This window comes from Thauera sp. 27, from assembly GCF_000310125.2.
Taxonomy (GTDB): domain Bacteria; phylum Pseudomonadota; class Gammaproteobacteria; order Burkholderiales; family Rhodocyclaceae; genus Thauera; species Thauera mechernichensis.
Genome location: NZ_AMXB01000001.1, coordinates 1 through 57,671, shown reverse-complemented (window position 1 = coordinate 57,671; position 57,671 = coordinate 1). Strand labels below are relative to the sequence as shown.

Genomic DNA, 57,671 nt, shown 5'->3' with positions numbered 1-57,671 from the left:
AGGTGAAGTTGCCCAACAGCACGGCGTTACCCGTGCCGCTGGCCGGAACCAGCCACACGGCGTCGACCCAGTTGCCACCGGCAGTGGCGAGGCCCTGGTTGAGCACCGTCCATGACAGCTCGAGCAAGCTGCCTTCCTGCGCGGTCGGCGCCGCGCTCACGGCCTCGACGACCAGGTCAGGCGTATCGGACAGCAGAACCGGCACCGCCACCGAGGTCGCGCGGTTGTTGTCGGCGTAGATGAACTCGTAGGGCACGACGCCAGAGCTCCCGGCCACGCGCACGTTGAAGTAGTACTCGCCTTCCAGCCCTTGGGGCAGCAGCACGTCCACGCTGCGGGTGTAGCGCTCACCCGGGGCCAGATGGCCGAGATGACTGGCCGCGCTGAAGGTCTGCACCACTCCGCTGCCGTCCGCATTGCGGCTGAGCCAGATCGTGTCGGACCACTGCGCGACGCTGGTCAGGCCGATGCCCAGGTTGACCACCTCCCAACTCACACGCACGCCCTGGCCGCTGGCGGCAGCCCCCTCGACGCTGACCGACTCGACACGCAGGTCGGCGTATGGAATGGGCATGATGTCCACGTCGTGCGTGACACGTCCCACGTTGTTGGCTTCGCGCCCGTTCTCGAAGACGGTGTTGCGCGCATCGGTGACGACGTAGATCTTGTAGCGCGCAGAGGTCGCGGGCGGCAGCACAAAGCGCTCGCTACGGGTGTACTCGGCACCGGCAGCAAGCGCGCCATCGCGTACGAACTCGCCCAGGACGATATCGTCGGCATTGCCGAGCACATCGTCGCGGGACAGGATGACGCGATCCACCCAACTGTCGGTCACGCCGGCTCCGGTCCCCTGGTTGCTGACCGTCCAGCTCACGTCGAGGCGTGCGGGGTCCTGGATGATGCGTTCGGGCGCACTGACCGTGGTCACCACCAGGTCGGCGTAAGGAGCCAAGGTCACATCCATTGCCTGAGTGGCACGATTGTCGGCACGGTTGCGATCGTCGATGGCGTGCAGCACGTCGCTCACTACCACGATCTCGTACTCGCCATCGAGGCCGAGGGGCAGCGCGATCGCCAGGCTGGCCGTGTACTGTTCGCCGCTGGCCAGCGCACCTGGGCGTTGTACCTCGCCGTACTTGGTCAGCACGCCGTCACGCGCCAGATAGACGGCATCGACCCAACCTCCGGTCGCGATGGCGCCATTGTTAACGACCGTCCAGCTCACGGTCACGGTGGAGCCGGACTGCACCAGTGCCGGGCCTTCGACACCGAGCAGGCGCAGATCGGGCCTTGCGACCTGGAGTGCGGCAGCCGAACGCAGCTCGTTGTTGCCTTCGCCATCGCGCTCGTAGACCGTGTTCTCGGTGTCGGTGCGCACTACCCAGCGGTATTCCCCCTCGGCGAAGTTCGCCGGCAGGGTGAAGCTCACCTGGCGCTCCGCACTCTGTCCTGCCGCCAGCGGCTCACTGACGAGCACGGTAGCCACCTGGTACAGACCGGCGGCGCCGCGGTCGATGTAGATGCGGTCGCGCCAGGCGGTGTTCGCATCCGCGCCACCTACGTTGCTTACGGTATAGCGCAGCGTTGCGGCGTCACCGGGGCGCAGCACCGCCGGCCCTTCGACCGCAGACACCGTGAGATCGGGCACGGCCGCGAGTTGCACCGAGATCTTCCCGGTACTTGCGAGGGTGTTGTTCGCGCGCCGCCCCTCCTCGTTCACCGATTGGTTGACATCGGTCACGACGATGACGTGGTACTCGCCGTTGAGGTCGCGCGGCAGGGTGATCTCGGCGCGTCCGACATAGCTTTCGCCAGGCGCGAGCAGCCCCGCATGGGTCACCGCACCCGCCAGTACGATGTCGTCGCTGCCACCCAGTACCGCATCCAGCGACAGCACCACACGATCGTTCCATAGTGCCAGGTTGGTGGTGGCATTGCCGTCATTGCGCACCTCCCAGGTCACGAGGACGGTCTCGCCGCTGAGCGCATGCTCCGGCACCTGAAGCGCAATGAGGTTGAGGTCGCTATATGGCGAGGCCAGGTTGATGGCCTGCGCCGCACTGACGTTGTCTGCGCGCGTGTCGGGCTCGAGCACCTCGGCACCGGCATCGGCACGCACGGCCAGGTAGTAACGCCCCTCCCCGCGCATCGGCAGCCGCACCAATGCAGTCTGGGTATAGTGTTCTCCAGGTTGCAGAGTGCCGCTGAAGCGCAGGCTGCCCACCACCACGTCATCGCTGTCACCGATGGTGGCGTTGTTGCTGAACACCACGCGATCGGTCCACTCCCCTTCCGCCGGCGCCTCGCCACGGTTGCTGACCGTCCAGCTCACCGACACGTACTCGCCGCCAACCCCACTGACGGGCACGCTGACGCTGTCAACGCGCAAGTCGGCGTAGGGCACGGCGACTGAGGTGGTCACCACCTGGGCGCTGTTGTTGAGCTCGGCGTCGTTGCTCAGGTTGGTCTCGTACAGCACGCCTAGGCCGGCGCTGTTCTGGTCGGTGGTAACGGTGATGCGGATCTGGCCGACGGACGCCAGGCCGGGGGGCAGGCGGAAGGTGAGCGCACGCTCACGCATCTGGCCCGCTTCGACCAGTCCGAGTTGCGCGCCATCGACGACCCTGAGCGGGTCGTAATACAGGCTGGTATCGACCAAGACCTGGTTGGTGGCTACATTGCGCACCACGATGCGGTCGTGGAAACCCGTGGCTGCGGCACTCGCGCCGAGGTTCCAGTCCTCCCAGGCAATGCTCACCTCGCCACCCGACTGCACGGCGCCGGACAACACGCGCAGGTTGCGCACCTGCATGTCGGGCCCGACCATGCGCACGAGTTGTGCGCTGTTGTTGGTCTCGCCGGTACCGGATGCGTTGGCTTCGACAATCTCCTCAGCGCTGTCGGCGACGACACGGATGACGAACTCGCCCGCCGCCGCAAAGCCTGCAGGCCAGGTGAACTGCGCGGCGCGCAGGCGCGACTGCCCCGCTTCGAGCGCTCCCGCAGTCAAGTCGTCACGGATGGCGACGACGGCGACGAGCTCGTTGGTGCTGCGGTTGCGCACCTCCACGCGCTCGCTCCAGGCAGCGTCCACGGCCTTGTTGCCAGCATTGGTGGTCGTCCAGCTGACATCGACGGTCTGACCCGGCTGGAAGGCGCTGTCGGGGCTCAGGCGCAGGGCTTCGACCCGAAGGTCGGCGTAAGCGGCCAGCGCCACCAGAACCGTCGTCGACAAGGCGTTGTTGCTCTCGCCGTTGCCGGAGGCATTGCCCTCGCGGATGCGGTTGTCGGCGTCGGTCATCACCGTGAAGCTCAAGCGCCCGGCAGCCGACGCCCCCTCCGGCAGCACCACCACAGCGCTGCGCTGACGACTCTCTCCGGCGCCGAGGTCGCCCTCGAGCGTGCTCGCGTACGGCACGGTAAGGCTGGCCACGAGCGCGCCGGTATCGAGGTTGCGTACCACGATACGGTCGTTCCAGTGCGTGTCGGTCGCCAGCACGCCCCGGTTCTCCACCGTCCAGCGCACCTCCACCGCCTGACCGGTGTACAGGTCCGTGGCGGGCGCGAGCACGACCTCGTTCACAGTCAGGTCGGGCGCTGGGCGCACCACCAGCGTATCGAGGACCTGGGGCGGGTGAACGGGCACCGGCACGACGTTGAAGCTCACCCGTGCAGCGCTGGTGGCGCTGTTGTAGCCCTGAAGCACCAGCGTGTAGGTGCCACTTGACGCAAAGGCTGCAGGCTCCCGGTCATAGCCTTCGGGCGTGTAACCGGACCATCCGCTCCACCAGTACCCCATTTCGGCGGCGCCGAACACCACGGCACCTTGCGGATCGTAGAGAGCCCAGACCGGAAAGGACTTTCCCTGTGCTTCCGCAGCAACAAGCAAGGACTGCACGACGTCGAAGTAGTAGCGCTCGCCTTGCTGAGCGTCGAAGGTGTACAGCACCGCCCCGTTGCGGGGGCTCAGTTCGACACTGAGCGGCGCTCCCGGGGTAATCGGCGTCGCGCCTGCACGATCGAGCACGCGCATCGCAAAGCTGCGATCGATCGCGGTCGCGTTGCTCAGCGTAAGGGTGTACGTGCCGCGCTCGAGCACACGCACCGTATCGAGGCTGTCGCCCGCCAGGGCGCTATCGAAAACCTGTCCCCCTGGCCCCTGAAGACGCCAGCGCACCTGGGCGTCGGCCCCCAGGCTGTCGAACATCAGCAGGCTGGCCTGATCGAGATCGAGCCTGTAGCTGATGCTCTGGTAGGCCGCCAGGCTTCCGTCAACAAGCTCGTTGAGCGCAAGCGCGCCCTGCGCGACCGCGCGGTTGACGACAAAGGGAAAGGACTGGTCGGCGAAGGCCGTCGCAGCGCCCTCGACCACCAGCCAGTAGTCGCCATCGGCAGGCAGGCGCACCCCCGCCGTAGAGCTGCCAAGTGCCGTGGAGAACAGTTGCTGACCGGTCGAATCGACGAGGTACCAACGCCCGGAGGCACTGCCCTGGCTGACAAAGCCGAGTTCCTCGCCAAGCGCTCCGCTGACACGGTAGATCCGCGAGGCATTACCCGGCACGAGCGCTGCATTCGTTGGCACACCGAGCTCGAGGGCTTCGGCCGCGGCAGCGTCCAGGATCCTGAACTGGTAGCTTCCCGTGTAGCTGGAGGTCGAACTGTGGAAACGCAGGCTGTACTCACCCGCATCGAGGAACTGCAGACGATCACGGTTGCCGGACAGGTACGGGCGGTCGGAGAAGACCTGACCGTTCGCGCCGGTGAGCGTCCAGTACAGGTAGCTGTCGGCCGTGCCGCCGGAACTGCCCTTGAAGGCGTCGAAGAGATACCAGCCCGGCTCGCTGACCACCATACGGTAAGACACGCCGGTCGTCGAAGCGCTGCCCTCACGAGTCTCGCCAACGGCGATCTCGTTGCGCGACACGGTGAAGGCATAGTCGATCGCTTGCGCAGCGTCGGCGCCCAGCCGATCGATGAGCAGGTAATAGCGCCCGCTGCCGTGGTTCAGGCTGAGTCCGTCGCCGTCGAACGCCACGTCGCCGCTCGCAACCTGAGCCAGGGACGGGCCGAGCAGACGCCAGCCGAGCGTCCCGGCTTCGGCGCCACTTGCAAGGAAGCGGAAGCCGTCCATGTGGATACTGGTGAAGCTATACACCGCCAGCGTCTGGCCACTGCCGAGCACGCCCTCTACCGCGGTGTTGGCCGGCACGGGCTGCGCCGTTGCACGCAGGTCGGCAAGCCTGAATCTGAGTGCCTCGCCCGCCAGCGGCAATGCATCGGCAGCAACAACCAGGGTGTGAGTGCCAAGCGCGCCGAGGCTGAGCGCCTGGACGAGCCCGTCATAGGTTCGCCCGCTCGAACGGACACTCAGAGCGCCATCGAATAGATACCAGCTCGCCGGAAACCCATCGAGCACTTCGAACAGCATCGCGCTGTTGAAGGCGCCATCGAAACGATAGGCAAGGGCGCGCGTATCTGCGCTGAAGGGCACATCGACGGCCTGCCCGGCAGGCAACTGCACTGCCGCCGCAAGCAGGTCGCTGATACGGAAACGGTAAGCGGCATCGCGTTCCTCGGCGGTCGAGCCATAGGCGCTGAGCTGCAGCGTGTAACGGCCCGGCGCGCCGACCGTGAGCAGAGCGCCCTGGCCGGTACCCGCGTAGCCGCTGTTGACCCAGCCGCCATTGGCGCTGCGCAGCACCCACTCGCCCTCGAAACCTTCGAGCAGGTCGAGCCAGAGAAGCCCACCCTCGGCAACATCGAAGACGTAGCTGCGCGTACCCAGGCCCCCCAGCGTATGCGCGTGCGTTTCACCCAACGCGATCTGCGCAATCGCCGGTGGGGTGAGCAGATCGACATCGAGTTCGAGTGTCACCAGCCCGGGCGCGCCATCGTCATAGCGCTCGATGACCCAATACACGACGCCGGACTCGTCGATCTGCAGGCTGGCAGCCCCCCCGTCAAAGATCGAATCGAGCCAGTACAAGGTCTCGCCAAGCGCGTTGACCACTCGACTCTGCCCTTGGGCACCCGCCGAAGCCACCCATGCAAGGTTGAGTACCTGCCCCTCCGCGACCTCGACGCGCACGAACACTGTATCGCCCGCGCCCAGATCGACGCTGGACGCACCGGACGGATCGACGGCAACGGCCGCCTGCGCGACATCGTCGAGGCGGAAATATGCGGTGCTGCCCGGCGCGGCCGCACTCGTCACGACGAGCGAATAGTGTCCCGCGGCCAGACTGAGAAGACCATTGTTGCTGGGCACGGCCTGGCCGAGTTCATCGAAGAGCGTCCAGCCATCGAGCAGCCCACCATTCGCTTCCATCTGGAAGAGGCCGGCCTCCGCGAGATCGAATTGATACGATACGCGGCCATCCATCGGCACCGTCAGGTCAACCCGTGTATTCACACCGGGCAACGCCAACACCGTGGGCGCCACCAGCAAGGGCGTGAAGGCAAGCGTCACCGGATCCTCACCGGGGCGGTTACCGGTATCCAACACGAGGAAATAGGTGCCAGCCTGCGGAAGCGTCAACACCTCGTGACCATCCCACCAGGCGTCTTCGTGCAGAAGCGCCCCTTGAGCGTCGAACAGACGGAGCATTGCCCGCTCCGTGAAGGACCAATCAGCAAGCAAAAGCGACTTCGTACCGTCGACATCCATGCGCCACACGGCCGACGTCCCGGTGAGCATCTCGACGCTGTTCACCACGTCGGGGCTCAACGACGCTGACTGCTCAAGCCCGCCGATGCGAAGGGAGAACTCGCCCGACTGGCGCAGATCGCCATAGGCGTCGTGCTGCTTGTACACGCTCAGCCGGTAACTGCCTGCCTCCAACGCCAGTACAGGGTCACCCTGCTCATACCAGACCCCGAAGTAACCTCCAGCACTGACAGAGACGTCTCCAAGCCAGAAGCCATCCGATACGATTTGCCCGTCACGAGAGAGCGACCACCAGACCTGCTCCGCCGTCATGAATGAGGCATCGAGCATGTACACGCCAGGCTCGCTCAAGACGAAATCAAGATGCTCGACGTTGGTCTCGTCCACCACGACACCGACGAGCTCGTCGAGCGCAATCGTACGAACGCGTTCGGTCTGCACGCGCGACTCGAATCGCGGCGCCTCGGTCTCTTGCGTATCGAAGTAGCTGACGCCAACGAGATAGTCGCCGCTCACCTCGGCACGATAGGCGACGAACTCCTGCACCCCCGCCGGCACCCAGGCAGCCCAGCCACCCTGGGGTGAGCGAATCTGCCATTCGGCAGCACCGGGCGAGCGGAAGTACACCGTCTGTCCGGCTTCGAGCGCCATCAGGTACGGGCCGTACCCTTCGAGCACCTGCCCGAGTTCGGCACGAGCGAACTGAGCCTCACGCTCGAGCCTGAACGAGACTCGTGCGCTCTCATCGCCATACCAGCCAGGATTCGAAAACACCAGCGCATAGTCACCTGCATCCAGCCAGACCGCCTCTGCAGCACTGTTCGAGGACGAGAGGCCACCGGAATACAGGCCCCACTCCAGGTCGCGTAGCTCCCACGACAGGTAGGCCCCTGCTTCGAAGGTCCCACCCAGCGTCACCCAACCCGCCTCGGCAAGGGTGAAGCGGTACGCCGCGCTCTGCCAACGGGGCAACTCGACGACGATGGGGGCATCGCCAGGAAGGATCTCCGGTCCTTCCGGACGGTTGTCGCGAGGGGCAGCCAATGAAACGAAGAGTTCGTAGTCGAGGGCCTCCGTGTTCGTCAGGTAGCCATCGAGCAGCAGGAAGTAGGACCCAGCCTCCACGAGACGAAGATCGGCAAGACCCGAACCGACTCCCGCCCCATTCGCGAGCTGTCCGCCATTGGACGAGAGCAGACGCCAACGCAGGTTCCCTGCAGAAAGACTGTTCAGGTTGACCGAAAGGCGTTCGCCGGCAGCCACGTCGAGGCGATACGCGACCGCACCCGCCCCGGGGTCCAGGGTGCCGCTGAGGGTTCCCTGCCCGTTCTCCAGGACCACGGGCGCGGCCGAGAACGGCGCCACACGGAAGGCGTACGCCAACTCGGTGGATGCCGAACTGCGGAACACGCTGAGGCGATAGTCACCGCCAGCCAGCTCGAATCGGCGCTGCGTCCAGCTCGTCGACTCATCGAACGTGCCGTTTGCCACCCATCCGCCCTGGCTGTCGGTCAGACGCCACTGCAGGGACGTCTGACCGGCGAGCGCATCAAACAACACGGCGGTCGGCGCCTCGAGCGAAAACGCGTAGTCGTGCTGGAACTGCGCAGGGGCGAAGGTAGGCGTCTGCACCGCCCCCATGCTCAATGGCGCTGCGGCCAGGGGCGTCATCGCAACACTGTAGGGCAGCGGCTGCGCGGACTCACCGTTGCGCGTGACCACCAGCAGATAACGCCCCCCTTGTCCCAGTTGCGGCGTCTGCGTGCTTTCGCCACCCTGTCCGTCGGCCAGCCACGACCACCCGGACCACGAGGACTGAAACAGCGTCCACGTCAGCTGGGCCGGCTCGGCCGCGCTGAGCGAAATGATGCGGCGCAACTCGCGCACGTCGTCGATCAAGTATGCCTGCGCACTGCGTCCGGCCGAAAACACCGCCTCCAGCGGCGTTGTGCCCAGCGACACGCCCCCCCTCGTATCGAGCAGTTCGAAGCGATAGGCCCCCGCGGACGCCGCGTTCGTCGACAAGGTCAGCACGTAGTCGCCAGCAGCCACCGTCGGCGCCTGCGTACCGCTCAACCATCCCGTCCCACCACTGGTCTGCCCCGCCGGGACGAGGCGCCAGCGAATCGACTCGGCGCTGCCACCATCAGCGATGACCAGGCGACCCGGCGCATCCAGCGTCAAGCGGAACGAATGGAACTCATGCCCGCCCGCCAGCTCACCCGCGATCGTCTCGCCAAGCACTGCGGCGCCAACCGTCTCGGTGCGCCGATGAGCCTGCAGGCTGAACGCTGACGCCTGCTCGGGAGAGCCCGCCGACACCACCACCGTGTAGTGACCACTGCGCGCGGCAACAGGCAACTGCAGCGCAGCGCCACCGATTACGCTGTTGAGGATCTGGCTACCCTGCGCATCGAACACGGCCACACGACTTCCCGGCTGCGCGGACTGCGCGCCCAGATACCACGCCTCACCGGCCGCGACCGGAAGCATGAACACCGCCCCCGCCTGCCCCGCGGCGATCTCCGCAGCGACCACTTGCCCGGCGTCGAGGACGGTTGCCTCGGCAAGACTGGAGACGGCAAGCGCATATTGGCTGACACCCGACGGCCAGCCATGGACACGCAGGCTGTAGTCGCCCGCTGCAAGGCTGAGCACCCGAGCGCCCATTGACCCGCTGAACAAGCTGCCACCCTGGGCCTCGCTCAACACCCAGCTCAGCGACTGATCGCTGGTGCCCTGAAACACCAGGGTACTTGCCTGCTCCAGCGAGAAATGCCAGTAATCACTGGCTGCCGAACTACCGATCTGCCCGCGCTGGTCCATACCCAGCTCCAAGGCACGATGCGTATCGCGCAGCACCTGTACCGACACCCCCAGCGCGACGGCCTCCGTGTTGCCGACATGCGCGTGGGCAAGCAGATAGTGTCGCCCAGGGCTGTCAAGACGCAGGCTGAAACTGGTACCCGAGGCGACCGTGTATGCGGTGAGCTGATTGCCGTTGCCGTCAAGCACCATCACCCGAACGCTCTGTCCGGCCATGCCGGTGAGAGCGAACACGTGGTTGACGCCCGGAGACTCGTTATCGAAGGCCAGCACCTGAGTGCGCTGGTCGGCATCCACCGTGACGTTGGCGCGCAAAGGCAGGGCCGAGAGCTCGGCAACGGCAGCCATCGCACCGACGTCCCGAACACGCAGCGCGACATCGGCCGCTACAAGGGTGCGTGAGCTCACCTCCAGCACATAACTGCCGGCACGATCGAGCGCGAGCAACTCGCCATGAGCATTGAAGCTGCGCTGGCTTGCCACCACGCCACTCGGCCCGCGCAGGGTCCACACCAGGTCGGAACTATTGACGAGCGACTCCACCAGGACGCGTGCGGGCTCAGCCAGCTCAAAGGTGTAGCGCAGGGTTTGGGCTTCCACCAGACTAGCTTCGAGACGCGTATCGAACACCAGCGCCTGGGATGTCAGCACCTGCTGACGCATGGCAAAGCTGTAGCTCTGTGCCTGCCCGACAGGCGACTGGAAGCGCAGGAAGTACTCACCCGCGGCAAGGGTGATCTCACCCGAATCACCGTTGGCGTTGCCGCTTGCAAGCTGCACACCTGCGGCGCTGTAAAGACGCCAGGCCGTGGACGGATTGAGGGTGCCAAGTGCATCGAAACGCAACGTGGCCGCTTCGGCAAGCTGGATGCGATGCAGGGCCTGGCTTCGGGCCGCCGCATTGACGGTCAGGCTGAGCGGCGTATCCAAGGCCAGGGTCGGCGCGTCGGCGAGGGCGTGGAACACGACGTGATAATCACCCGTATTCTGGTTGCTGGCCTGGACCGTAAAGCGGTAATCCCCCGCCGGGAGTTCGAAGTAGCGCGGCGTCTCGCCGAACGCATTGGCGCTGGCCTCGCTTCCCCGTGGCCCGCTCAAGGCCCATTGCATGCCGCTGACACCGGACCATGCGTCAACCAGGACACGCGTCGGTGCGGTCAGCGTGAAGCCATGCTCGACGACCTGGCCGGCGCTGGCGATGCTGCCGCGTACGTCCTGACCGATGGCCAGTGCGGCGCCGACGGTGGTTCGCTCGATCAGGTTGAAACGGAAGTTGGCGTCCGATGTGGCCGTCGCCAGAGGCGCAACGACAAGCAGGTACTCCCCTGCCAAAGGCAACTCGATGTTGTAGCTCGAAGATGTGACGCCACTGGTCACAAACTTGCCGAACGGATCAAGCAGTTGCCACTGACCTCGCACGGTCGACGCGGTGCTGCCCTGGCCATGGAAGTAGTACCGCGCGCCGGCCTCGGCATCGAACCGATACAGGCGCGTCTCGCCCGCCGGCACGCTATCGTTGATCAATGCCCCAGGCACCAGCGTCTGTGCGGCATCGCGATCGAGCACGCGGAAGCTGTAATCCCTGGCGATATCAGTGGTGTTGCGCAACTCCAGCACATACGCACCAGGCGGCAGTGCAAAGGAGTTCGACGACTGGTCATCGGTAAAGCCACGCCAGCCGCTCAACGCCCCCAGCGGACCGACAAGTCGCCATTGCAGATTGCTCGCACCGCTGACGTTGGTCTGCAGCGCATCGAAGACAATCGTCGTCGGGTCGGTGACGGTGAAATCGTACCGCGCCACATCGTGCCGGCCCTGCAAGCTGCCAACGGCCAGGGCATTGAAGGCAAGCGCGGATGCCCTGACCTGCTGGACCGCAAGCGTCAGCGCAACGTTGCTCGTGCCAGTCGAGTAGTAATAGCCCTCGTTGATGAGGTAATAGGTCCCACTGCTTGCGACTGCAAAACTGGTTCCGGAGCTGGCAGTGGTCGAACTGCTGACCTGGCGTCCATAGCGATCGACAAGGCGCCAGATGCTGCCATGGCCGTGACTGTCGGTGGCGTTGAGCACGAGAACATCGCCCGCCATGGCCGACACCTTGAAGCCGACCGTAGCGCTCGCAGGATTGCGTACCACACTGGTCTGCTCGCCCAGCGTCAGCGCCGGCAACAGCCCCGCATCATGGAGCGCGAAGCTGTACGCCCCACTGCCGGAAAGGCTGGAGCGACCGCCCTTGACGACCAGCGCGTACTCCCCCGCTTCCAGCAAGCGCCCGGAATAGCGATAGTTGGCGTCCGAACTCCACAGATCCTCCTCGCTCACCTCGGTGCCGCGCGGCCCGATCAGCGACCACACGGCGCTACTCGTGCTGGTGGACTGCGTGTCCATAAACACCACCGTCGGTGCAGCGAGGGTGAAGCGATGGACGTGGGTCTGGCTCGCCGCCGTGAAGCTGCCCGCAAGCACGCTGCCCAACTGGTAGGCGCTGCCTTCGGGCAGCGGAGCCACGACAACCGGATCTCCGGCATTGAAACGGAAGCGATAGCTCAATTCGGCTGCATTATCGATACGCCCCTCGACCACCATGAAGTACTCGCCAGTCAATGGGAGCGTGACATGGGCACGATTCGTCGCAAGGTTGGCCGAGCCGGCAAGGTCGCGCCCATAGGCATCGACCAGGCGCCAACTGGCGTTGCCACCGCTGACTCCCAGGCTGGTAAAGGCCAGTCGGTCGCCGGCAGAGGCCAACAGGCGATACACCTGCGCACCATTGCCCGGCAGCAAAGACCCGCTGATCTCCTCACCAACCTCAAGCGCCACGGCGGCGGCTGCGAGATCGATCAGGCGGAAAGCGTAGGCCCCGGTCGCCGCACCCGAGCCATGAACGACGAGACGGTAACTGCCTGCAGGCAGCGCCAGCGCGCCAAGCGCCTGGGCTGCATCGCTGCGATCGAATCGACGCGCATCGACCTCGACACCACGAGGGCCATGCAAGGTCCACAACAGATCGGAGCGATTGGTGAGTGCGTCGAAGAACAGCCGCGCATCCGCAGCCAATTCGAACTCGTGCACGGTCTGCTGTCCGGCAACGAGAATCTCGCCGTCCACACGCACCCCGACCTCAAGCGCCGCCGAACGCGCGGGAACCCGGTTGATCGAGAAGGCGTAGCCAACGCTTGCACCCACCGTGTTGCTGTCGCTGCCCGCAAGGACCAAGGCGTACTGTCCGCTCTCGGCGACCTGGATTGCCCCCGCCGCAGTCATCAACGCACTGGCGCTGCCGACGATGCTGCCGTATGGGTCCAGCAACTGCCAGGACAGGCTGCCACCGCTGAGCGCCTGGCCGTGGACGAACACACGCTCGCCCGCAGCGAGCGTAAGCGTATGGACCACACTGCCGCGCGCATGGTCGAGCACGCCCTCATGACGCTGATCCAGCGCGAGCGCACTGCCACTGCGCACGTCGAGCAGTCTGAAAGGCATGGTGCCCGTTGCCGCGACATCGCGATCAACCGACAACACGTAGTCCCCGGCCACGAGCAACAGCGCACCGCGTCCACCCGCATACGAACTTGCAGCGGTGCTCGCCGCCGTGCGCGAAACCTTGAGCCCTTCAGGCCCCTGCAGACGCCAGTAGAAAGAGTCGTTGCTGAGGCGATCGAAGGCGACGTAGGTCGACTCGTTGAGCGTGAAGGTGAAGTGAGCCGTCTTGCCGGCATGGTCGATATCGGCGACGAGGGCCTCGCCAAGTTGCAGCGGCGCGGTGCTGTCCGTAACCGAACTCAGCGTGAAGGCGTAGTTCACCGGCGCCGTGTTGCTGATTCGCCCCTCGACCAGGAGCAGGTACTCGCCGGTACGCGCCAACGTGAACACGTCGCGGTTGCTGCCGGCATTGAAGACGCCGCCCTCGGGACGGCCGTAGGGGTCGATAAGGCGCCAGTTGGCCTGTCCACCCGAAAGGCTGGCAGCGCTGAAGAACAGCTTCTGGCCGGCCTCTCCGCTGAAACGGTAGACCGCGCTCTTGATGCCACTATCGAGCACCCCGCTCACCGGGGCGTCGATGGCCATGTCGGCTGCAGCATCGGCATCGATGATGCGAAGCTCATACTGGCCACGCGCATCGCCGTTACCGGTGACAGAGATGGTGTAGGTGCCAGCGGCGAGCTCGAAGGCTGGCGAAGCGGCGTTGTAGTCGGTGCTCGCAAAGCTGCGGTTGCTGAGCTGCCCTTCGGGCCCATCCAGGCGCCAGACCAGGTCGCTGCGATTGGTCAGGCTGTCGAACACGACGCGGCGTGTTTCCTCGAGCGTGAACTCGTAGGTTCTGACCTCGCCGGGCAGCTCGATCTCACCGCTGATCGACAAGGCGGCCGGATTGATGTCCCCGGACAGCAGGATGCGCGGCTCCATCGCCTCGAAACGGATTGCCGCGGCGTCGGCCGAAGCCGCTTGCGGCCGCCTCGCGTTGCTGCCGCCACGGCGTGCGGCTGAGAAGCCGCTGAGCATGGTCGCAAGCAAGGGCGAGAGAGCGAAGGCGTTCTTGCGATCGGGGCGGTCATTCACGACGACGGATTTGCGCATGGCGACTCCGGGGTTCGGTTAATGGCGTTTCTGCAAGCCCGCGCGGTGCTCATGCGAAGCACGGCACCGCTGTAAGCAGCGCGGGACAAGCAATGGAAGATGGAAAGGGATCGGCTCACTGTGCCGGAGCGGAAGGTGGCGAGAGCACCGCCCGACATTTCACCCCAGCCGGAATAGCGAGCTCAGGGTTGGGTAGTTCGAGCAGCACCACGAACGTGCCGCTTGCAGCGTCGATCAGGCGATCGACACTCACTGCGCGCGCCGAGTAGCGAGCCCCTGCCGGGATCTCGGGGACCACGTCGATGACATCACCGGCATTGATGGTGCCGAAAGCCTCTTTCTGAAGCACGACATGAACGCGCAGCGGATCGAGTTGCGCGATCTTCAGGATGCCCTTGCCTGTCGAGCCGGGTTCGACCACCTCGCCCGGGTAAGCAAGCTGCGCAACCACCACGCCATCGAAGGGACTGAGCAGTGTGCGCAAGGCCAACTGGGCATCATGCTGCGCCAGCTCGAGACGCGCACTCTGGCGCTCTTCGTTGGCAACCCTGAGTTCGGACTCCGCGAGCCGCAGCTCGGCCTCGGCGTCGTCGCGCTCCTGCTCGGGAATCAGCCGCTCTGCAGCCATCGCCTGACGACGCTCGAAGCGCTGGCGGGAAAATGCCACCTTGCGCTCGGCCAACTCGACGGGTCCGCGCTGCTGCGCACGGAAGCGGGCAAGCTCTGCTGCGGCCTGCTCTGCCCGCACATCCAGCGCCGCAAGTACCTGCCCCTTGCGGATCGTCTCGCCCCTGGCAACGTTGACCTGGGCGAGCAGCCCCGTAACGGGGCTCGCCAGTTCGACCGTTTGGCGCGGCTCCAGCAGACAAACCGCAGACTGGGCGGGATACGCCTCAAGCGACACTCCGGCCAGAAAGAACGAGGCCAGCGCCGCACGAACACATTTCATAAGGGGAAACCTCGGCAGCAGGTCCTGCTGCGCGCACACGGAGCGCAACGCTGAACATGTATCCAGCGCCCCGCTCAGGCGCAACACAAGGGCCAACCGGCGTTCAGGCCGGACGGGAGAGCGCCACGGCGCTCGATCGGCGCCGGCAAGTCATCAGCCCCGCGACCGCGCTCCCCAGCAACAGCAACGACGACGGCAGCGGCACGCTCCCCCCGCCTGGCGGGGTCGTCACATCCCCATCCCGCACCGCCCAGGCAAAAAGTCCGAAATCGAGGTAGTCATAACTACCGTCGGGCTGAAGGGCCAGATACCAGTGCTCGGACTCCTCGACCGCGTTGTAATCCTGATCACCGTTCCAGAGCAGGAACAGCCACGCGTAGTCCTGATAGGCCTCCAGAACCGTCGAGGACCAATACGCAGCGGGTGCCACATTGACCAACAGGGCAAGCGCGTCGGCATTGGTCGCACTGTCGAGCCCGCCACCGGGCTGCCCGCCCAGGTTGACGTGGAACATATGCCCCAGTTCGCTCCCCAGGCACCCGAAGCCGTAACTCAGGTTCATGCCGCCCAGCGCATCGTTGAACTCGCAGGAAGGATCGGGCTGCAGCGTACGCGGCAGGCGCCAGTCGGCATAGCCCTGGTAGCTGAGGCTCTCGACCCACTCCGTCGCAGCATTCCAGCTCATCCGGCCGTCTGCGCTGAAACCGGATGTGCGCGCGTAATTGGCGTCAGCCAGCCACGTCACATCAAGCACGTCGTCATAGATCAGCCCATTGCCACGATCGATCAGGGCCGCACTGGCATTGAACGCAATGCTGCAACCCGCGAGCACAGCGAATTTCGAAAGCGCCTTCATCATAAATGACTCATCCATTTTCAATACGTGTCGCGGCACGACATAGCAATATCCGTTCCACCGTATAGCGATCAGTCACTTGAGGATCGGCGACCAGAATCGAAGTCAATATGTGTAAAAAAAACCGACACCTTTCAATGCCATGCGAGCTCGACCGCCCACCCCCTTCTTGGTACTCGCAGGGATAGCGAGCCAACGAAAATCCCACGCTAAAAATTCTTATGACATATTGACTACGCATTTCTCATTTGACATCATCATTACAAAGTCATCACCGGACGGCAAACTCATGTCAGCACCTGCACAGCAGCCTCTCCAGAACACACCCCGCCTCGTGCGCAAACCCGCTCAACACGGCCAGGGCATGACCGAATACATCATCATCGTCGCCATGATCGCCATCGCCGCCATTGCCGTGTATCAGTACTTCGGCCAGACGGTGCGCAACCAGACGGCGGCCATCGCACAGGAGCTCTCCGGCAAGGATGGCAGCACCGCCAAGAGCGCGGCCCAGACGGCGGCCGGTCAGGCACAGACAGTCGGCAACCAGAAGCACACCCTGGACACCTATGTGAATCAGGTCGGCAAGTAACCCGGCGCACAGCGCGGACGCCGAACGGACATGCACAAGGGCAGGCGGACAGAACCGCATACGCCCATGACGCCCAGGCAGCGCGGACAGGCACTCCCGATCGGGCTGCTGCTGGTCCTTGCCGTCGCGGCCACCGCACTCTTCCTCTTCAACAGCGGGCAGCTTGTGCAGGAAAAGCTCCGCCTCACCAATACGGCCGACGCGGTTGCCTACAGCGCCGGCGTGTTCGAGGCACGCATGCTCAACTACGACGCCTACGCCAACCGCGCCATCGTCGCCAACCAGGCCGCGATCGGGCAGGCGGTCGCAGTGGCATCGTGGGCCAGGTACATGGGGACATCAGCAGCCACGATCGGCCCCTACATGCACCTCATACCAGGCGTCGGCACTGCGCTCGCCCGCGCCATGGAGCGTTTCGAGGACATCATGGACACCCTGACGCCCGCCCTTGCGGTTACCGTCGCCAACCATGACGCAGCCATCCAGGCGCTGGCGCTGTCGCAGCAGCTCATGCACGGCCCGGGCGACAGCCTTGCCCTTGCCGGACGCCTCGTGCTGATGCGGCGCATCGCCCAGGAAAACGACCCGCAGGCCGTCGTCGACCCGATCCCGCTCACCGACGACTTTCTCGGCTTCACCCGCAACTACGCCTCGCGCGCCGAAAGGCAGCGCATGGGCAGGCTGGTCAACGACGACCGGGAGGCCTTCCTGCGCACTCGCAACTGGAACTTCGGTGTCGTCGTGCTCTGCCATGGCATCGAGTTGCGCAAGCGCGGCAGCACCGAACTGATCGGCCTGGTCGACGGCTGGAAGTCGATGGACACCTTCTCCGCTCACAACCATCGCTTCAGCCGCCGCTTGCGCTGCCGACGCAGCGAAAGGCCGATCGGCTATGGCACGGCCGCATCCGCCGACAGCTTGGCAGACCGCGCATACGACTATGCTGGGTCGCGCCCCACCAATCCCCGGGCGAGCAGGCAGGCCGACTCACCCTCGGGCATGGCCCGGGGCTTTCCCGCCAGCACCTTGGGCGGCGGCGCCGTACCGACCTTCCGCGAACTCTCGGACCGGGCCCTGGCTGCGGACAGTCCGCGCACCCGCCTCAGCATCCGCGTCACCAAGCCCGGCTCGACCCAGCGCTTCTCCGGCGGCACAAGCAGCGTCAAGCCCACTGGGCGGCTGCAGCTTTTCGACGGCGCAATGCTTGCCGGCACGAGCGCGGCAATCTCAAGCGTCGAAGTCTTCTTCGAGCGTCCGGACACCGGCAACCCCCGTTATCCCGGCCGCATCGAGCGTGGCAGCCTGTTCAACCCCTACTGGCAGGCTCGCCTTGCGCCCGTATCCGCAGCCGAACGCGCCCAGGCCCAACTGCGCCAAGGCAGCGTCCAGCTCCCGTGAGCCCCACCGTCATGTCATTCCCGCCCCAACGGTCCTTGATGGCCTGGATCCACCTGCTGCTGGCCGCAACCTGCCGCCTTCCCGTCCCGAACCATCCGATCGCAGCGGCGAGCATCGTCGCGGTGACCCTTCTTCTTGCGGGCAATGCCATGGCCATCGGCACGCTTCCAGGGGGCTACGTGATTCATCGCGAAGCCAGCGTTCCTCCTGCACGCAAGGCCGCGCAGGCCGTTCTCCCCGGCTTGCGCGCCGCCTGCGAACGCGAAGGTGTCGCGTTCCGGTTCGGCGGCGATCTCGACAAGGTCGGCACCTACCAGGTCATCGAGCACCACCACCCGGGCGTGCGCAAGTCTTCGGTCGTCAAGCGCCACCATGAACTCGTCGCAATCTCGCGCTGCCATTACGAGGTGCGCGTGCGCGAAACCACCAGGATCAGCCACTTCGGCCCCAGGCAGCGCACGGTGCTGAACCGCGAGATCGACCCCGTACGCGGGCCCCAGCCGTGGCGCCGCAGAGCCATGCCGCATCTCGAGCACGACACGGCCGCCCTGCTGCGTGATGCCCTGTCCCTCGACAGCCTGGCACCCGCCGTGCCGACCGCAGGCGAGGCGGCACTGAAGCCCGCCGCCGGACAGCGCGAGGATCGCATCGCCGGCCGATCGTGCCGCTGGGTGCAAAGCCCGCCGCCGGTCGAGGTGCGCAGCTGCGTACTCCCCGAGGGCATCGGCATGCCCATCGACGACAGCCTCAGTACCGAGGTGATCAGCACCGGCAGCGACGGCACGGAGCGCGTTCTGGAGGTCCGGGTGGTGCGCTTCGAAGGACCGATCGATCTGCCGGCAAACGTGTTCGAGCCACAGGAGGACGCGGGCGATGCTGCCCAAACCCGCTGATCGCGCCCGCATCCGCGGCCAGTCCAGCGTCGAGTTCCTGGCACTGGCGCTGGTGTTGCTGCCCCTGCTCCTGATCGTGCCCTTGATCGGCAAACAGCTCGACATCGCGCAGGCGGCAGCGGCCGCCGCCCGCTATGCCGCCTTCGAGGGCACGGTCCGCCACGGCGGCAGCCTCCAGCCATGGAAACCCGACGCCGTGCTGGCAGACGAGCTACGACGGCGATTCTTCAGCACCAGTTCGGCTGCCATCAAGACCGGCGACGTGGCTGGCGACGTCAGCGCCGACCGCAATCCGCTGTGGTCCGACCACCGCGGTGGCGCACTGCTGCCGGTGTTCTCCACCCACGTCGGCGTAGAAAGCCGGCGCCAGGCACTGTCACAACCGGTGGGTGCAGTGTTCGCGGCGGGCATGGGCCTGGACAAGAGCAACCTGCATACAGCCAGGCTGCGGGTGGGTGTCGCGAACGTTGCCGGCCTTGCGCCTTTCGACGCACTCGGTCTGTCGATCGAGCGTCATGCCACGGTGCTGGTCGACCCATGGACGGCCGCTGGCCCGGCAGCCGTGCGCAGCGCCCTGCGCCGGGAACCCTGGAATCCCGTCGGCCCCTTCCCGTTCGGCCCGCTCGATACGCTCGTCTCGGCGCTTCGTCCCTTCGCCGCCGTGCTCGAGGGTAGCCAGCTACCCGACATCGGCCGCATCAACCCTGACATCGTCCCCGCAGACCGCATGCGATGAAGAACCTGCGCACCCTGCCTGCAGCCGTCACGTCCATTGTCGTCGCATCACCCGCGCAGATGCCGGCCGACCGGGCATGCATCCCGCCGCTGGGCGTGAAACGCCTGCTCCTCGCCTGCCTCCTTTCCGTCTGCCTTTCCCTTGCCAGCCCAGTCCCGTCACAGGCGGGCGAGCTGGCAGCAGCCTGGCCGACGCTCGCACACCCGCGAGAGTCACACATCGACGAAGTCGGTGGGCAGATACGCATCAATGGCACGCCGATGCGTATCGTACGCGTACAGGCCGCGCTCCCCGTCGACGCCCTCGCCAGCCACTACCGGCAGGTGCTCGGCCAGCCGCATGCCGAATCGCAGGCTGGTGGCGCCCAAGTGCTGGCGCAAGGCCGCGGCAACTTCTTCATCACCATCACGCTGCAGCAGTTGCCCGATGGCGGCAGCGAAGCGCTGGTGGCAGTGGCGGACAGCCACGGCGCACGCGCGGCTGCGGGCAGGCCTCTCGGCCTCGACATACCGGCGGGTACGACCCTGCTCTCGGACATGGAATCAGCCGACGGCGGGATCGCCTCGCGCCAGTTCGTGCTGGCCAATACCCATAGCCTGCGGGTCAACCTCGATCGACTGTCCGCAACACTCGCCCGCCGCGGCCTGCATCCCGAGAGCCCGCCGGTCAGGGGCAGGAACGGCGCATTGCTGCAGCACTTCGGTGGCACCTCCGGCCAGGCGCAGCTCGTCCTGATGCGGCACGAGAACCAAACCCACGCCGTCCTCACCCTGCTCTCACGCCAGCCATGACTCGCCCCCCAGCTTCCTGCACACGCGGCCAGGCCCTTACCGAGTACCTCGTCGCGCTCCTCGTACTGGCGATGCTGATCGGCTTTGGCAGAGCGGGAGACAGCTCGGTGGTCGACACCCTGCTCACTGCCATCCACACCGCCTTCAACCGCCTGAGCGCCTTCATCTCACTGCCGCTATGACGCCAACCAACACGCCGCCGCGCGCCCGCAAGCACTGGGTGGTGCTCGCCTTCGCCCTCGCACTGGGCGGTATCGCCGCCTTTGCCGCAAGCAACTACCTGTCCAGCCGCATGGCCGAGATCGAAGCCCGCGATCGAGACGCTGACACGGTCCACCTGATCGTCGCCAAATCCAACCTGTCAGGCGGCGCGCTCATCACGCCCGAAACCGTTGCCGTGCGCGAGATCCCGCGCGCCTGGGCGCATTCCGGTGCGATCACACCCGAGCAGTTCAGTCGCGCAGAGGGCTCGGCACTCGCCCACCCCGCGGCGATCGGCGAACCCATCCTGTGGGCGCAACTGGAGGGCAACCGTGCCCCCAGCTTCTCGGCCCGTCTGCAAACCGGGCAACGCGCGGTCACCGTGCCGGTCGACGAGATCAGCTCACTGTCGGGCATGGTCGAACCGGGGGACCGTATCGACATCGTGGTCTCGATACGCGACGCCCATCGCAACTACACCTTCACTCTGCTGCAGAGCGTAGCGGTGCTCGCCACCGGCAGCCAGGCCGACGCCGAGAGCGCCAGGGCCGACGGACGCCACGGCGGCTATACCACCATCACCCTCGACACCAACCCCGAAGACGCCAAACGCGTCATCGCCGCGCGCGAGATCGGCCGTGTCACGGCGCTGCTGCGAGCGCCCGGCGACCACTCGCCGGTGTCCTCGCTCATCACCGACACCCATGCCCTGCTTGGCCTCCCCAAGGGCGACAGCCGGAGCGTGAGCAGCGTCCCCGTCATCTATGGCGGCGGCCCGATCACCAACGGCCTGCAACTCACACCACACCGGGAAGCCCCCCTCGACTGACGCCTCCCCGCGATCCGTCCGCTACCGATCCCCCTCCACCTTCGCCACGCGCCGAGCGACCCGATGCACTTCCTCACCCACACCCTGCTTCGCCTGTTCGCGCTCTGCTGCCTGACCACCGCGGCGGCAAGCGCCGCGCCGGCTACCGGATCGGCCAGCCGCAGCGCCGAAATGCCCGAGCTCACCCTCTTCCAGGGCGAGACGCGGGTCATCACCGAACCCAACGTCGGCCGCCTGGCCGTAGGCAACGGCAAGGCCTTGTCGGCGGCGGTGCTCGACGAGCGCGAGATCCTGCTCATCGCCAACGAGATCGGCACCTCATCCCTGCACATCTGGACAGCCAACGGGCGCAACCGCCGGCTCAAGGTCACGGTCGTCGCCGCCGAGACACCACGCGTGAATCGCGAGATCGCGGCTTTCCTCGCCGACATTCCGAACGCACGCAGCACCGTCATCGGCGACCGAATCGTCATCGAGGGCGACAACCTGAGCAACCGCGACCAGGCCCGCATCGAAGCGCTCGCCAAGCACTACCCGCAGATCCTCAACTTCGCCAACCCGGTCGGCTGGGAAAAGATGATCGTCATGGAAGTGCAGATCGCCGAGTTCCCGGTCAACATGCTGCGCGAGGTCGGGCTGGCCTGGACCGCCACCGGCGGCGCAGCCATCGGCGGCATCTGGATGCCCGGCCGGCGCGGCAACACCCCCTTGCAGATCGACGTTCGCACCGGCGCCGAGAACGCCCCGCCCATCGTCAGTCCCGACGGCAGCGGCAACCCGGTGCCACTGGGCTCGAGCCTCAACGTGCTGTCCGCGCTCAATGCCGGGCTCAACGCCCAGTTGCGCCTCATGGAGCAGAACGGTTCGGCCAGCATCCTCGCCCAACCCATCCTGTCCACCCGCAGCGGCGCCGAGGCGAGCTTCCTCGCCGGCGGCGAGTTCCCCTACAGCGTCAGCAACATCAACGGCACCACCATCCAGTTCAAACCTTATGGCATCCGCCTCGAGATCTCGCCCACCGTCGATCACAACGGCGTGATCCGCGCCCGCATCATGAGCGAGGTCAGCGACCTCGACCCCTCCGTCATGAGCGCTGCCGGCCCCGCGCTGCGCACGCGCAAGACCGAAACCGAGTTCAACGTCATGGACGGCGGCACCATCGTGCTCAGCGGGCTGCTCAGCCGCGACGTCAATGCCTCCATCGACAAGGTGCCCCTGCTCGGCGACATCCCGGTGCTTGGCGCCCTGTTCCGTTCGCGCCGCTTCCAGAACAACGAGACCGAGCTCGTCGTCTTCGTCACGCCCTACGCCGTGGATAGGCACACCCTGCAGCAGGCCGAGAGCATGCTGCGCGCGCGTCAGCGCCTGGAAGACGCTCCGCGCGCACCCGAACCCGACCTGTCGGCCATCCCGTGGCCCGCCGCCCCGGTCGAGGACCGACCGATTCCGGGCACGCACGACCCGCTCTACAACTGAGCGGGGCCGACGCCATGTTCCAGGTCACCATTCTCCAGCCCGAAGGCGCCCCTCGCATCGAATCGATCAGCGAGACCTCCGCGGTCATCGGCAAGGGGCGCGAATGCCGGCTGCAGCTTCCCGGCTGGAAGGTCGGGCGCGAGCATGCACGCATCTACCGCACCAAAGCCGGGCTGTTCATCCAGGATCTCGGCCAGTTCTTCGGCACCAGCGTGAATGGCGTGCGCGTACATCAGCACGGCCCGCTTGCCGCCGACGACCGCATCGTGGTCGGCCCCTTCACCCTCATCGTCACCGACCAACTTCAGCCCACACCCGCCGGCGCCCCCGCAGCGCATGCGGCGGACACAACGCAAGTACACGCGCCCCAGCCAATGGCCGCAGCCGCGGGTCCTGGCACACGTACCGCCGCCACGCCCGACCAGTACTGGCGCCGTCGTATCCACGAAGCCCTGCTCGACGCCATCGACCTGCGCCGCCGCGACCTCGTACGCATGAGCGACGACGAGCTGCGCGCCGAAGCCGAGTCCCTGCTCGTCGAGCTGATCGACAAGGAAACCGCCCTGCCCGATGGCATCGACCGCGACAGCCTGCGCCGCGACGTGCTCAACGAGGCCGTCGGCCTCGGACCACTGGATGAGCTGCTCGCCGACGAAGCCATCAGCGAGATCATGGTCAACCGCCACGACGAAATCTTTCTCGAGCGCCACGGCCGGCTCGAACGCCACCCCGGCAGCTTCACCAGCGAGCGCGCGGTAATGGGCATCATCGAGCGCATCGTCACCCCCATCGGCCGGCGCATCGACGAGGCGTCACCGATGGTCGACGCCCGGCTCAAGGACGGCTCGCGCGTCAACGCCATCATCCCGCCGCTTGCCATCAAGGGACCGGCGCTCACCATCCGCAAGTTCGGCCGCAAGCTCTTCTCGCACGCCGACCTCGTCGCGCTCGGTGCGATCAGCGCGCAGATGGCCGAGTTCCTGCGCGTCTGCGTGCAACAACGCAGGAACGTGCTGATCTCGGGCGGCACCGGCTCGGGCAAGACCACGCTGCTCAACGTGCTATCGAACTTCATCCCCGACGGCGAACGCATCATCACCATCGAGGACGCCGCCGAGTTGCGCCTCGCCCACGCCAACCTGATCAGCCTGGAGGCCCGCCCACCCAACGCCGAAGGCCGCGGCCAGGTGGCCATCCGCGACCTCGTCAAGAACGCGCTGCGCATGCGTCCCGACCGCATCGTGGTCGGCGAGTGCCGTGGGGGCGAGGCGCTGGACATGCTGCAAGCCATGAACACCGGGCACGACGGCTCGCTCACCACCCTGCACGCCAACAGCCCGCGCGACGCCCTCGCCCGCCTCGAAACCCTGGTGCTGATGGCCGGCATGGATCTGCCGCTGTCAGCCATCCGCGAACAGATCGCCTCGGCGATCGACATCGTCGTGCAGCAGGCGCGCCTGCCCGACGGCCGGCGCGTAGTCACCGGCATCGTCGAAGTCGCCGGCACCGAATCGGGGCGCATCCAGATCCAGGAGCTCTTCCGCTACGACCAGCTTGGACGCGACGGCGACGGGCGCGTACAGGGCCGCTTCTGCGCCTGCAATGCAGTGCCGGCCTTCTACGAGACGCTGGCCGGCGCCGGAGCTGCACTCGACCTGGCGCTCTTCGACGGACCGCGCGACGCATGAAGCTCGACCTCGTCCTGCTCATCGTCGCCCTCACCGTGGCCTTGCTCGTATGGGCACTGGCCGATCTGGTCCCACGCTTGCTGCATGCCTGGCGCAACCGCTTCACCCGCGAGACCGGCTTTCACCTGCGCGAGCTATTCCTGTTCATCGATCCGGCCCGGCTCTATGCGCTCAACCTGGCCCTCACCGTACTCGCCGCAGGCGCGGCCTGGCTGGCCAGCGGCAGCCTCGCGCTGGCCTTCATCGTCGCCCTGCTGCTCGCGATCTCGCCCGGCGCGATCTTTCGCTGGCTGCGCACGCGCCGGCTCGAACGCATCGAGCAACAACTGCCCGATGCCCTGCAGATGCTGGCCGGCACCGCACGCGCGGGCCTGTCGCTGCCGGCAGCGATCCGCCAGGTCGGCAGCGAGCTGGCGCCACCGCTGCAGCAGGAACTGCTGTTGCTGCAGCACGAACAACGCTTGGGCGTCAGCCTGGACGATGCACTCGAGAACCTCGCCCTGCGGGTGCCTGCACAGCCGGTAAAGCTCATGGTGTCGGCCATGCGCATCGCCTCGGAGACCGGCGGAGGCCTGGCCGAGACACTCGAACGTACCGCCACCACGCTGCGCAGCCAGCATGCCATGGAGCTCAAGATCCGCGCCCTCACGGCCCAGGGCAAGCTGCAGGCCTGGGTCGTGGGGCTGTTGCCGGTGTTCCTGCTCTGGGTGCTCACCCGCATGGAGCCGGAGGCCATGGCCTTGCTGTGGACGACGCGCATGGGCTGGGCCGTGCTGGCCGTGGTGCTGGTCATGGAGCTCACCGGCGTGCTGCTCATCCGTCGCATCGTGAGCATCGACATATGAGTCCGTCTGCAACGCCCCTGTTGTCCGCGTTCGAGCCGCGCTGGGTCGTGGGTGGCCTGGCATTCGCCATGGGCCTGTCAGTGGCGCTCGTCGCCTGGCTGCTGTCGCGCGCCGCCGCGGCCGTGCCACGCCAGGACAGGCTGTGGCTCGATGCGCCTCCGCCGGCCTACCGCATCGTCTGGTGGCCGATCCAGTGGGTAGCGCACTATCTGCGCGCGCTACTGCCCGAGCGCCAGCAGCAGGCCTGCCTGGGCCAGCTGCGCCTGGCCGGCCTGGACTACGCGCTCGACCCCGCGCAGTTCATGGCCGGACGCGTCATCTGGGGGCTGCTGTGCGCAGGGTTCGGCGGCTGGCTCGCCGGCGGCTTTGCACTCGCACCGCAGTGGCCGGCACTGGCCGGGCTCGCGCTCGGCACCTTCTTCCCACTCGCCTGGCTGCGCGACCGCATCCAGAGCCGCCGCCGGCAGACCTTCAAGGGTCTGCCCTTCATGCTCGATCTCATCACGCTGTGCGTCGAGTCCGGGCTCAACCTCAACAGTGCCATCGCGCAGGCCGTCGCCAAGGGGCCCGCCGGGCCGCTGCGCGATGAGTTTGCCCGCCTGCTGCGCGACGTGCGCGCCGGCAAGGCGCGCAGCGAAGCCTTGCGCGAGCTCGCCAGCCGCCTCGACCTGCCCGCGGTGTCCAACTTCGTCACCACCTTGATCCAGGCCGAGGCCACCGGCATGAGCCTGGGCCCCATCCTGCGCGCCCAGGCCGAACAACGCCGCACCGAACGCTTCGCGCAAGCCGAAAAATTGGCCATGCAGGCCCCCGTGAAGCTGCTCTTCCCGCTGCTGTTCTTCATCTTCCCCTGCGTGTTCGCGATCCTGATGTTTCCGATCGTGATGAAGTTCATCGGGGCCGGGCTTTGAGCGTCGAGCCGCTGAACATCCGCCGCGCCGAGCACTTCCTTGCGCGCCTGCGCGGCCTCCTCGGCACCGCCGCCCTGGCGCCTGGCCATGCCTTGCTCATCACCCCCTGCGCTGCGGTCCACACCGCATTCATGCGCTACCCGATCGACGTGGTTTTCATCGACGCCGACGAGCGCATCGCCAAAGTGGTCGAGGCGCTACCCCCTTGGCGTGCCACTGCCTGCGCCAGCGCCCGCCACACGCTCGAATTGGGCGCAGGCGAGGCGCGCCGGCTGGGGCTCGTCGCGGGCATGCGCCTCGACCTCGCCGCGGGCGCACGGCCTGGACTCGCCGCGCCCCACGGCAGGCGCGAGCGCGGCGCCACCCTGGTGGAGTTCGTCGTCGTCGGCCCGCTGCTGCTCTTCATCCTGCTCGTGCTCATGCAATACGCGCTGCTCTTTCATGCCAAGAGCCAGCTCAACTACGCCACCTTCGAGGCCGCACGCGCAGGCACCGTCGACAGCGCCCGCCCCGCGGCCATACGGACCGCCTTCGATCGTGCCATGACGGGCTACCACGGCGGCGGCACCACTACTGACGAGCTCGCTGCGTCGCGCGCCCGCGCGCTGGCCGAATCGCCCTTCGCCCGCATCGAGATCCTCTCGCCGACCAAGGAGAGCTTCGACGACTACCACAGCCCCGCCCTGGCCACGCGCCTGGGCCTGTCCGCGCGCGTCATCCCCAACACCCACATCGCCCACCTCGAGTGTCCGACCGACCGCCCCAGTTGCAGCCGCAACCCTGCCACCAACGCCAGCGGCCAGAGCCTGCACGACGCCAACCTGCTCAAGCTGCGCATCACCTACGGCATCCCGGTCCGCAAGCAGATCCCGCTCGCGGGCCCCTTCATGGCCCGTGCCAGCGCACTGCTCGACCCCGCCGACCGCGACACCTTCCGCACCAGCCTCCTCGCCCAGGGCCGCATCCCGGTCGTCGCCCACACCGTCATGCGCATGCAATCGCCCGCCATCGAGGCCGGCAACGCCTCCATCCCCGGTCCGGGCAATGCCGGCAAACCCTCCGACCCCGGGCCACCGCCAGACGGACCGACGCTGCCCCTGTGCCCGGTGACGGACCCGGCGTGCACCAGCGTGCCGCCACCTGAAGCCGAGCCGGATGAGGATCCCGACGAGGAGCCGCTTCCGGACGACTGCAACCCGCTGACCGACCCGGGCTGTGGATCACCTCCCTCTTGCGAGGCCCCCTCGGACTGGCTGCGAAGCAGGCCTGCACCCGCTCAGACACCATGACGACGCATCAACACGAATGAATCGCGCCCTCAAGCCCGCCTCCCCTGCCCACGTACGCAACGCAGTCGCCCGTGCCCTGCTGGCGCTACTGCTGGCGATGCCCCTGATCAGCGGTGCGCAACTGTCTACGAACGGTGGTGGCTCGTCCTTGCCCCAATCGCGCCCGAGCGATACGAGCTGCACCCCCTCCGATGGCGGAAACCCTGGCGGCGCGCAGGCATGCGCTGAAGCGGCCCCCGCCAGCCAGGACGAACCGGACGGCGTCGGACGGGCTGCCGGCAACCCGATCGACGTCATCACCGGCAACAAGTACCAGAACGAGACCGACCTGCCCGCGCTACCCGGCCCCCTCGGTCTCGAGATCGTGCGCCACTACAACAGCGCTCAGGCCGGCACAGACTCGCAGCTCGGGCTGCTCGGTCGCGGCTGGCGGCTGTCGTACGAGACCGACCTCCACGCCAATGGCGACCAGTTGCTCATCATCCAGGCCGACGGCAAGCACCTGAGCTTTACCGCAACGGACGCGGGCGGGCGCCGGTACTCCCACGCCGACCCGGCGCGCGGGACGGTCATTGCCCTGCGCTCCCCACAATCCCCGAACAGGCAAGGCCATCGCTGGACCTGGCCAGACGGTCGCGAGCTCGACTTCGATGCGCGCGGCAAGCTCGTGCAGATCCGTCTGCCAAGCGGCGAATTCCTCAGTCTCACACGCGGTCTCGACGGCGAACTGATGAAAGTCACCGACCCGCAGGGACGCAGCCTGAACTTCGAGTACGCCCCACGCAGGAGCCGCGGCTTCCGTGGCGTCGTGGCCATCACCAGCCCGCTCGGGCGCTTTACCTATTCGCACCAGAACGAGCGCACCCTGCCAGGCCTGAGCAACCTGGTCGCCGCGACGCTGCCCGACGGCACAACCCGGCGCTATCACTACGGCGCCGACATCGGCGAGTCCGCACCCGGGTGGCCCCACCATCTCACAGGGATCACCGTCGTCGGCAAGCGCCCTGATGGCACCGCCGCCGACGCCCAACGCCTGTCGACCTATGCCTACGACGCTGCCGGCCGCGCGGTAATGAGCGTGCGCGGCACCCCGCGACAGCGCGACGCGTCAGGCCAACTGCTGCGTGGCAGCGGAATCGAACAGGTGGACCTGCGCTTCAGCGCCCCGGACCGCACCGAACTCACCAACAGCCTGGGCGAGACCACCCGCTACCGCCACACGCGCATCAACGGCGAACCGCGCCTGCTCGAAGCCATCGGCCCAGGCTGCGCGCGCTGTGGCGAGACGAACGTACGCTACGCATACGACCGCTACGGCGCCCTGACCGAGATCACCCGCCTCGATCCGGGCGCCCGCCCGCTTGCCTCCACGAGGATCGAGCGCGATGCACTGGGCCGCGTTCTCCGAGAGAGCCATATCGCCTACGCCGGCGGCAAGCCCTTGCCTGCGCGGCTGCTCGCCCGCTACGCGTACACCGACGCGAACCCCCGCCCGGTGCTCATCGCACGGCCCAGCGTCATACCCGGCAAGGAACACCAGATCCGCTTCACCTACAACGACCACGGCCAGCGGATCGAAGTGACCGAGTCCGGCTTCAGCCCACTGGACGCCGCCGGCGAGCCCGCTGCCTCCGCCGAGGCGGCCACGCCGATCAGCCGCACCACCACCTACGCCTACACCGCGGTCAACGGCCGCAGCCTGCTCGCCCAGATCGACGGGCCGCTGCCCAATGGGCCCAATGGAGATCCAGGTGATTCGGATGTCACACGCCTCGACTGGGATACTCACGGTAGCTTCGTGATCAGGCTCACGCAGCCCGGCGGGCTGCAAAGCGCGCTGCAGCATCACCCCCAGACCGGATTGCTGCGACGTGTGGTCAATGACGAGGGCTTCGAGACCACATTCACCTACAACGCACGCCAGCAAATCACGAGCGTACGCAGCCGGGGGCCGGGCTGGTCAATACCCCTCGAGCAGCGAATCCACTATGACGAACTCGGCAACCCGACCGAGGAAGCGCACCTCGGCCAAGCTGCCGCGAGCTGGCGCCGGCAGTGGGACACCCAGGGCCGCCTGCTGTGGCATGCCAGCGCCCTCGGAGTGCTGAGCAGCTACACCTACGACACCGAAAGCCGCCTGACCGAGCACACGCTCCAGAGCGCGAGCCTCACGCAGTCACGGCACCGTCGCTACGACGACCGGGGCCGGCTCGCACACGCCTGGGACAACGCCGGGCGCAGCTTGAAATGGCGCTACGACGAGCACGGACAACTCGAACGCGTGATCGACGCCCTCGGGTTCGAACACGCGGTGCCGGCGCGCATATCCCCACTTCCGCATGAGCTCGCCCAGGCCACCCAGGTGCAAGCGCTGCGCGACGACTTCGGCCGCCAGGTATGGCGGCGCAGCCCCGACACCGGGACCGTGCTGCGCGAGCTCGACGCCGCCGATCGCATCGCCGCGATGCGTGATGCGCGCGGCAACCTCGCCCGCTACGAATACGACCCGCAAGGCCGCATCCTGCGCCAGGTCATCACCGACGCTGCGTCGAACAAGGAGGAAACGACCCACTGGCGCTACGCCGGCAGGCGTCTGATCGAACTTGTTCATCCCACTCAGAGCGAACGCTACGAATACGACGCGCGTGGCCTGCGCAGCGCGCGCATCGTGCGACTCGCCACCGAACAGGGCGAGCTGACCTCAGTCACCCGCTACGAGCACGACGAGGTCGGCCGGCTCGTCGCCACCACCCTGCCCGACGGCAGCCGCCTGCGCTACGAGCGCAACGGCCAGGGCCAGGTCGTCGCACTCATGCTTGGCAGCGTCCAGACGCCGTGGCTGCGCCAGCTCGAACGCGAGCAACTCATCGCGAGCGACTTCGAGCGCGACCTCGCGGGCCTGCGCGCTCACTCCGCCGGCAACGGTATCCAGACCCTCTACCAGCGCAGCCGCGAAGGCGTACTGGCACGGGTGGTACATCGCCACCGCACACCCGAGCAGGTGCGCCTGGCCGGTTACCCGTCGGATCCCGTGCAGCTTGGGCTCAGCCGACAGGAGGTAATCGAAAGGCTGCTCGGCATTGCACCCGCCCGCGCTCAATCCCCGAACGGCACGCAAAGTCACGCATCCATGGCGGCAAACTCCTCCGCCAAGGCAAACCCCGATGCGGCCCTCTTGCCGGGCGCCCTGGGCCTTCCCGAAGATCCCTCGGCACTGCTGGACCACCGCTACGTCTGGGACGCGCGCGGCAACCTGCTGCATAGCCGCCAGCAGGCAGCCCACGCCGGTGCGCAGCCCACCTGGCATAGCCACGCCTACGACCGGCACAACCAGCTGTTGGTCTCGGTCGAGTGGCACGCGCAAGACAAGGCGCTGGCCGAACAGGCCGTGTGGCGCTACGCATACGACCCGACCCAGCGCCGCGTGCTCAGCCAGCAGGACGTCGGCTCACAAGCCGAGCTGCGCGCAGGCACGCGCCGTAGCGCCTTCGAGCCCGGCAGCCACCGACGCATCGATGCGGACCGCCCCCCCGCCCGCTACAGCGCCAGCGGCCAACCCGAGCAACTGGGCAGCCGCGAATACGACTGGGACGCCCGCGGCCGCCTGGTCGAGGTACGCGAGCACGGCAAGACGCTGGCACGCTACGGTTACGACCACCGTGGCCTGCGCAACGTCAAGCATGCAAACGGCCAGACCCGCTACACCCTCTACGACGAAGCGCGCCAGCCGCTGGCCGAGTTCGACGCCCACGGGCGCATCCTGCGCCAGTACGTGTGGCTGGCCGATCTGCCCGTGGCCGTCATCGACCGGCCCCAAGGCGCCGCGCCGACGCCGGCTGCGCAAGGCACCGCAGCCCGCATCATCGGCGACCTGATACGCCTCGTTCAAAGCTGGCTCGCCGGCTCCAAAGGCATCGTCTGGCTGCACGGCAACCACCTCGGCGCGCCGGAACTCGCCACCGACACTCAAGGCCAAGTGCTGTGGCGTGCGCACTACGCGCCCTTCGGGGCGGCCAACGTCCACTCGGGCGGCTTCACTCTCAATCTGCGCCTGCCCGGCCAGTACCTTGATGCCGAGACCGGGCTGCACTACAACCGCGCACGCTACTACGACCCGGAACAAGGCCAGTACCTCAGCCCCGATCCACTCGGCACCCCGGACGGGCCCAACCCCTACGCCTACGTCGCGTACAACCCGCTCCGGTTCATCGATCCGGACGGGCTCATCCTGTTTGCGTTCGATGGCACGGGCAACAGCGACGACCGCAACGATCCGGCAATGGGGGGCGACGGGTTCACGAATGTGGTCCATTTCCGGAACGCCTACGATAACGGCAGAGCCCGCTACGTCAGCGGCGTCGGCACGGTGCATCGAGACGACAAGCACGGCCACATCCGACCGGAAGATTACGCGACACACACCCTGCTCTGGTGGCTCACGCCCGGGGACCCCGTCTACGTCAACGACATGGGCGGCAACTACTCGGGACCGGCTCGCATCGATCGGATGATGCTGTACATACGGGACGAGGCTGCCGCGTTTGACAAGAACAAGGTCATGGACATCGACATCGTGGGCTTTAGCCGCGGCGCGGCTCAGGCACGCGATTTCGCAAACCGCATCGTGGCCGGCTCGGTGGTGCTCAATGGCAAGACTTACTATAAGTACACCACCGAGGATGGCAAGCCGGGCTGCCAGTGGGTCAACTTCCGCTTCATGGGCCTCTTCGACACCGTGCTCTCCACCAACTTCAGCGGCACGGGTTACAACCTCGGCATACCAGGCGAGTTCGCCTACGTCGCGCAAGCGGTGGCGCTCAATGAGCACCGCTCGGGGGCGATCGGGGAGTACTCGCTTCGCAATCCCAAGCCGCACAGCATGCACTGGGGCGGATTCCCGCTGCAATCGATCGGGGCGAGCAGCACCGCCCAGGGTCAGATCCGTATCGAGCGCGGCTTCATCGGCGCGCACGCGGACATAGGCGGCGGCTACCCGGACGACGAACAGGGACTGTCGCGAGTTGCGCTGAACTGGATGGTGCAGCAGGCAAAGAATGCAGGCGTGACCATGAAGGATGTACCACCGATTCCGATGAACGCCGTCGTGCTGCACGACCAAAGCAACGTCATCCGTGTGGGCGACCCGCGGGTCCTGGTTCCCAAGGAGGTAACCCACGGCGACATCCCCTGGATCGACTACGTCTTCACCGAGGACCGCGAGGTCCGCGGTGCCACCTCGGGTGGCAGCCAGCGCACCATGGGCTTCGACAACGGCGGCATGGTCCATGCCGACACGCTGAGTTACATCACCTGGCTGCCGCGCGAGGTCGAACAGCTGGGCAAGGGCACGGCGCTCGACCCGCGCAAGCTCGGCAACGTCACCGGCACGGTGGACATGCAGGGCTACCTGGAGTGGCTGCGTGATCCCAGTAACGGATATGGATTGTAAGGAGATACAGCGAGATGAACTTGACGAGACGACGCCTTGTGCTGGGTTCGGCCGCTTGCGTGCTGCTGAGCGGCTGCCGCAGCTCGCCGCCGCCGGCCCCCAAGCCGACAACCCCCGAGCAGGCGCGCTACCTGGAGAGCCGCGAACGCATGCTCAAGAGGTTCGGTCGCCCGGGCTTCGAGCTGGTGGTCGATGCGATGGACGGGCAGGAGTTTCTCGGTGTCGAGTTCTTTCCGGAGGATGCGAAGTACCCGTTTTACCAAAAGGGGGGGCAACGGTTACAAACACAAACCAAGATGGTGCTCTCGCAGCCAGTGCCCGAACGGGTGCGCGTCGTGTGGCGGGACTCCAGCAAGTTCGTACCCGACGGTCGAGCGCTCTACGCCGGCAACATCATCGGCGACGAGATCTTCGAGGTCGGCTCGCGCATTCCACAGGCACTGATCGACGAGCTCAAGCGCGACCCGCGCGGCAACCTCCGACTGAAGTTCCGCATGAGCGAACAGGGCACGCTGCTCGGCTGGGACATCGAGCGCAGGCCGGGGTTTGACCCGAAGAAGCGCGATGAGTATGGCGAGGCCGTGTATGTCGCGCCCGTGCACTCGTTCGCAGGAGGTGATTTCCGCGAAGCCAAAATACTCGACGGAAAACCTGTACGCAAAGGCTGGTACCTCGACAAGCGCACCGGCAGGAAGATCGAGACCGACTACTGAACAATGCCAGTACCGTCTCTGCTGGTGCAGACACTCAAGACACCATTCGCTAACAAGCCGCTACATGCCCTCTGGAGCAATCGAGTTCGAAAGACTCAATTCCAAGCATGAACTGCTTCGCGATCAGCGTCGACGCTCCTCAGAACGCGTGCTGCCAATTCGCCGCCAGCCATGCGTTCGACTTTTCGCCCTTGGTGGTGGCGTTGAGCATGAGTGATGCGCGGCCACCGGCCAGCTTACCTTCCACCCCCACGCCAAGGCGCAGCCAGTTCCGGTCGTTCCTCCGTCCATCGAGGCCAAAGTCCGACAGACCGATCACCTGACCCGAGCTGCGCGGGCCGTTTTTCTCGAAGCGGTGCGCAGCTTCGAGCATCCCGATGAGATTCAAGCCGTTCCCCAGTAGTTTGGCCGCATTCACGCCGAGGCGCAGTTCGGTCGCCTTTTCCTTGCGGCTGTCGAAGCGCGCTGGAAAGCCGCCGCTGGTTTCGGTGTAGGCGGCGAGCCTTGCCTTGGCATGGCTCAGATCGACGTAGGGCAATACATCGGCATTGGCGACATGCCAAGCCTGGTCCCATTCGAGGCGCGCGCGCAGGCCCCAGGTGTTCACATTTGGCGTGCCTCGTGAGTAATCCTGCGCCCCAGCGTTGAGATAGCCGCGCCTCATGTCCGCCTCACCCCGATGCACATACGCGCCGACGGCTCCCCACAGATTGCCCGAGACCGGGATCAGCGCCTGGGCCAGCACGTAGGTACCGGCGGTCTTCGTCCGGCCGTTGTGCGCCTGATCCTGCTTTGCCCAGGTCTGGCCGAGCGAAACATTGACCTGCGCTGCGCCGAAATTCTTGCCGAAACCGACTTCAGCAAGGCCGAGATCTCCGGAACGGGCGCCGTGGCCGTCCCGCCCCCAGTCGCCAGCCAGCCAAAAGGCGCGCTGCCCCTCATCCACGCGGCGCGACAACGGACGGCTGTGGGCACCGTTGAGTACCGTGACGGCGGCGGAAAGCGCCATCCCGCTGCCCACCGACGTGTCGGCGAGACTTTGCTGCAGATCTTGCAGTGTAATCAGGCCGCCACCGTTGCCGCCATTACCACCATTACCACCACTGCCACTGTCGGCCACGCGGGCGATGAAGGCTTGGCCGCTCGCAAGCACGCCGACCACCACGCTGCCGTCGACGTTCGTCGCATTCGCCACTCGAGTGATATCCACAGGCACAGCCACCCCGGCGTCGCGCAGCCAGTCTTCCACCGACTGCATGCTGGCGTCCTGCGTCCAGCGGAAGGCTCGCTGGCTCCCGCCGGCCGTCAAGGCCCAGCCCACCACCACGGCACCGTCGCCGGAGACGCCATGGGCATTCGCCTCCGCTCCCCCCAGGGTCCCCAGATCCACCATCCCGATGTCCTGCGTCCAGCGGAAGGCATGCACGTTTTCTCTCACGCCGAGCTCGTAGTCAAGCTCCCCCTCCTCTATCACTCTGCCTGCATCGAAGGCCCCGCCCACGACCACAGCGCCATCGGCGGAGACGCCGTTGGCCTGCGAATGCGTCCTGCCCGTGATGCCCCCCAGATTTACCATGCCCGTGTTCTGCGTCCAGCGGAATGCGCGCCAAGCCTCATTGCCGGCCGTAAGGGAGCCACCCACCACCACCGCGCCGTCGGCCGAGACGCCTTCGGAAACCGACCAGAGCCCGCCCAGTGTGCCCAGATCTTCCATGCCGCCGTCTTGCGTCCAGCGAAACGCGCGATGCTGCACGTCGCTCTTATCGGCCCAACCCACCACCACCGTTCCGTCTGGACTAATGGCATGGGCATACGCATTCGCCCCACCCAAGGTGCCCAGATCCACCATGCCCGAGTCCCGTGTCCAACGGAACGCGCGCCAAGCCTCGTCGTTGGTCGTATCCGACCCGCCCACAACCACCGCCCCGTCGGCAGAGACACCGTGTGCTTCCGAATGCGTCCCGCCCAAGGTACCGAGGTTGATCATGCCGCTATCCTGCGTCCAGAGGAAGGCCCGATCGGCCTGGTCACCGGCCATGATGGTGCTTGCGCCCACCACCACGGCGCCGTCGAGGCTGACGCTGGTGGCGCCCGAATTCGTCCCACCCAGGGCGCCGAGGTTGGTGATACCGGCCTGTGCCTGCGCCACAGCGGGAAAGAACAGCGGCAGGGCGGCCAGGGCAAATGCGAGGGGCCTGAGGCGGAAGGCAGAGCGAGGATGGAAGGATGCGTTGGTGGTTTCGTGGTGCATGATCTTCTTTCCCAAAAAGTTGGCGCCAACGGCAACAGAGACGCGCAAAATGTCTTCGGCATATGTTTTTTGAATATGCATTATGACACAGCAAAACCATCCTGCAGTAACCGTTCACTGAGCGACGTTCTTTCCCCGACCCCTCCGCGCGGAACAATCCCTCCCACGGACGAGCACCTATCGCGCGGCTGATGCTGTTCACCGACGGCGCCGCCCGGACACACGTCTTTTGCACAAACAAAGCGAACGGCCAGGCGACTCACGCGTGCAGTCACACCCCGCGGCTCGCGCCGCGCCTACCGCCGTTCACTCAAGCCCAAATGCCGGCAAGCTAAGCGCGGAGCCGGTGGCTTGACTGTTGCGGTCCAACCGCTGGAATCGAGATCCACCTTAGAGTCGAGCTTCTGAGGCACACAGGCGCGGGGCGCTTACCGGCGCCCCATCTCCTGCAACTGCACCATCAGCTCCGCCAGCCGGCGCCGCAGGCGGCTGCGCTCCGCGCCTTCGTCCAGTTCGGCGATACGCCGCCGCAGGTCGGCCAGTTCCTTGCGCAGTGCGAGTTCAGGCGGGGCGAAGCCGGCATTGCGCAGCACCTTGTTGGCCATGCGCTGCTCGGGCGAGACGAAGAGCTCGTCGTCGAACGCCAGCGGCCTGCCCGCGCCGGGCAGGTTGTCGAAGGCGCCGTTGCGCCCGGCTTCGAGGATGCGCTGCTCGGCGAGGATGTCGAAGAGCGAAGCCATGGCGGGTCGCGTCGGATGCGTCGTACCGATCAGCCCCTGCCGCCGCGGGTCGACACCAGCACGCCGCCCAGGATGAGCGCAAAAGCAAGGCCGTGGTAAAGCTTGGGCCATTCGCCAATGACCGCAGCAGACAGGATTGCGGCGAAGAGTGGGGTGAAGTTGTAGAAGATTGCAGCCGTGGCCGGCCCGGCCTCTGCCACCGCCGCACCCCAGAAGCGATAGGCCAGGATGGACGGGCCAATGGCGACATAGAGGATGGCTGCCACCAGGCCCCAGGACCACTGGGTGGGTCCGGCCGGGATCAGCACATCGCCCGCGGCGGCCGCGGCAACGGCCCACAGCACCCCGAACACGCATTGGGCGACGAGAAATTCGGCCCAGTTCCAGGCCGGGCGCTGGTCGCCGCGCATGTGCGCCGGCGGGCGGGCCAGCATCCAGCTGTAGGCCGTCCACCCGATCATGGCGAGCAGCATTAGCAGGTCGCCCTCGACAAACTCGATGCGCGCAAGCGCCCCAAGGTCGCCGCGCGACAGCACCAGGGCGACGCCGACGAGCGACATCATGGCGCCGAACACCTGCACCGGGCGCGGGACGACACGGTAGAACACCAGGCCGATGAGCATCATCCACACCGGCGCGCTGGAGGCGATGAGCGTGACGTTGAGCGGGGTGCTGGTCCGTAGCGCCATGTACTGCAGCGCGTTGTACGCCCCTACCCCGATCAGCCCGAGTACCGCGAGGTGGGCCCAGCGGACGCGGATCTGCGCGCGCGCCTCGGCGGTGGCGACTGCTCGCCAGCCGAGTGGCAGCAGGATCAGGAAGGCCACCACCCAGCGCAGCGCGTTGAGCCACAGCGGTGCGATGCTGTCGATGGCAATGCGACCGACCACGGCGTTGGTCGCCCACAGGATGGGCGGCAGGAGCAGGAAGGCGACGAGTCTGGGGGTGAGCTGCATGGGGAGAGGTCCGATTATTGTTGTGCGCTGCGCGGGCGGACGGTCTTGCCGCCGTCCTGCCTGCCCTATGCGGGCGTGGCCGGCCAGTCGGCCGGTGCAAGGGCGAACTTATACGCGAACGCGCTCCACGAATCACCCCTGCGCAAGGCGTCGATGAAACCCTCGCGGTCGGTCACCCAGCTGCCGCCCACCACGTCGACCCCGCGCGCGAACAAGGGGCCGGGCAGGCACCCCGCGCTCGGCCCGATGAGGGCGACGCGGCTGGCCTTGCGGCAGTGGGCCAGCATGGCATCGACCGTGTGGTTGAGCAGGATGGTACTGGTCGACAGCACCTTGTTGCAGCTTGCGAGCGCGGCCGGATCCAGGGTGACGCGGTAAGCGTCGTAGCTTCCGGCGTAGTCCGGGTTGAGTTCGACGACGGTGAGCCGTGCCCCGGCGGCGGTGACCTGCTTGAGCAGCGGCGAAAACAGCCCGACCATGCCGACGTGGTCACCTGGCTGCGGCGCAATGCCACCGATCGAATCGGCTGCGCGCGGCGGCGCAAAGCCCATCCGCGCCATCACCGTGCGCGACAGCGCATTCGCCGCGGCAAAGCCCAGCGTACGGCGCAACTGCCGGCGCGCAGCCTCGGCGCGACCGGCAGCACCGTCCGAAGCAGCGTACTCGCGCGCAAGCGCAAGTGCATCCATGCCGACGATGCTGTGTGGATCGTCGGCGGCAGCCAGCCGCGTCAAGGCGCCATCGAGCAGCACATAGGTAATGCCGAGCGCGCCGTCGTCGAGTTCGAGTGCGCAGAACTCTCCATTCTTGGACGCTGCGGCCGCCGCCGGCGGCAGATGCAGGGCCTTTACCCGCGGCACGGGCTTGCCGGCAGTTGCGCGTTCGAGATCGGCAATGAGGTCGGCAGCGAAACTCATGGGTCGGTCCTTGTCGGTGGCATTGGATGTGCAGAGTTGGTCTCGGCCGCGCCCGCAGCGCTCGACCGCCCCGCGCGCACGGCCGCCGCAGCGGCTTCCGGGCTGACGGTACGGCTCCGGTTCTCGGGGTTGCGCAAGGCGCCTGGGAAGTAGCTCGCGGTCAGGCTCTTGGAGTGCACTGGCGAACCACCCGCCTCGGCACCCTCGCCACGCGTCGGCTGGCCCTCACCGGCCTGGCCGTAGCGGCGCCAGTCGCGCACCCAGTGGATGTCGTCGGCGAGTTCGAGCAAGCCGATCGTTTCGCGGTCGCCGATGAGGATGCCTTGCACCCGCAGGCCCTGGTCGCGCCGCACTGCATGCAGACGGTCGGCGAGCGCCGGCGTGGCGCCGAATTCACCATCGGATGCAATCAGCAGGTCGGCAAGCTGCCACTCGGCCTCCTCCAGGCGGGCAATCGCACGTTCGAGCGGCGCGCAGATGTCTGTCCCGCCGCCAAAGCTCTGGCCCAGGAAGCGCGCGAGCTTGGCAACACCGGCGGCGTCGACGCCAAGCACCATCTCCACCACCTCGTCCGGGCCGCCGAAGGCAAACACATGGCAAGCGCGGTGCTGGGCATGGGCACAGCGCACCGCCTCCAGCACCACCGCCTTGGCGACGGCCTCGGCACCGCCCTGCATCGAACCCGAGGTGTCGACACAGATCAGCATCGGCCCCATCTCCAGCCGGCGCGCCGTCGCCGGCTGCAGGCTGGGACGCAGCACCGGCGCCGGGCGCTGGCATTCCTCCTGCAGGTGGTCGTCATCCTCGTAGCACAGCAGGCTGCGCTCGGCATGGCGGGCATGCCAGATCAAGCGCAGCTGCGGGTGGCCTAGCAGCATTGCCTCGGACGGCAGCATGCGGGCGATGCGCCCCGCGCGATGCACGCCGCGCGTTTCGCCCGGCAGCTCGGGCACGCGCAGCCGGCGCGCGCTGGTGCACAGCACGCTGGCGGGCTCGACCACCTCCTGCAAAGCCCGGCTCGAGGCGGACGCATCGTCCACCTGGCGCGCCCGGCCCAGGCTGCGGATGATGCGGGCAAGCGCCGGCAAACGCTCGATGAGCCGGCGGATGCGCACCACCTCGCGCCACTCGCTGCTGCGCAGCAGGCCGCGCAAGGCGTCCCAACGCGTGTTCTTGAGCAGATCCCCCAGGTCGCCGAATGCCGCAATGAGCTCTTCCATGTCGCCGCAGCGCTCGGTCCAGTCCGCACTGAAAGCCGCGAGCGCCATCGCCTGCGCGTCTGCGGCGCTGGCGCCACGGTCGCGGTAGTCCACAACCAGGTCGAGATGGAACAACAGACTCTGCAACACCGTATCGGTGACGTCCTCGCGCGCCCGGCAGTAAGCCGCCAGCCCGAGGCCGTCCACACACGCCAGCAACGCGGCACGCATGCCCGATGCCGGCCAGCCGCCCGCCGCGCCCGCATCTGCCGGCACATCGCCGGCCAACAGCGCCTGCCGCCAGGCTTCGAGCGCCTCGAGGCGGCCGACCAGTTCGCCCTGCGCATGCGTCATGCCGCCCAGCCACAACGCACGCGGCAGGCGATCGAGCGTTGCCAGCGGCGCCTCGAGCGCTTCGAACAACTGCGGAACGGCTGCCGGCGCGGACACGAAGCCTCTTCAGTCGGGCAGCGGCTCGTGCTCGACCGGCGCCGGCATCGCGCCGGCCTCATCGAGCCGCGGCAAGGCCTCGAAGCCTGCGCGCGCCATACCCGCACGCAACGCCAGGGACTCGATCTGCGCCGCCGTGTGCGCAAGCTGCACCTGTGCCGCGTCGACAAAAGCGGGGTCGGCCCACAACGACTGCGCAGCCCATGCCCGCAGCGCGCCCCGCTGGGCGTCGATCTCGCCCTGGTAGGCCGCGATGCGCAGCAACAGCGCGTCGATCTGCGTGGTGCGCGCCGTCACGTGCAATGCACCGTAGCGGCGCTTGCGCGCGTAGGTCATGCGCAACGCACCCGCCCCACCCTTCGCATCGCCGATCTCCCCGGCAAGGGCGCTGGCCTGCTCGCTGCCCATGCCGCCACCGATTCCACTGCTGAACGCTCCAGCCAGGGTCTCGGCATGGGCAATGGCCGAAAAACGCAACCGCCCAGACTCGTCGTAGTCGAGGTCGTTGGCCTCGCGCTCGGCCTTGAGCTGAGCCTCGAACGCCTCGACCACCCTTGTCAGGCGTGGCGGTGACAGCGCCTCGCGCACACCAAGGCGGCAAGCAAGCCAGTCGGCCACCGCCTGCCGTCCCGCCTCGTCGGCAGCGATACAGCTGGGCAGCAGGCCCAGGTCCCAGGGCGCGACTTCGGCCCTGCCCTCGCTCGCCGCCGCTACGCGCAGCAGGTGGGCGATCTTGACCCAGCGCCGGTCCGACACGTAGTACTGCTGGCCGGCCAGCCAGACCCGCAGTTCGGCAAGCCGGGCGAGCACATCGGCGGGCAAGCGGACCGCAGCGGCAGCCTCACGCAGGGCATCGCACACGGCGGCCGGCAGTCTCAAGTCCTCGGGCACCGCTGGCGGTGCCCCGGCATCGCATGCCGCAAGCGCATTCCGGCCATTGCCGGCGAGCAGACGCGCGAAGCCCTCCGCGCTCACCGGCTCGACCGCCAAGCGGAGCAGGAAGCGGTCGAAAAACGCTTCGCCCACTTCGTCTTCGGGCACATGGTTGGTGGCGCCGACCACGCTGATCAGCGGGCAGCGCACACGCCCGGCACCGTTGTCGAACTCGCGCTCGTTGAGCAGGGTCAGCAGCGCGTTGAGGATGGCGCTGTTCGCCTTGAACACCTCGTCGATGAATGCGACCCCGGCCTCGGGCAAAAAGCCTGCGGTGTGGCGCTCATAGCGGTCTTCTTCGAGCGCGCGGATGGAAAGCGGGCCGAACAGCTCTTCGGGCACGGTGAAGCGCGTGAGCAGGCGCTCGAAGTAGCGCGCATCGCTAAAGGCCAGGTGGATGCGACGTGCGAGTGCGCTCTTGGCCGTACCCGGCGGGCCGATGAGCAAAGTGTGCTCGCCCGCCAGCGCGGCGAGCAGGCTCAGGCGCAGTACGCGTGTGCGCTCCACGAGGCCGACCTCGAGGACTTCGAGCAAGCGGACAAGCCCGTCGCGGTCGAGGGTGGTCGCGTGCATGCGTGCTCAGGCCTGCGGCCCGGTGGCAGTGCCAAAGGCATGCGCCTTGAGCGTATCCAGGTCGACAATGCGCAGCGCCGCCTCGTGGGTCGCCTCCAGTACCACCGGAGGCGCCATGCCGGCGTCGAGCGCCTCCTTCCAGCGCAAGGCGCACAGGCACCAGCGGTCGCCGGGCTTGAGTCCGGCGAATCGATACTCCGGGCGCGGCGTCGACAAGTCGTTGCCCACCCTGCGCGAAAACGCCAGGAAGGCTTCCGTGACGCGTACACAGATGATGTGGCGGCCGAGATCGTCCACCCCCGTCTCGCAGCAACCGGTCCGATAAAAGCCCGTCAGCGGCGCATAGCTGCAGGCGAGCAGCGGCCCGCCCAGAACATTACGTGAAGCGTTCATGCAGGTCCTTCAAGGTGGAGTGCTTGCCATATATCACCCACGGAGCAGCGCGGCCGGATCCGGCGCGGCGAATGGACGCTCGCGCCGATACCGACCTGGTCACAACCCCGGACTCACATTGTAGCCCTCGCGGCCGGCTTCAGCAGACGCACCGCCACCTCCAGCCCAAGAACAGAAGAGCAATCATTCCCATCACGGAGTTCACCGACAAGCGATCATTTCTGATACTTTCTGGCCTTTTAAACGATTCGTTGGCGCACAACCATGCCGAATGATTCCGAGTCCAGGCGAGAGTTCATCAGCACTGCCCAAGCGGCGCGCCAGCTGGGTCTCTCTCTCGGCGCCGTGCAGCAGATGGTCGAAAGCGGCACGCTCGCCGGCTGGAAGACGGCCGGAGGCCACCGCCGCATCCGCCAGGACTCTGTGGACGCGTTGCTCGCACGCGCGAAAGCGCCCATGGCCGTGGCGCGAGCAGCAAGCGACAAGCTGCGCGTCCTCGTCGTCGAGGACGACCGCCTGCTCCAGGGCATCTACCGCGAGACCTTCGCGAACTGGGAGATGCCGCTCGAGCTGCACGTGATCGACCACGGCCTCGACGCCCTTGTCGAAGTCGGCCGCGAGCCGCCCGATCTGCTGATTGCCGACCTGCGCATTCCCGGCATCGACGGTTTCGAGATGATCCGCCGCCTGCGCGAGAACCCGTTGTCGAGCGACGTCGCCATCGTCGTGGTGTCGGCACTCAACGCCAAGGAGATCGCCGCCGAAGGTGGCCTCCCGCAGGACGTCACGGTGTATCGGAAACCCATCCCCTTCCACGAACTGCATGGCTACATGCAGGCCCTGATCGCCCAGCGCCGGCGTAGCCGCAACAGCCCCTGAAGCGCACGATGCGACCGTGAGGGAGCCTCCCATGGCCACGCCGACCTGGTTTCGCGACATGAACCTGCGCGCGAAGCTGATCGCCATCTTCGTCGCGATCAAGGTCATTCCCCTGGTGCTGCTCGCGCTGTTCGCCTGGAACGCCGCCAACGAACTCGGCCACATCGTCACCACGCGCGCCGTCAGCATGTCCGACGTCATGCGCGAAACCCAGCAGCGCACCGGCCGCACTGCAATCGACGACGCCATCGACGCGCTCGACGACCGCTCGCGCGAAGCCATCGAAGCCCTCACCACCGGCACGGCGCGTGCCGTGGCCGACTTCCTCTACGAGCGCGACCAGGACCTGCTGCGTGCGGCACGACTCGAGCCCACGGTCGACGGCTACCGCGATTTCCTCGAATCGCACCTGCGCAGGCTCGAAGAGCATGGCCCTTACGAACCCAGCGCCGACGGCATGCGCTGGGTCGAGAGCGCACCGCAGCCGCGCAACACGGCACGCGTGCGCGAACCGCTGCCCGACAACGCCGCCAACTTCCACTACCGCGCACCGGACTCGGACAGCCGCTACCCGCTGCGGCCGCTCTTCCTCGAAGCGAGCTTCGTCGACACCAACGGCCAGGAGCGCATCAAGGTCCTCAGCGACACCGGCGCCACGCTGCTCGATCCAGCCCTGCGCGACATCAGCCGGCGCGAGAACACCTTCGTGCGCGCAGAGGACTACTGGCCTGCCCTGCAAGCGCTCAAGCCCGGCGAGATCTACGTCTCGCGCGTGATCGGCGCCCAGGTCGCAACACACTGGATCGGCGAATACACGCCCGCGGAGGCACTCAAGCGCGGCCTGCCCTTCTCACCGGCCGAATCGGGCTATGCAGGTCTCGAGAACCCGGTCGGCAAGCGCTTCCAGGGCCTGGTGCGCTGGGCCACGCCCGTCGTGCGTGACGGCCGCGTCATCGGCTACGTCACGCTGGCGCTGGACCATGCCCACATCATGGCCTTCACCGACACACCGCGCCCCACGCCCGAGCGCCACGCGCCGATCGCGGACCCCGGCTCGGGCAACTACGCCTTCATGTGGGACCTCGAAGGGCGCAACATCTCGCACGCACGCGACTATTTCATCCATGGCTACGATCCCGCGACCGGCAACCCCGCCACGCCCTGGATCGACACCGAGCTATACGACGAATGGCAGTCCAGCGGCATGCCCTGGCCTGCGTTCTCGGCCACCGTGCCCAGCCACCGGGATCAGCGCCTGACCCGCAAGCCCCACCCGCAATCGACCGCCTCGGGCCTCGTCGGCCTCGACTGCCGCTACCTGAACTTCTCGCCTCAGTGCCAAGGCTGGCACGACATGACCGAGCACGGCGGCTCGGGCTCCTTCGCCATCCACTTCAGCGGCATCAAGAAGCTCACCACGGTCGCCGCCATCCCCTACTACACCGGGCAGTATGCCCTGAGCCCGCGCGGCTTCGGCTACGTGACGATCGGCGCGAACGTCGACGACTTCCACCGCGCCGCCACCGAATCCGAGCGCCGGATCGGCGAGATCATCGCAACGGCCGACCTGCAGAACGTGCGCGAACGCGAAGGGCTGGTGAACAGCATCCGCCAGAGCCTGCGCCAGACCGCCACCGGCCTTACCGTGTCCACCCTGCTCATGGTGCTGGCCGTGGTGATGATCGCGGTGTGGATGGCGAACCTGCTCTCGCGCCGCATCACCGACATCATCGGTGGCATCCACCGCTTCCAGCAAGGCGACCTCGACCATCGCCTCAAGGCCGAGGGCAAGGACGAGATGGCTGAACTCGGCCGCTCCTTCAACAGCCTGGCCGACGCCATGCAGGCCTCGATCCGGCGTATCGAGGAGGCCCGGATCACCGCCGAGCAAGCGAACCGGATGAAGAGCGAGTTCCTCGCCAACATGTCGCACGAACTGCGCACACCGCTCAACGGCATCATCGGCTTCTCGGAACTGCTCAGCCTCGAGGTCGAGGACGAGGCGCACCGCAGCTACGCCAAGACCATTCACCACAGCAGCGAACACCTGCTCGCCGTGCTCAACGACGTCCTCGATCTCGCCAAGGTGGAGGCGAACCGCCTCACCCTGTCGCCCCGCACCTTCGAACTCGGCGCCCTCGTCACCTCGGTCGGCGCGCTGCACCGCGTAAACGCAGAAGCAAAGGGCGTCGCCCTGCTCACCGAGGTGCCCGTGCATCCCTGCTACATCGATGCCGATCCCGTGCGTGTCCGCCAGCTCATCGAAAACCTGCTGTCCAACGCGGTAAAGTTCACCCAATCCGGCCAGATCGAGCTCTGCCTTACCCAGCAGCCCGGCGAGGTCACCGTCACCGTCGCCGATACCGGCTGCGGCATGACCAACGAAGAACTCGAACGCATCTTCGAGCCCTTCTACCAGGGGCAGACCTTCCTCAACCGCAACCACGGCGGCACAGGCCTCGGGCTCACGCTGGTAAAACGGCTGCTCGACCTCATGGGCGGGCGGATCAGCTTCGACTCCAGCCCCGGCGCAGGCTCCACCTTCTCGATCCACATTCCGCGCGCCCAGCCACAAATGGAAAAGGGCGAACAGCCATGAGCACAACACTCGCCTTCATCGTCGATGACAGCCCGGTCAACGTCACCATCGCCAGTGTGCTCCTCAAGCGGCTGGGATGGAAAACCGAAGAATTCTCCAGCGCGATCGACATGCTTGCCCGACTCGAATCGGCGCAGCCGGGCATCATCCTGCTCGACATCTCGATGCCCGACATGGGCGGCGAAGACGCCTGCAGGATCATCCGCCAGCGTGCCGAGTTCAAGGACACGCGCATCGTCGCCTACACCGCGCACGCCCTCGAGGGGGATCACCAGCGCTACCTGGAGGGCGGCTTCAACGACATCCTGATCAAGCCAGTCAGCCTCGCCGCCATCGAAGCCCGTATCGGCCCGCCCACGCCCCGCACCGACAGCTGAGCAATGGCATACGACAAACCCGCGCACTTCGACCCCGAACCGCTGCTGGACGACCTGCGCGGTAACGCCGGCGTGCTCGCCAGCATCCTCGCGGTCTATGGCCCATGGCACGCGGACACCGTCAGCCGCCTGCGGGCAAGCGCAGCCGGCACGGACAGCGATGCCACCCGGCGCCTGGCCCACACCATCTGTGGCGCACTGTCCCAATTCCACGCCCGCCAGGCCGTCGCCCTCGGTCGAGCGCTGGAATCGCACTGCCGCGACAACCCGGCCGGCGCCGCACGCACCGCCGAGTTGATCGACGCGCTCATCATCGAACTGGAAGCCCTCAAGAGCGAAATCGAGGCCTATGTCGAGCACCACAAGACCTGAGCTGTAGCGGCGCGACAACACGCGCCAGCAAAAGCCCCCGCCAAAACCCCTTTCCCTGAGCCAAGCTTGCAGCTATAATGGCCGACTTCCTGGACAGGTGGATGAGTGGTTTAAGTCGCACGCCTGGAAAGCGTGTTTGGGATAATATCCCAACGCGGGTTCGAATCCCGCCCTGTCCGCCAGAACACAGAAAAAGCCCTGCAAATCATAGACTTGCAGGGCTTTTTTGCATTCCAAAGCAGCCTCTCCGAAGCACGACCACAGGGCCACGCGACGGGGTCGGGACAATCTCATTGCCCCCAGGCTGCCCCCCTCACAGCCCCACCGCCTCATCAATAGGCAGCGTTCGCATTCCCTTGGCTGGCACCGGATCGCGACACTTATCCACAAGCCTGCCCACACCTCTATCCCCGACTGCTGGGGACAACACGACACACAGGCGGCGCAGCCCACCTAGTCACTCGCGCCCTTACCGCGCCTGCGCAGCGGCTCCAGCAGGCCGAGCAGATTGTTATGGTCGAGCTCATGCATCAAGGCCAGCAACTGCCCAAGCTCCCCTGCTGGAAAGCCCTGCCGTGCGAACCACGCCAGATAGCCCCCGGGCAGGTCAGCGATGATCCGGCCCTTGTACTTGCCAAAGGGCATCTCACGGGTAAGTAGCAGTTCAAGCAACTCAGGTTTCATCGAGCCTTTACCGTTCGATAACAACACATCCTCGACGCATCTGCCGCCAGACTGTAGCTGGAGCCTGCAGTAGATTCCAAGGGGCGGGCGACGGGTTATCGGCCTCAGCGGTCGTTCAACCGATTACCAGCGAACAGCAGATCCCGAACCCAAAGCGGTCCTAGCGATTTGCCAACTTGACGTCCGAATGCGGTCAGCCAATCGGTTTTTCGCGTACTCACTTGAGTTGCACCGTCTGCATAGCGTTGCGGTTGGCCCGGTGTTTGGCCTAAACGGCGCACTGATTCAAGCACCCTTGATCGCCTTCACCAGATAGACTGGACCAGTATCGTCGTCGCGGCGCGGCCTGCATCGGTCCAGATTCCGCGAAGTAGCCTGCCAATCCTTTATGCTTTCTTTAACCGCCGCCAGTCAGCGGCGAGATACCAAGTAGATGAACGAGATCGACGCCACTTCACGCGACCCGCTCCAGGGCACCCAAGTGATGAGCACTGTTGCCACGGGCGGCGGTGGCGGCATCTTTCAGGCTCGAGTTGGGACCCTCTACCTGGCCAATATGCTAACGGGGTTGCCAACGGCATTTTGCTTGCACGGCGCTCGAGTCGAGGAGCTGCGCTTCGAGGCGCGCTACAAGAACGCCCACACCGATGACATCTACTGTCGACTCACGGACGCGAAGGGCACCTGGCTGCAACTCATCCAGTGCAAGCGAGGACTAAACGCCACGGCGGGCAATGAGGACTTCATTGACGGCTTGCAAGGTGCTTGGCGCGACTTCCTTGGAGTCGAAAAGAGTCCATTCGATCGCGCCTGCGACGTCCTAGTTCTTGCAACCATAGCCCCAGCCACGGCCGCCAACCAAGCGGCGAAGCGGCTGTGTGAACTTGCTCGAGCGTCAGTAGACCTTGCGGACTACCTGCAGAAGGTTGACTCCAGACTCTTCGACAAGAAGCACAAGGCCACCTGGGAAGCATTCAAGACGGTCTCGAAGGAGACATTGACCGACAAGTACTCGGAGGAGCTGGTCTTCCAACTGCTCCGGCGTCTGCGTGTCGACATCCACGACCTCGGCACCGATTCCTCGCAGGAGCTCAGTCTCGTCCAAGCACTCTTGTCTTCAGGGCAGCCAGGAGACTCCGGGCAGGTAGTGTGGGACGGCCTGTTCTCATACGTCCAGGAGCAAGGCATTGCAGTAGGTACTGTGACTCAGTCGACCTGGGCTCAGACGGCCAAGGACGGGTTGCAAGCGGCAGTGAGCCGCTTGAAGTCATCACGCGGGCTAGGTAGCGTTGCCGAACGTTTGACTCAGCGTGCCCTGCTTCAGCTATCCCTTATCGCGACAGCGCTGCCCAACGGCGCCCATATCCCCCGAGGGGAGTGTGCAGGCCGTGTGTTGGCAGCTCTCGACGAACGCCAGCTTGTCATCATCACTGGCGGCCCTGGCGCAGGCAAGTCCGCTGTAGTCTCGGAGCTTGCCCCTCTGCTGCGAGAGTCCGGCCCACTGTTCTTCTTCCGAGGAGATGAACTGGACGTGCCAGCACTGGCGGCAGTTCAGTCGCTCAACGGGCTGCAGGACCCGGTGCTGGGCATTGACACCCTGCTGCGCACGGGAGAACCCACCGTCATCATCGACTCGCTGGAGAAGGCTCTCGAGGCACAGAACCCCGGCGCGCTCGAAGAGCTGCTCGCACTTGTCCTAAAGAACAAGTCCTCGAGGTTGTGCATCACGACACGCTCCTATGCCCTCAATGGCCTGTACACAAACTTTCTCTATAGCTTCTCCAGCCAGGTCGTTGACGTACCGCTCCTGACAGATGCCGAGATCGCCTCCGCAGCCGCTGGCGGTCCGCTGGAGGAGATTGTTGCCAAAGACGCCGGAGTCAAGGAGGTTCTGCGCACGCCGTACTATCTGCAGCTAGCTTTCAAGTACGCCACCGCGGGAACTGCACTACCAAGTGCTTCGGGCAATGACCTTAGGCGAATGCTGTGGACAGAGCGGGTTGCACCCAGCAAGGGCCTTTCGGCCGCCATGCGCACAAGGAGGCAAGCCGCCTTCGACGAAGTCTGCTACCTGCGCACGGAACGCTTCGCACAGTTTGTCGAAGCACCTGCAGACGCAGAAGCGGTTGCGGCGCTACTGCAAGACGGCGTGCTCGCCCAAGATGATGCTGCTCGCGTATCGCCGGCACACGACGTTCTGGAAGACTGGTCACTGTTCTTCAGGGTAGAGCGCGAGGTCCGTTCCGCGGAGCGCGACTGGTCAGCGTTGTTCTCACAGCTCGGATCACATGCAGGTATGCGACGAGCACTGCGCTCGTGGACAGCCCAGAGATCGGCTGAAGGCGACGCTGACGCCTACGCGCTCTTGGAGGCAGCTCTGCGGACCGATTCGCCGATTGCTCAGCTGTGGCGCGATGAGATTGCCATAGGTCTGCTGCGCTCGGAGCGTGTCGAGGACTTGGTCGCAAGGCTTGGAAGCAATGGCACCTTTAGTAGCGTCGCTTTGCTTCAGCGCCTGAGCCACCTACTGAGGGTTGCTTGCAAAGGCCCGACTTCCATCGACTACTCGCACCTAGCAGCCGACCCAGCCAAGAAGGAGCTTGTAGCCCGGGTTGGGATGGCCGCACCGGTAGGCAAGGCATGGGACGTGATGATCGGACTGGTCGCGAGGGCATTCCCATCCCTGCCGCCGCAAGCTCATTCATGGGTTGTCCAGCTCGCTGAGGATGCAGTTGCGCACGATGACGCCTGGTATAAGCCCAGCCAGCGCGTTGCCGACGTCTTCAGCATGGCTGAACACTATTGCTGGCGAGACAACGACACGTGGTACCGAGAGAAGTCAGTTGGCAAGCGGTTCTACGAACTCCTGTGCCGCTGCTCCGGAGCTGGCCCCGCCAAGTTCAAGGTGTTCATCGACGCACTTGTGAAGCGGGTCTCCGAGGACCGAGAAGATCGCGACGTCTATGCAGAGGAGCGCTTGGAGTTCCTTACCAACGTCAAGCACTGCAGGGAGCCCAACTACTTCAACGCAGACTTGGTGCGCACTGCGTTCTGGGCCCTCTACACCGAACCCGGGCCACGAACAGAACATCACTTCGGCATGGACGGCTGGGAGGCAGCAATGGGCCTCAGCCAGAGGGTGACGCATGCGTTTTTCCCTCCGTCCGTGTTGCAAGGCCCCTTCCGTGGGCTCCTGCTCTACTCCTTCGCCGAGAGCGTGCGCTTCGTCGTCGACCTATGCAATCACGCGGCTGCGTGCTTTGCGAAGTCGCATCCCGAGGAGGTCACCTTGCTTCCGCCGGAGCAAAGCCCGAATGGGCGGGCTCACATCCACGACTGGCGGCTTTGGGCAGCCTATCGCGGCCACTCCGTCTCCAGCTACTTGTTGAATTGCGCACTCATGTCGCTAGAGGAAAGGCTACTCATCGAAGCGAAGTCGCAGCCGAACATCATCTCCGACGTCCTTGAGTTCATTCTGGAGATCGGGGAGTCGAGCTTCACTACGGGGTTGGTGGCAGGCGTCCTGATGGCGCATCCGAACCTTGTCACCGAGAAGATGCTGTCGCTCTTCAAGTGCCCCCAGTTCTTCGCCGACGACATAGCCCGTTACGTTGGCGAGGCGAGTTCTCTGGCTATCCACGGCGGCCACGATGGCTTGGACGCCGATAGGCAAAACGAGCGCATCGCCAGCAACAAGCTGCCGCACAGAAAGCAGCACCTAGAGATGCTCGTGCTCCAGTTGCAGATCATCCGCCCCGATCTCCGGGAGAGCATCTTTGCAATCCTCGACAAGTGCATTGAGGATCTCAAAAACGCTCAAGACGTGCCTGACGGATGGCGCATGGGGCTCAAGCGCATGGATGCTCGCGGGATGAAGCTTGGCGAGCCAGTTGATGACGGGAAGTACGTCCCTCTGGAGATCACGAACCTAGAACCCGAGCTCAAGCAAGTAAGCGACGAAGCTCAATCAAGAAGTCAGCTCATGAACCGGCTGGCGGCTGTCCGGCTATGGGTTGGAGCCATAACTCAACCGACTCTCAGCTCGGTCCCGGGAGCTGCAGACCACTTCTCTTCCTCGTCCGAGGTGTACCACGAGTTCCAGCATCTTCTTAGGGAGGTTAAAGGGGAGGACGAGGCCATACTGCTGGGGCTGGATGACGACCTGCCTTGTGCGCTGATTCAGCGCTGGCCGACAGACACATCTGAAGCCCTCCAATGGGCCAAGGACCACCTTCTCGGCGTCACCTCGACGCGCTTGGATAATGACGCTTGGGTTTACCGTAGTCCAATGACGGGTGAGCTGAGAGCCAAGACGCTCGTCCTGCTGGCAAGCGTAGATCCAACCAACCCAAAGCTGCCTGCGTCCCTTGCCAACATCATTACGGAGCCCGTCTGGAAGGTTCGCCGGGCCGGAGCCCTTGCCATCTCCGAGGTTCTGAGGCCCAAGCAGCCGCAACTCGCGGAGAGCCTGACTACGGCGCTGGCACTGTACGCCGAAGCGCTCGATACGACGATTGGATCAGCGCACAGACGCAAGCGTGACTTTGTCGAAGAGGCAAGAGACGCAACCAGTAAGGCGCTGGTGGCAGCCCTCACAGGCGGGAACCTACCACCCAGACCTAGCCCCAAGAGCCTGGCCGCCGTCAAGGAGTGGACGATAGCGCTCGATGCCGCCCGCAGCGAGACGCCAGAGACTTGGAGAGTCCAGACTCTCATGACACTGGTGCGCCTGCTGGCCGACCAAGAAAGCAAGCCGCGAGCCGACCGGTACGACCCGGACTACGTCGACTTCGAAGCGCGCTGGGAAGTGGGCGACCTTCTGGCGGCTGAACTACTGGCTCAGGGGATGGATAAGACCCCTGTCTTTGAAGCCCTCGACTACTGCCTTGAGCATGGCCCGGAGCTCAGCGAAAGGGTACTGGAGTCAACCTTGCACGGGAGCATGAAGCAGGACTACGCGAACGCAGAAGCGTTTTGGCGAGTGTGGGACCGTGCCGCAGTGAAGCTCCTTTCAGACGAGTCATTGCGCACGCGCTCTCGGCGCGTGTACAGCAGGAACGAAAAGCCGCTCGCTGTTCTGCTGTTCCAGTCCATCCCGTGGGTCAAGACCTGCCACGACTTGCCACTCCTACGAAGCCGCCCACGCTTCGTGGCCGACTGCCTGGTTGCGGTAGGAGACGGCTGGCATGCCCTCGAACATCTTCTTGCCCTGATGGCTGGGGTTGGCAGGGCAACTGCGGTGCCTTCCGCGATGGGGCAACTGAGGGAAGCGATATCCAAGGCGCCGACTGACTTGTTCAACGATGGAAGCAGCCTTTGGGATGCTGAGACTGTATGCCAAGCGGCGGTGCACGAGCATCGTCGGGCGCTTCTTCGCGATGTAACCCTCAGGCAAGCCACCCTTGACGTGCTGGACAGGCTCGTAGACGCCGGATCGTCCTTGGCCTTTCAGTTGCGTGACTACTTGGCGACGTCGTCACCGTGTGCCCCCCAAGCTTCTAGTCTCAAGCTCGGCTGCGCAGCCAATCAAATAGCGACCCGCAGCAACGACTCTCCTTTCGTAGAGCCGACGGTCCCGATTGTCAGCTACTAGCTGGGAATGGCCACTCTAGACTGCTGTCATCACCGGCCGCTTAGGCCGACAACCCGATCATCATATCCCACACGCCGCCCCTGCCGAACTCAAAAAATCACTCCAACGCTCGAACTGTCCTCACAACATCGAGCTTTCGCAGCATTCGGTCGACAAGCACGCAAACCTACCCTGCCTCCGCCCCCTCCCCCCGCGATGAGGCGCAAACGACTCGCGCACCCCTTCCTCAGCACGGTCCAGCACCTCGCCAGGCAGATGAAGATACGGCTCTCGCCGCCTCGCAGAGCGCTGCCCCTGGCTCGACTGCACCATGCGGATCAAAGCCGACAGCTCCTTACAGCGCCTTGCTCGGCCGATCGAACTCTGGATCCAGCTGCGCGAAGGCCTTATCGTAGCCGCGCAGTTACGCCAGTTCGCGGGCTATCTCGTCTTCCACCGCTTGCTGGCAGCCAATCGTCGCCACCGGAACCTCAGGCGGCCGATGGTTGAGAACACACCCCGACAACAGGCGCGCGGCCGTGTTGCCGCCCCCCACCACCCGGAGTATCGAACCATGCGCTTCACCCCGGACACCACACCCCTCGAAGTCGAGACCGCCCCCAACCCGCAGTGGTCGGTGATCTGGCTGCACGGCCTGGGCGCCGATGGCAGCGACTTCGAACCCGTCGTGCCCGAGCTCGGCCTTGCCGACGCACCAGCCCTGCGCTTCATCTTTCCGCATGCGCCCTTGCGCCCGGTGACCTGCAATGGCGGCTACGTGATGCGCGCCTGGTACGACATCATCTCGCTCGCGCCGGCCAGCCGGCAGATCGACGAAGCCGGCCTGCTCGAATCGCGCGCCTACGTCCGCCAGCTCATCGAACACGAGAACGGGCGCGGCATCACGAGCGACCGCATCATCCTCGCAGGCTTCTCGCAGGGCGGCGCGGTCGCCTATCTGAGCGCGCTCACCCACCCGGTGCCACTGGCGGGCATCGTCGCGCTATCGACCTACATCCCGAGCGCCCGCCTGCTCGTCGATGAGCTGACCGAGGCAAACCGGCAGATCCCGGTCTTCGCCGCGCACGGGACGCAGGATGACGTCGTCGCGCTCGAACTGGGTACCCAGGCCCTTGGTCTGCTGCAGACGCTTGGCCTCGAGCCCGAGTGGCACACCTACGACATGCCCCACTCGGTGTGCCTGCAAGAAGTGGCCGATATCGGCGCCTGGATCAAGGCCCTGGTAGGCGGCGCGCGCTAGACGGCAGCCGCCCCTGCCGTCAGCGCATCGCTGCGACCGCCCACTCGACCACGGCCAGCGCCAGGGCGTCGGACGCCTGGCCGAAGGCCTGCACCACAGCCGGCACCGCGGTGTCGGTCGCGGCCTGGCGGAACTCGAAGCGCTGGCTGGCGACGATGCGCTGGGTGTCCGGGCGATACAGGCGCACATCGAGGCGCACGACCACCTCGGGCCTGCCGTCGCGGTATTCGCTCTGGAAGGCGCGCAGATCGCTGTCGATCTCGAAGTCGGCGTGCAGGCGGCGCTCGTCGGTGCTCAGTGCGGCGATGCGCCCGTCGGCGCGGAAGGCGTCGAGCAGGCGGTTGCGCACCAGGATGGGCGCGGGGTCGCTCCAGCCTGCGCCCTTGTAGATGCTGACGCGGTTGTCCTCGGGCAGGACGACGATGCGCTGGCCGGCCAGATGCACACCCGCTGCAGGGCGCGCAATGCGCAGCGACACCGGCATGGAGGCGGCATCGGCGCGCGCACCCGTGCCTTGTGCAGACGCCTGCTCCGCAGGCAGCAAGTAGACGTCGAGCGGCTCGGCCTTGGGCAGGATGGTGCAGGCCGAGAGCAGCGCCAGGGCGGCGGCCGAAGCCGTTGCCCCACGCAGGCGCACGAACGCCCGCCGGGCGCGGTCGGTGTGCTTCATGGTGAGCTTCATGGTGAGCTTCATGGCGTGAATTCCTTGGTCGGTTCGAGCCCGAGCAGATAGTCGGCAGGGCGGTCCTCGAGCTGGCGGGTAATCGCGCGCAGCGAAGCGAGCGTGGTGCGCAGTTCGCCGATCGCCGGGCCAAGCTCGGCCAGCGCCCGCACGCCACCGTCGAGTGCATCGCGGTTATCGGCGACGAGGCTGTCGAGCGTACCCATGGCGCGTTCGAAGGCGATCATCGAGCGCTCGGCGCTCTCCAGGGTGCGCGCGCCCTGCACGTCGATCAGGCGGTTGGCGGCGCCCATCGCCCGCGTCGCCTCGGCCAGCGCGGCATTGGCCTGCTGGCTGGCGAGGGTGAGCTGGCGCAGCGCCTCGCCCACATCGCCGCGCTGCTCGGCCAGGCTGGCGGTCGTGGTTTCCATGTGCTGCAGCATGCGGCCGATGAGCGCGACGTTGTCAGCGGACAACAGTGCGCGCGCCTGCATGAGCAGCTCGTTGATGTTGAAGACGGCGTCCTCGCCATCGGCGAGCAGGCGGCTCATCGGCGAGGGCGTCGCGATGATCTGCGGCACGACGTCGTCGCTGCCCTGCAGCTTGGTGCTCGTCGGCTCGTCGCCGCTGGTGAGGCGGATGATGGAGATGCCGGTGATGCCCGCCGGCACCAGGCGCGCGCGGGTGTCGCTGCGCACCGGCGCCTCGCTGTCGACACGCACGCGGGCGATGACGCGGTGGGCATCCTGCGGGTCCAGGCGCAACCCGGTGACATCACCGATGCGGATGCCGTTGAACTCGACCGTGCTGCCGCGCGACAGGCCGGTGACGGCCTCCTGGAAGACGATGTCGTAGACCTCGAACTGGCGGTCGCTGTCGGCCTTGGCCAGCCATAGCGCAAAGATGAGCGCGGCGCCGATGAGGGTCACCGTGAACAGGCCGATCAGGACGTGATGGGCGCGTGTTTCCATGTCAGGCATTCTCCGTTCGGACAGCGGCGGCACTCACCGCCTGCGCTGCGGCACGGCCGCGCGGGCCGTGGAAGTATTCGCGGATCCAGGCGTCGTCGAAGGCGGCAACGTCGTCGAGGCCGGCATTGACCAGCACCTTCTTCTGCGCCAGCACGGCCACGCGGTCGGTGATGGTGTAGATGGTGTCCAGGTCGTGGGTGACGATGAACACCGTGAGCCCGAGCGCATCGCGCAGGGTGAGGATGAGCTGGTCGAAGGCCGCCGCACCGATCGGGTCCAGCCCGGCGGTGGGCTCATCCAGAAACAGAATGTCCGGGTCGAGCGCAAGCGCCCGCGCCAGGGCGGCGCGCTTGACCATGCCGCCCGACAGGTCCGACGGGTACTTGTCGCCCGCCAGCGCCGGCAGGCCGGCAAGGGCGATCTTGAGCGCCGCCAGCTGCGCCGCCTCGCGCGCCCCCAGGCCGGCATGCTCGATCAGCGGCAGTGCCACGTTCTCGGCCACCGTCAGCGAGGAAAACAACGCCCCCTTCTGGAACAGCACGCCGAAACGGCGCTCCACCGCCATGCGCCGTGCCGGCGGCAGCGCCAGCAGATCCTCGCCGAACACCCGCACCTTGCCCGCACGCGGTCGGTTCAAGCCCACGATCGTGCGCAACAGCACCGACTTGCCTGTGCCCGAGCCGCCCACGATGCTCAGGATCTCGCCGCGGCGCACGTCGAGGTCGAGTGCATCGTGCACTACCTGGCTGCCGAACTGGTTGCGCACATCGCGCACCTCGATGATGTTGTCGGCCACGTTCGCCTGCGCCTGCATCACCAGCCCATCTCCATGCAGAACAGCGCGGCGATCGCATCGACCACGATGACGACGAAGATCGACTGCACCACCGCCGAGGTGGTGTGCTCGCCCACCGACTGCGCGCTGCCCTGCACGCGCAGGCCCTCCAGGCAGCCGATGACGGCGATCAGGAAGGCGAAGATCGGCGCCTTCGACATGCCGACCAGGAAGTGGATGAGGCCGACATTGCTCTCGAGCCGGGACAGGAACATCACCGGCGAGATGTCGAGCGTGAGCGCCGACACCAGCATGCCGCCGACGATGCCCGACACCATGGCGACGAAGGTCAGCATCGGCAGCGCCAGCATCAGCGCGAACACGCGCGGCAGCACCAGCAGCTCGACCGGATCGAGACCGAGCACACGGATCGCGTCCACTTCTTCGTTGGCCCGCATCGAGCCGATCTGTGCGGTGAAGGCGCTCGCCGTGCGGCCGGCGACGATGATGGCGGTGAGCAGCACGCCAAACTCACGCAGAAAGGAGTAGGCAATCAGGTCGACGGTGAAGATGCTGGCGCCGAAGTCGGCGAGCACGGTCGCGCCGAGAAAGGCCACCACCGCGCCCACCAGGAAGGTGAGCAGCGCGATGATCGGCACGGCGTCCAGCGCCGTCTTCTCCAGGTTCGCCACCAGCGCGGTGACCCGCCAGCGCCGCGGCTGCAGCATCACACGTGCAGCGGTCTCGAGGATGAGGCCAATGAAGCCGACCAGCCCGACGACATGGTGCCAGAACACGCCCATCGTGCGCCCGACATGCTCGAGCACGTCGCCCAGCGCGCTGCCGCGCCTGCGTGCGCCGCCGCCGTCCTGGCCGGAAAGCGCCGCCGCGACGGCCCTGAGCAGCGCACGGCGCTCTGTGGGCACATCCGCGGCCTCGGCCATCAATACCTCCACGCGCTGGCTGCCGAGCAGCGCGCAGATGAGCTGCGCGCCAGCCGTGTCGAGCGCAAGCAGCGCGGACAGATCCACACGCGCAGCCTCGCCCGCGCGCCCGCGCAGGCGGTCCACCACCTGGTTCAGGCGCTTGTAGTGGGCCAGCGTCCAGTCCCCGCCCAAGCGCAGTACGCCACCGCCGTCATCCGCCACCAGTTCGGCATTGCCCGGGCGCGCCACGGAGCTCGGCGCGGGCGGGGTCGAATCGGCAGACAGGGACATCGGCATCGCACTCCAGTCGGGTGAGCTTCTTCAGTTCAGAGCACATTCAAGCAAAACGGTGCCAGCCGCAAGGCAACGGGCTGAGGCGCAGCAGTGTTGGCGGATGCGCGGGGGCGATCGCCTTCGAAGGCTCGCGGCTGGCGCCGCTCCTACGGCAAGACCGCGCACGCTGCAGCCCCAGTGGGAGCGTCGCCAGCCGCGAGC

General features: G+C 66.3%; 35 protein-coding genes and 1 tRNA gene (1 of these 36 running past the window's edge). 21 read left to right on the top strand and 15 right to left on the bottom strand.

Annotated features, from left to right (window positions below):
• The 3 genes from B447_RS00180 to B447_RS00170 form a co-directional block, all read right to left on the bottom strand.
• Nucleotides 1-14,071: the 5' end (the start) of a CARDB domain-containing protein gene (locus B447_RS00180; protein ID WP_002935467.1), read on the bottom strand. The gene continues 21,791 nt to the left of window position 1, outside the view; only the first 14,071 of its 35,862 coding nucleotides appear in the window; the start codon lies at nucleotides 14,069-14,071; its stop codon lies off the left edge, out of view.
• A gap of 115 nt (nucleotides 14,072-14,186) precedes the next feature.
• Entirely contained in the window at nucleotides 14,187-15,020 is an 834-nt protein-coding gene (locus B447_RS00175) for an efflux RND transporter periplasmic adaptor subunit (protein ID WP_002935457.1), read from the bottom strand.
• Nucleotides 15,021-15,123: 103 nt separating this feature from the next.
• Nucleotides 15,124-15,879 carry a PEP-CTERM sorting domain-containing protein gene (locus B447_RS00170; protein ID WP_002935454.1) on the bottom strand — a complete coding sequence of 252 codons (756 nt, stop codon included), beginning with the start codon at nucleotides 15,877-15,879 and terminating at the stop codon, nucleotides 15,124-15,126.
• 361 nt (nucleotides 15,880-16,240) lie between these two features.
• Here B447_RS00170 and B447_RS00165 point away from each other — a divergent pair, with 361 nt between their 5' ends.
• From B447_RS00165 to B447_RS00100, 14 genes are all read left to right on the top strand, one after another.
• Entirely contained in the window at nucleotides 16,241-16,468 is a 228-nt protein-coding gene (locus B447_RS00165) for a hypothetical protein (RefSeq protein WP_002929272.1), read from the top strand.
• Between the two features lie 66 nt (nucleotides 16,469-16,534).
• Nucleotides 16,535-17,866 (top strand): pilus assembly protein TadG-related protein, encoded by a 1,332-nt coding sequence (locus tag B447_RS00160; RefSeq protein WP_002935450.1) that lies wholly within the window; start codon nucleotides 16,535-16,537, stop codon nucleotides 17,864-17,866.
• Between the two features lie 11 nt (nucleotides 17,867-17,877).
• Nucleotides 17,878-18,759, top strand: coding sequence for a hypothetical protein (locus B447_RS00155; protein WP_232431391.1), 882 nt, complete (start codon nucleotides 17,878-17,880; stop codon nucleotides 18,757-18,759).
• Complete coding sequence (locus B447_RS00150) at nucleotides 18,740-19,495, top strand: hypothetical protein (protein ID WP_002935446.1); 756 nt, start codon at nucleotides 18,740-18,742, stop codon at nucleotides 19,493-19,495. The genes B447_RS00155 and B447_RS00150 overlap by 20 nt, the downstream gene beginning before the upstream one ends.
• Nucleotides 19,492-20,286 (top strand): hypothetical protein, encoded by a 795-nt coding sequence (locus B447_RS00145; protein ID WP_002935445.1) that lies wholly within the window; start codon nucleotides 19,492-19,494, stop codon nucleotides 20,284-20,286. Before B447_RS00150 ends, B447_RS00145 begins: the two co-directional genes overlap by 4 nt.
• Nucleotides 20,283-20,468 (top strand): hypothetical protein, encoded by a 186-nt coding sequence (locus B447_RS00140; RefSeq protein ID WP_002929251.1) that lies wholly within the window; start codon nucleotides 20,283-20,285, stop codon nucleotides 20,466-20,468. The genes B447_RS00145 and B447_RS00140 overlap by 4 nt, the downstream gene beginning before the upstream one ends.
• Nucleotides 20,465-21,316, top strand: coding sequence for a Flp pilus assembly protein CpaB (cpaB, locus tag B447_RS00135; RefSeq protein ID WP_002935443.1), 852 nt, complete (start codon nucleotides 20,465-20,467; stop codon nucleotides 21,314-21,316). Before B447_RS00140 ends, cpaB begins: the two co-directional genes overlap by 4 nt.
• A gap of 63 nt (nucleotides 21,317-21,379) precedes the next feature.
• Complete coding sequence (locus B447_RS00130; RefSeq protein ID WP_002935439.1) at nucleotides 21,380-22,792, top strand: type II and III secretion system protein family protein; 1,413 nt, start codon at nucleotides 21,380-21,382, stop codon at nucleotides 22,790-22,792.
• Between the two features lie 14 nt (nucleotides 22,793-22,806).
• Entirely contained in the window at nucleotides 22,807-24,480 is a 1,674-nt protein-coding gene (locus tag B447_RS00125; protein ID WP_002935437.1) for an ATPase, T2SS/T4P/T4SS family, read from the top strand.
• Nucleotides 24,477-25,325, top strand: a complete 849-nt coding sequence (locus tag B447_RS00120) for a type II secretion system F family protein (RefSeq protein WP_002935436.1) — start codon at nucleotides 24,477-24,479, stop codon at nucleotides 25,323-25,325. The genes B447_RS00125 and B447_RS00120 overlap by 4 nt, the downstream gene beginning before the upstream one ends.
• On the top strand, nucleotides 25,322-26,236 hold the full coding sequence (locus B447_RS00115) for a type II secretion system F family protein (protein WP_051018739.1): 915 nt from the start codon (nucleotides 25,322-25,324) through the stop codon (nucleotides 26,234-26,236). The genes B447_RS00120 and B447_RS00115 overlap by 4 nt, the downstream gene beginning before the upstream one ends.
• On the top strand, nucleotides 26,233-27,525 hold the full coding sequence (locus B447_RS00110; protein WP_002935434.1) for a DUF192 domain-containing protein: 1,293 nt from the start codon (nucleotides 26,233-26,235) through the stop codon (nucleotides 27,523-27,525). The genes B447_RS00115 and B447_RS00110 overlap by 4 nt, the downstream gene beginning before the upstream one ends.
• A 16-nt stretch (nucleotides 27,526-27,541) precedes the next feature.
• The gene (locus B447_RS00105) at nucleotides 27,542-32,974 is read left to right on the top strand and encodes a DUF6531 domain-containing protein (protein ID WP_002935433.1); all 5,433 of its coding nucleotides are present in this window, start codon (nucleotides 27,542-27,544) and stop codon (nucleotides 32,972-32,974) included.
• A gap of 14 nt (nucleotides 32,975-32,988) precedes the next feature.
• Nucleotides 32,989-33,687: a hypothetical protein gene (locus B447_RS00100; RefSeq protein ID WP_002935427.1), complete on the top strand. Its 699-nt coding sequence runs from the start codon at nucleotides 32,989-32,991 to the stop codon at nucleotides 33,685-33,687.
• Between the two features lie 139 nt (nucleotides 33,688-33,826).
• On the opposite strand, the gene B447_RS00095 is transcribed toward B447_RS00100, so the two are convergent.
• From B447_RS00095 to B447_RS00065, 7 genes are all read right to left on the bottom strand, one after another.
• Nucleotides 33,827-36,019: an autotransporter domain-containing protein gene (locus B447_RS00095; protein ID WP_051018738.1), complete on the bottom strand. Its 2,193-nt coding sequence runs from the start codon at nucleotides 36,017-36,019 to the stop codon at nucleotides 33,827-33,829.
• A 347-nt stretch (nucleotides 36,020-36,366) separates the two neighbouring features.
• On the bottom strand, nucleotides 36,367-36,678 hold the full coding sequence (locus tag B447_RS00090) for a DnaJ family domain-containing protein (RefSeq protein ID WP_002935420.1): 312 nt from the start codon (nucleotides 36,676-36,678) through the stop codon (nucleotides 36,367-36,369).
• A 29-nt stretch (nucleotides 36,679-36,707) separates the two neighbouring features.
• On the bottom strand, nucleotides 36,708-37,634 hold the full coding sequence (locus B447_RS00085; RefSeq protein ID WP_002929225.1) for a DMT family transporter: 927 nt from the start codon (nucleotides 37,632-37,634) through the stop codon (nucleotides 36,708-36,710).
• A gap of 65 nt (nucleotides 37,635-37,699) precedes the next feature.
• On the bottom strand, nucleotides 37,700-38,551 hold the full coding sequence (locus tag B447_RS00080; RefSeq protein WP_002935418.1) for a Rossmann-like domain-containing protein: 852 nt from the start codon (nucleotides 38,549-38,551) through the stop codon (nucleotides 37,700-37,702).
• On the bottom strand, nucleotides 38,548-40,200 hold the full coding sequence (locus tag B447_RS00075; RefSeq protein WP_002935415.1) for a VWA domain-containing protein: 1,653 nt from the start codon (nucleotides 40,198-40,200) through the stop codon (nucleotides 38,548-38,550). Before B447_RS00075 ends, B447_RS00080 begins: the two co-directional genes overlap by 4 nt.
• Before the next feature lie 9 nt (nucleotides 40,201-40,209).
• Nucleotides 40,210-41,706 (bottom strand): AAA family ATPase, encoded by a 1,497-nt coding sequence (locus B447_RS00070; RefSeq protein WP_002935414.1) that lies wholly within the window; start codon nucleotides 41,704-41,706, stop codon nucleotides 40,210-40,212.
• A gap of 6 nt (nucleotides 41,707-41,712) precedes the next feature.
• Entirely contained in the window at nucleotides 41,713-42,099 is a 387-nt protein-coding gene (locus tag B447_RS00065) for a DUF2237 family protein (RefSeq protein ID WP_002935413.1), read from the bottom strand.
• Between the two features lie 264 nt (nucleotides 42,100-42,363).
• Between B447_RS00065 and B447_RS00060 the strand changes: the two genes are divergently transcribed.
• The 5 genes from B447_RS00060 (at nucleotide 42,364) to B447_RS00040 (ending at nucleotide 46,508) form a co-directional block, all read left to right on the top strand.
• On the top strand, nucleotides 42,364-42,978 hold the full coding sequence (locus B447_RS00060) for a response regulator (RefSeq protein WP_002929213.1): 615 nt from the start codon (nucleotides 42,364-42,366) through the stop codon (nucleotides 42,976-42,978).
• 31 nt (nucleotides 42,979-43,009) lie between these two features.
• Nucleotides 43,010-45,577: a sensor histidine kinase gene (locus B447_RS00055; protein ID WP_002935412.1), complete on the top strand. Its 2,568-nt coding sequence runs from the start codon at nucleotides 43,010-43,012 to the stop codon at nucleotides 45,575-45,577.
• Nucleotides 45,574-45,954, top strand: a complete 381-nt coding sequence (locus B447_RS00050; RefSeq protein WP_002935411.1) for a response regulator — start codon at nucleotides 45,574-45,576, stop codon at nucleotides 45,952-45,954. Before B447_RS00055 ends, B447_RS00050 begins: the two co-directional genes overlap by 4 nt.
• Nucleotides 45,955-45,957: 3 nt before the next feature.
• Complete coding sequence (locus tag B447_RS00045; RefSeq protein ID WP_002935410.1) at nucleotides 45,958-46,326, top strand: Hpt domain-containing protein; 369 nt, start codon at nucleotides 45,958-45,960, stop codon at nucleotides 46,324-46,326.
• 91 nt (nucleotides 46,327-46,417) lie between these two features.
• Nucleotides 46,418-46,508 (top strand) — tRNA-Ser (locus B447_RS00040).
• A 271-nt stretch (nucleotides 46,509-46,779) separates the two neighbouring features.
• On the opposite strand, the gene B447_RS00035 is transcribed toward B447_RS00040, so the two are convergent.
• Nucleotides 46,780-47,010, bottom strand: coding sequence for a DUF3820 family protein (locus B447_RS00035; protein WP_198291725.1), 231 nt, complete (start codon nucleotides 47,008-47,010; stop codon nucleotides 46,780-46,782).
• 433 nt (nucleotides 47,011-47,443) lie between these two features.
• On the opposite strand from B447_RS00035, the gene B447_RS00030 reads away from it, so the two are divergent.
• Both B447_RS00030 and B447_RS00025 read left to right on the top strand, forming a co-directional pair.
• Nucleotides 47,444-52,603: a hypothetical protein gene (locus B447_RS00030; protein ID WP_002935408.1), complete on the top strand. Its 5,160-nt coding sequence runs from the start codon at nucleotides 47,444-47,446 to the stop codon at nucleotides 52,601-52,603.
• A gap of 553 nt (nucleotides 52,604-53,156) precedes the next feature.
• The gene (locus B447_RS00025) at nucleotides 53,157-53,843 is read left to right on the top strand and encodes an alpha/beta hydrolase (RefSeq protein ID WP_002935403.1); all 687 of its coding nucleotides are present in this window, start codon (nucleotides 53,157-53,159) and stop codon (nucleotides 53,841-53,843) included.
• Nucleotides 53,844-53,862: 19 nt separating this feature from the next.
• On the opposite strand, the gene B447_RS00020 is transcribed toward B447_RS00025, so the two are convergent.
• From B447_RS00020 to B447_RS00005, 4 genes are read right to left on the bottom strand one after another with little or no spacing between them, the layout of a single operon-like run.
• Nucleotides 53,863-54,537 (bottom strand): ABC-type transport auxiliary lipoprotein family protein, encoded by a 675-nt coding sequence (locus tag B447_RS00020; RefSeq protein WP_002935401.1) that lies wholly within the window; start codon nucleotides 54,535-54,537, stop codon nucleotides 53,863-53,865.
• Nucleotides 54,534-55,475, bottom strand: coding sequence for an MlaD family protein (locus B447_RS00015; protein ID WP_002935398.1), 942 nt, complete (start codon nucleotides 55,473-55,475; stop codon nucleotides 54,534-54,536). The genes B447_RS00020 and B447_RS00015 overlap by 4 nt, the downstream gene beginning before the upstream one ends.
• Nucleotide 55,476: 1 nt before the next feature.
• The gene (locus B447_RS00010; RefSeq protein ID WP_002935396.1) at nucleotides 55,477-56,289 is read right to left on the bottom strand and encodes an ABC transporter ATP-binding protein; all 813 of its coding nucleotides are present in this window, start codon (nucleotides 56,287-56,289) and stop codon (nucleotides 55,477-55,479) included.
• Nucleotides 56,289-57,473 carry an MlaE family ABC transporter permease gene (locus B447_RS00005; RefSeq protein ID WP_002935391.1) on the bottom strand — a complete coding sequence of 395 codons (1,185 nt, stop codon included), beginning with the start codon at nucleotides 57,471-57,473 and terminating at the stop codon, nucleotides 56,289-56,291. Before B447_RS00005 ends, B447_RS00010 begins: the two co-directional genes overlap by 1 nt.
• Nucleotides 57,474-57,671 lie beyond the last annotated feature (198 nt).

Coding starts and splice junctions, on each gene's coding strand:
- B447_RS00175 (WP_002935457.1), bottom strand. CDS start 15,020: ATGAAATGTGTTCGTGCGGCGCTGGCCTCGTTCTTTCTGGCCGGAGTG.
- B447_RS00170 (WP_002935454.1), bottom strand. CDS start 15,879: ATGATGAAGGCGCTTTCGAAATTCGCTGTGCTCGCGGGTTGCAGCATT.
- B447_RS00165 (WP_002929272.1), top strand. CDS start 16,241: ATGACCGAATACATCATCATCGTCGCCATGATCGCCATCGCCGCCATT.
- B447_RS00160 (WP_002935450.1), top strand. CDS start 16,535: ATGACGCCCAGGCAGCGCGGACAGGCACTCCCGATCGGGCTGCTGCTG.
- B447_RS00155 (WP_232431391.1), top strand. CDS start 17,878: ATGTCATTCCCGCCCCAACGGTCCTTGATGGCCTGGATCCACCTGCTG.
- B447_RS00150 (WP_002935446.1), top strand. CDS start 18,740: ATGCTGCCCAAACCCGCTGATCGCGCCCGCATCCGCGGCCAGTCCAGC.
- B447_RS00145 (WP_002935445.1), top strand. CDS start 19,492: ATGAAGAACCTGCGCACCCTGCCTGCAGCCGTCACGTCCATTGTCGTC.
- B447_RS00140 (WP_002929251.1), top strand. CDS start 20,283: ATGACTCGCCCCCCAGCTTCCTGCACACGCGGCCAGGCCCTTACCGAG.
- cpaB (WP_002935443.1), top strand. CDS start 20,465: ATGACGCCAACCAACACGCCGCCGCGCGCCCGCAAGCACTGGGTGGTG.
- B447_RS00130 (WP_002935439.1), top strand. CDS start 21,380: ATGCACTTCCTCACCCACACCCTGCTTCGCCTGTTCGCGCTCTGCTGC.
- B447_RS00125 (WP_002935437.1), top strand. CDS start 22,807: ATGTTCCAGGTCACCATTCTCCAGCCCGAAGGCGCCCCTCGCATCGAA.
- B447_RS00120 (WP_002935436.1), top strand. CDS start 24,477: ATGAAGCTCGACCTCGTCCTGCTCATCGTCGCCCTCACCGTGGCCTTG.
- B447_RS00115 (WP_051018739.1), top strand. CDS start 25,322: ATGAGTCCGTCTGCAACGCCCCTGTTGTCCGCGTTCGAGCCGCGCTGG.
- B447_RS00105 (WP_002935433.1), top strand. CDS start 27,542: ATGAATCGCGCCCTCAAGCCCGCCTCCCCTGCCCACGTACGCAACGCA.
- B447_RS00100 (WP_002935427.1), top strand. CDS start 32,989: ATGAACTTGACGAGACGACGCCTTGTGCTGGGTTCGGCCGCTTGCGTG.
- B447_RS00095 (WP_051018738.1), bottom strand. CDS start 36,019: ATGCATATTCAAAAAACATATGCCGAAGACATTTTGCGCGTCTCTGTT.
- B447_RS00090 (WP_002935420.1), bottom strand. CDS start 36,678: ATGGCTTCGCTCTTCGACATCCTCGCCGAGCAGCGCATCCTCGAAGCC.
- B447_RS00085 (WP_002929225.1), bottom strand. CDS start 37,634: ATGCAGCTCACCCCCAGACTCGTCGCCTTCCTGCTCCTGCCGCCCATC.
- B447_RS00080 (WP_002935418.1), bottom strand. CDS start 38,551: ATGAGTTTCGCTGCCGACCTCATTGCCGATCTCGAACGCGCAACTGCC.
- B447_RS00070 (WP_002935414.1), bottom strand. CDS start 41,706: ATGCACGCGACCACCCTCGACCGCGACGGGCTTGTCCGCTTGCTCGAA.
- B447_RS00065 (WP_002935413.1), bottom strand. CDS start 42,099: ATGAACGCTTCACGTAATGTTCTGGGCGGGCCGCTGCTCGCCTGCAGC.
- B447_RS00060 (WP_002929213.1), top strand. CDS start 42,364: ATGCCGAATGATTCCGAGTCCAGGCGAGAGTTCATCAGCACTGCCCAA.
- B447_RS00055 (WP_002935412.1), top strand. CDS start 43,010: ATGGCCACGCCGACCTGGTTTCGCGACATGAACCTGCGCGCGAAGCTG.
- B447_RS00050 (WP_002935411.1), top strand. CDS start 45,574: ATGAGCACAACACTCGCCTTCATCGTCGATGACAGCCCGGTCAACGTC.
- B447_RS00045 (WP_002935410.1), top strand. CDS start 45,958: ATGGCATACGACAAACCCGCGCACTTCGACCCCGAACCGCTGCTGGAC.
- B447_RS00035 (WP_198291725.1), bottom strand. CDS start 47,010: ATGAAACCTGAGTTGCTTGAACTGCTACTTACCCGTGAGATGCCCTTT.
- B447_RS00030 (WP_002935408.1), top strand. CDS start 47,444: ATGAACGAGATCGACGCCACTTCACGCGACCCGCTCCAGGGCACCCAA.
- B447_RS00025 (WP_002935403.1), top strand. CDS start 53,157: ATGCGCTTCACCCCGGACACCACACCCCTCGAAGTCGAGACCGCCCCC.
- B447_RS00020 (WP_002935401.1), bottom strand. CDS start 54,537: ATGAAGCTCACCATGAAGCTCACCATGAAGCACACCGACCGCGCCCGG.
- B447_RS00015 (WP_002935398.1), bottom strand. CDS start 55,475: ATGGAAACACGCGCCCATCACGTCCTGATCGGCCTGTTCACGGTGACC.
- B447_RS00010 (WP_002935396.1), bottom strand. CDS start 56,289: ATGCAGGCGCAGGCGAACGTGGCCGACAACATCATCGAGGTGCGCGAT.
- B447_RS00005 (WP_002935391.1), bottom strand. CDS start 57,473: ATGCCGATGTCCCTGTCTGCCGATTCGACCCCGCCCGCGCCGAGCTCC.